The organism is Burkholderia sp. THE68 (genome assembly GCF_009938265.1).
Classification (GTDB): domain Bacteria; phylum Pseudomonadota; class Gammaproteobacteria; order Burkholderiales; family Burkholderiaceae; genus Caballeronia.
The window spans coordinates 1,817,045-1,873,908 of sequence record NZ_AP022315.1; the positions used below are offsets into that span (position 1 = coordinate 1,817,045).

51 protein-coding genes, 2 tRNA genes and 1 pseudogene (2 of these 54 running past the window's edge) are annotated in these 56,864 nt (G+C 63.7%); 25 read left to right on the top strand and 29 right to left on the bottom strand.

From position 1 onward, the window contains the following. From BTHE68_RS08595 to BTHE68_RS08605, 3 genes are all read right to left on the bottom strand, one after another. Positions 1-64, bottom strand: the start of a protein-coding gene (locus tag BTHE68_RS08595; RefSeq protein ID WP_162065969.1) for a hypothetical protein. It extends 212 nt beyond the left edge of the window; the window shows 64 of its 276 coding nt (coding positions 1-64); it begins with the start codon at positions 62-64; its stop codon lies beyond the left edge, outside the window. 144 nt (positions 65-208) lie between these two features. Then, positions 209-961: a 5'-methylthioadenosine/adenosylhomocysteine nucleosidase gene (locus BTHE68_RS08600; protein ID WP_162065970.1), complete on the bottom strand. Its 753-nt coding sequence runs from the start codon at positions 959-961 to the stop codon at positions 209-211. Further along, positions 958-3,327, bottom strand: a complete 2,370-nt coding sequence (locus BTHE68_RS08605; RefSeq protein WP_162065971.1) for a UvrD-helicase domain-containing protein — start codon at positions 3,325-3,327, stop codon at positions 958-960. The genes BTHE68_RS08600 and BTHE68_RS08605 overlap by 4 nt, the downstream gene beginning before the upstream one ends. A gap of 219 nt (positions 3,328-3,546) precedes the next feature. On the opposite strand from BTHE68_RS08605, the gene BTHE68_RS08610 reads away from it, so the two are divergent. Together BTHE68_RS08610 and galU are read left to right on the top strand one after the other, a co-directional pair. Next, complete coding sequence (locus tag BTHE68_RS08610; RefSeq protein WP_162065972.1) at positions 3,547-6,414, top strand: valine--tRNA ligase; 2,868 nt, start codon at positions 3,547-3,549, stop codon at positions 6,412-6,414. A 72-nt stretch (positions 6,415-6,486) separates the two neighbouring features. Next, positions 6,487-7,368, top strand: coding sequence for a UTP--glucose-1-phosphate uridylyltransferase GalU (gene galU, locus BTHE68_RS08615; protein WP_061180103.1), 882 nt, complete (start codon positions 6,487-6,489; stop codon positions 7,366-7,368). A gap of 80 nt (positions 7,369-7,448) precedes the next feature. On the opposite strand, the gene BTHE68_RS08620 is transcribed toward galU, so the two are convergent. After that, positions 7,449-7,676 (bottom strand): sulfurtransferase TusA family protein, encoded by a 228-nt coding sequence (locus BTHE68_RS08620; protein WP_061180102.1) that lies wholly within the window; start codon positions 7,674-7,676, stop codon positions 7,449-7,451. Between the two features lie 204 nt (positions 7,677-7,880). Between BTHE68_RS08620 and BTHE68_RS37155 the strand changes: the two genes are divergently transcribed. The 3 genes and pseudogenes from BTHE68_RS37155 (at position 7,881) to BTHE68_RS08630 (ending at position 9,238) form a co-directional block, all read left to right on the top strand. Continuing rightward, positions 7,881-8,546: a DUF6402 family protein gene (locus BTHE68_RS37155; RefSeq protein WP_162065973.1), complete on the top strand. Its 666-nt coding sequence runs from the start codon at positions 7,881-7,883 to the stop codon at positions 8,544-8,546. Beyond that, positions 8,524-8,829, top strand: a pseudogene (locus BTHE68_RS37240) (DUF6402 family protein); the annotation flags it as partial. The gene BTHE68_RS37155 and the pseudogene BTHE68_RS37240, both read left to right, overlap by 23 nt. Before the next feature lie 40 nt (positions 8,830-8,869). Beyond that, entirely contained in the window at positions 8,870-9,238 is a 369-nt protein-coding gene (locus BTHE68_RS08630; protein WP_162065974.1) for a hypothetical protein, read from the top strand. 191 nt (positions 9,239-9,429) lie between these two features. Here the strand turns inward: BTHE68_RS08630 and BTHE68_RS08635 are convergent, their stop codons facing one another. From BTHE68_RS08635 to BTHE68_RS08645, 3 genes are read right to left on the bottom strand one after another with little or no spacing between them, the layout of a single operon-like run. Beyond that, a complete protein-coding gene (locus tag BTHE68_RS08635; protein WP_162065975.1) occupies positions 9,430-10,446 on the bottom strand; it encodes a Gfo/Idh/MocA family oxidoreductase in 1,017 nt (338 codons plus the stop codon). Further along, positions 10,443-11,447, bottom strand: a complete 1,005-nt coding sequence (iolG, locus tag BTHE68_RS08640) for an inositol 2-dehydrogenase (protein ID WP_162065976.1) — start codon at positions 11,445-11,447, stop codon at positions 10,443-10,445. Before iolG ends, BTHE68_RS08635 begins: the two co-directional genes overlap by 4 nt. After that, positions 11,437-12,315 carry a MurR/RpiR family transcriptional regulator gene (locus BTHE68_RS08645; protein ID WP_061180099.1) on the bottom strand — a complete coding sequence of 293 codons (879 nt, stop codon included), beginning with the start codon at positions 12,313-12,315 and terminating at the stop codon, positions 11,437-11,439. Before BTHE68_RS08645 ends, iolG begins: the two co-directional genes overlap by 11 nt. Before the next feature lie 227 nt (positions 12,316-12,542). On the opposite strand from BTHE68_RS08645, the gene BTHE68_RS08650 reads away from it, so the two are divergent. The 7 genes from BTHE68_RS08650 (at position 12,543) to iolB (ending at position 21,363) form a co-directional block, all read left to right on the top strand. Beyond that, positions 12,543-13,595, top strand: coding sequence for a sugar ABC transporter substrate-binding protein (locus BTHE68_RS08650; RefSeq protein WP_162065977.1), 1,053 nt, complete (start codon positions 12,543-12,545; stop codon positions 13,593-13,595). Positions 13,596-13,737: 142 nt separating this feature from the next. Continuing rightward, positions 13,738-14,904 (top strand): ABC transporter permease, encoded by a 1,167-nt coding sequence (locus BTHE68_RS08655; protein ID WP_162065978.1) that lies wholly within the window; start codon positions 13,738-13,740, stop codon positions 14,902-14,904. Between the two features lie 13 nt (positions 14,905-14,917). Next, entirely contained in the window at positions 14,918-15,706 is a 789-nt protein-coding gene (locus BTHE68_RS08660; protein ID WP_162065979.1) for an ATP-binding cassette domain-containing protein, read from the top strand. Between the two features lie 10 nt (positions 15,707-15,716). Next, entirely contained in the window at positions 15,717-17,711 is a 1,995-nt protein-coding gene (locus tag BTHE68_RS08665) for a bifunctional 5-dehydro-2-deoxygluconokinase/5-dehydro-2-deoxyphosphogluconate aldolase (RefSeq protein ID WP_162065980.1), read from the top strand. Beyond that, a complete protein-coding gene (iolD, locus tag BTHE68_RS08670; protein WP_162065981.1) occupies positions 17,708-19,588 on the top strand; it encodes a 3D-(3,5/4)-trihydroxycyclohexane-1,2-dione acylhydrolase (decyclizing) in 1,881 nt (626 codons plus the stop codon). The genes BTHE68_RS08665 and iolD overlap by 4 nt, the downstream gene beginning before the upstream one ends. A gap of 63 nt (positions 19,589-19,651) precedes the next feature. Continuing rightward, a complete protein-coding gene (gene iolE, locus BTHE68_RS08675) occupies positions 19,652-20,554 on the top strand; it encodes a myo-inosose-2 dehydratase (RefSeq protein WP_162065982.1) in 903 nt (300 codons plus the stop codon). Then, entirely contained in the window at positions 20,551-21,363 is an 813-nt protein-coding gene (gene iolB, locus BTHE68_RS08680; RefSeq protein ID WP_162065983.1) for a 5-deoxy-glucuronate isomerase, read from the top strand. Before iolE ends, iolB begins: the two co-directional genes overlap by 4 nt. Before the next feature lie 652 nt (positions 21,364-22,015). On the opposite strand, the gene BTHE68_RS08685 is transcribed toward iolB, so the two are convergent. The 8 genes from BTHE68_RS08685 to alaS form a co-directional block, all read right to left on the bottom strand. Beyond that, a complete protein-coding gene (locus tag BTHE68_RS08685; protein ID WP_162065984.1) occupies positions 22,016-22,714 on the bottom strand; it encodes an ABC transporter ATP-binding protein in 699 nt (232 codons plus the stop codon). After that, positions 22,711-23,451 carry an ABC transporter ATP-binding protein gene (locus tag BTHE68_RS08690; protein WP_162065985.1) on the bottom strand — a complete coding sequence of 247 codons (741 nt, stop codon included), beginning with the start codon at positions 23,449-23,451 and terminating at the stop codon, positions 22,711-22,713. Before BTHE68_RS08690 ends, BTHE68_RS08685 begins: the two co-directional genes overlap by 4 nt. Beyond that, complete coding sequence (locus BTHE68_RS08695; protein ID WP_162065986.1) at positions 23,448-24,527, bottom strand: branched-chain amino acid ABC transporter permease; 1,080 nt, start codon at positions 24,525-24,527, stop codon at positions 23,448-23,450. Before BTHE68_RS08695 ends, BTHE68_RS08690 begins: the two co-directional genes overlap by 4 nt. Then, positions 24,520-25,401 (bottom strand): branched-chain amino acid ABC transporter permease, encoded by an 882-nt coding sequence (locus BTHE68_RS08700; protein ID WP_232077934.1) that lies wholly within the window; start codon positions 25,399-25,401, stop codon positions 24,520-24,522. The genes BTHE68_RS08695 and BTHE68_RS08700 overlap by 8 nt, the downstream gene beginning before the upstream one ends. 70 nt (positions 25,402-25,471) lie before the next feature. Then, positions 25,472-25,909: an acyl-CoA thioesterase gene (locus BTHE68_RS08705; RefSeq protein WP_162065988.1), complete on the bottom strand. Its 438-nt coding sequence runs from the start codon at positions 25,907-25,909 to the stop codon at positions 25,472-25,474. Positions 25,910-26,050: 141 nt separating this feature from the next. Then, positions 26,051-27,085: a threonine aldolase family protein gene (locus BTHE68_RS08715; protein WP_162066835.1), complete on the bottom strand. Its 1,035-nt coding sequence runs from the start codon at positions 27,083-27,085 to the stop codon at positions 26,051-26,053. A gap of 148 nt (positions 27,086-27,233) precedes the next feature. Continuing rightward, positions 27,234-27,470, bottom strand: a complete 237-nt coding sequence (locus tag BTHE68_RS08720) for a hypothetical protein (protein ID WP_162065989.1) — start codon at positions 27,468-27,470, stop codon at positions 27,234-27,236. Between the two features lie 123 nt (positions 27,471-27,593). Beyond that, a complete protein-coding gene (gene alaS / locus BTHE68_RS08725; RefSeq protein WP_162065990.1) occupies positions 27,594-30,218 on the bottom strand; it encodes an alanine--tRNA ligase in 2,625 nt (874 codons plus the stop codon). A 202-nt stretch (positions 30,219-30,420) separates the two neighbouring features. On the opposite strand from alaS, the gene BTHE68_RS08730 reads away from it, so the two are divergent. Next, positions 30,421-31,641, top strand: coding sequence for a CaiB/BaiF CoA transferase family protein (locus BTHE68_RS08730; RefSeq protein ID WP_162065991.1), 1,221 nt, complete (start codon positions 30,421-30,423; stop codon positions 31,639-31,641). Positions 31,642-31,648: 7 nt separating this feature from the next. Here BTHE68_RS08730 and BTHE68_RS08735 read toward each other — a convergent pair whose 3' ends face one another. Next, positions 31,649-31,861: a hypothetical protein gene (locus BTHE68_RS08735; protein ID WP_041730537.1), complete on the bottom strand. Its 213-nt coding sequence runs from the start codon at positions 31,859-31,861 to the stop codon at positions 31,649-31,651. A gap of 326 nt (positions 31,862-32,187) precedes the next feature. Between BTHE68_RS08735 and BTHE68_RS08740 the strand changes: the two genes are divergently transcribed. Both BTHE68_RS08740 and BTHE68_RS08745 read left to right on the top strand, forming a co-directional pair. Next, positions 32,188-33,897, top strand: a complete 1,710-nt coding sequence (locus tag BTHE68_RS08740; protein WP_162065992.1) for a glutamine--tRNA ligase/YqeY domain fusion protein — start codon at positions 32,188-32,190, stop codon at positions 33,895-33,897. 53 nt (positions 33,898-33,950) lie between these two features. Continuing rightward, the gene (locus BTHE68_RS08745) at positions 33,951-34,922 is read left to right on the top strand and encodes a transporter substrate-binding domain-containing protein (protein ID WP_162065993.1); all 972 of its coding nucleotides are present in this window, start codon (positions 33,951-33,953) and stop codon (positions 34,920-34,922) included. Between the two features lie 617 nt (positions 34,923-35,539). On the opposite strand, the gene BTHE68_RS08750 is transcribed toward BTHE68_RS08745, so the two are convergent. The 3 genes from BTHE68_RS08750 to BTHE68_RS08760 form a co-directional block, all read right to left on the bottom strand. Next, the gene (locus BTHE68_RS08750; protein ID WP_162065994.1) at positions 35,540-35,989 is read right to left on the bottom strand and encodes an NUDIX hydrolase; all 450 of its coding nucleotides are present in this window, start codon (positions 35,987-35,989) and stop codon (positions 35,540-35,542) included. A gap of 19 nt (positions 35,990-36,008) precedes the next feature. Further along, positions 36,009-36,407, bottom strand: coding sequence for an RT0821/Lpp0805 family surface protein (locus tag BTHE68_RS08755; RefSeq protein ID WP_162065995.1), 399 nt, complete (start codon positions 36,405-36,407; stop codon positions 36,009-36,011). A 110-nt stretch (positions 36,408-36,517) separates the two neighbouring features. After that, positions 36,518-37,870 (bottom strand): cytochrome-c peroxidase, encoded by a 1,353-nt coding sequence (locus tag BTHE68_RS08760; protein WP_162065996.1) that lies wholly within the window; start codon positions 37,868-37,870, stop codon positions 36,518-36,520. Positions 37,871-38,118: 248 nt separating this feature from the next. Here BTHE68_RS08760 and BTHE68_RS08765 point away from each other — a divergent pair, with 248 nt between their 5' ends. Continuing rightward, the gene (locus BTHE68_RS08765; protein ID WP_162065997.1) at positions 38,119-39,684 is read left to right on the top strand and encodes an acid phosphatase; all 1,566 of its coding nucleotides are present in this window, start codon (positions 38,119-38,121) and stop codon (positions 39,682-39,684) included. Between the two features lie 73 nt (positions 39,685-39,757). On the opposite strand, the gene BTHE68_RS08770 is transcribed toward BTHE68_RS08765, so the two are convergent. Further along, a complete protein-coding gene (locus BTHE68_RS08770; RefSeq protein WP_162065998.1) occupies positions 39,758-40,471 on the bottom strand; it encodes a GntR family transcriptional regulator in 714 nt (237 codons plus the stop codon). A gap of 150 nt (positions 40,472-40,621) precedes the next feature. On the opposite strand from BTHE68_RS08770, the gene BTHE68_RS08775 reads away from it, so the two are divergent. Next, the gene (locus BTHE68_RS08775; RefSeq protein ID WP_162065999.1) at positions 40,622-41,812 is read left to right on the top strand and encodes an amidohydrolase family protein; all 1,191 of its coding nucleotides are present in this window, start codon (positions 40,622-40,624) and stop codon (positions 41,810-41,812) included. After that, positions 41,809-43,113, top strand: coding sequence for a cyanate transporter (locus BTHE68_RS08780; protein ID WP_162066000.1), 1,305 nt, complete (start codon positions 41,809-41,811; stop codon positions 43,111-43,113). The genes BTHE68_RS08775 and BTHE68_RS08780 overlap by 4 nt, the downstream gene beginning before the upstream one ends. Here BTHE68_RS08780 and BTHE68_RS08785 read toward each other — a convergent pair. From BTHE68_RS08785 to BTHE68_RS08800, 4 genes are all read right to left on the bottom strand, one after another. Then, on the bottom strand, positions 43,013-43,468 hold the full coding sequence (locus tag BTHE68_RS08785; RefSeq protein ID WP_162066001.1) for a response regulator: 456 nt from the start codon (positions 43,466-43,468) through the stop codon (positions 43,013-43,015). The genes BTHE68_RS08780 and BTHE68_RS08785 overlap by 101 nt on opposite strands. 287 nt (positions 43,469-43,755) lie before the next feature. Beyond that, complete coding sequence (locus BTHE68_RS08790; protein ID WP_162066002.1) at positions 43,756-44,076, bottom strand: hypothetical protein; 321 nt, start codon at positions 44,074-44,076, stop codon at positions 43,756-43,758. Between the two features lie 492 nt (positions 44,077-44,568). Next, positions 44,569-44,645 (bottom strand) — tRNA-Arg (locus tag BTHE68_RS08795). A gap of 94 nt (positions 44,646-44,739) precedes the next feature. Continuing rightward, the gene (locus tag BTHE68_RS08800) at positions 44,740-45,570 is read right to left on the bottom strand and encodes an undecaprenyl-diphosphate phosphatase (RefSeq protein WP_162066003.1); all 831 of its coding nucleotides are present in this window, start codon (positions 45,568-45,570) and stop codon (positions 44,740-44,742) included. 553 nt (positions 45,571-46,123) lie between these two features. Here BTHE68_RS08800 and BTHE68_RS08805 point away from each other — a divergent pair. The 3 genes from BTHE68_RS08805 (at position 46,124) to BTHE68_RS08815 (ending at position 48,202) form a co-directional block, all read left to right on the top strand. Then, positions 46,124-47,020, top strand: coding sequence for an aldose epimerase family protein (locus BTHE68_RS08805; protein ID WP_162066004.1), 897 nt, complete (start codon positions 46,124-46,126; stop codon positions 47,018-47,020). Between the two features lie 124 nt (positions 47,021-47,144). Continuing rightward, on the top strand, positions 47,145-47,852 hold the full coding sequence (locus BTHE68_RS08810; protein WP_162066005.1) for a peptidoglycan DD-metalloendopeptidase family protein: 708 nt from the start codon (positions 47,145-47,147) through the stop codon (positions 47,850-47,852). Between the two features lie 29 nt (positions 47,853-47,881). After that, on the top strand, positions 47,882-48,202 hold the full coding sequence (locus BTHE68_RS08815) for a hypothetical protein (protein WP_061179043.1): 321 nt from the start codon (positions 47,882-47,884) through the stop codon (positions 48,200-48,202). 11 nt (positions 48,203-48,213) lie between these two features. Here BTHE68_RS08815 and BTHE68_RS08820 read toward each other — a convergent pair whose 3' ends face one another. The 3 genes from BTHE68_RS08820 to BTHE68_RS08830 all read right to left on the bottom strand — a co-directional run bounded on the left by BTHE68_RS08820 (position 48,214) and on the right by BTHE68_RS08830 (position 48,956). Continuing rightward, positions 48,214-48,417 carry a hypothetical protein gene (locus BTHE68_RS08820; RefSeq protein WP_162064596.1) on the bottom strand — a complete coding sequence of 68 codons (204 nt, stop codon included), beginning with the start codon at positions 48,415-48,417 and terminating at the stop codon, positions 48,214-48,216. A 221-nt stretch (positions 48,418-48,638) separates the two neighbouring features. Then, a complete protein-coding gene (locus tag BTHE68_RS08825) occupies positions 48,639-48,809 on the bottom strand; it encodes a hypothetical protein (RefSeq protein WP_160147498.1) in 171 nt (56 codons plus the stop codon). Positions 48,810-48,879: 70 nt separating this feature from the next. Next, positions 48,880-48,956 (bottom strand) — tRNA-Pro (locus BTHE68_RS08830). 95 nt (positions 48,957-49,051) lie between these two features. Here BTHE68_RS08830 and BTHE68_RS08835 point away from each other — a divergent pair. After that, positions 49,052-49,510: a SixA phosphatase family protein gene (locus BTHE68_RS08835; protein WP_162066006.1), complete on the top strand. Its 459-nt coding sequence runs from the start codon at positions 49,052-49,054 to the stop codon at positions 49,508-49,510. A 141-nt stretch (positions 49,511-49,651) separates the two neighbouring features. Next, positions 49,652-50,476, top strand: a complete 825-nt coding sequence (locus BTHE68_RS08840; RefSeq protein ID WP_162066007.1) for a GNAT family N-acetyltransferase — start codon at positions 49,652-49,654, stop codon at positions 50,474-50,476. Between the two features lie 48 nt (positions 50,477-50,524). Here BTHE68_RS08840 and ppx read toward each other — a convergent pair whose 3' ends face one another. After that, entirely contained in the window at positions 50,525-52,036 is a 1,512-nt protein-coding gene (ppx, locus tag BTHE68_RS08845; RefSeq protein WP_162066008.1) for an exopolyphosphatase, read from the bottom strand. 264 nt (positions 52,037-52,300) lie between these two features. Here ppx and ppk1 point away from each other — a divergent pair, with 264 nt between their 5' ends. Beyond that, entirely contained in the window at positions 52,301-54,364 is a 2,064-nt protein-coding gene (gene ppk1 / locus BTHE68_RS08850) for a polyphosphate kinase 1 (RefSeq protein ID WP_162066009.1), read from the top strand. A gap of 172 nt (positions 54,365-54,536) precedes the next feature. Then, positions 54,537-55,793 carry an IS256 family transposase gene (locus BTHE68_RS08855; RefSeq protein ID WP_162066010.1) on the top strand — a complete coding sequence of 419 codons (1,257 nt, stop codon included), beginning with the start codon at positions 54,537-54,539 and terminating at the stop codon, positions 55,791-55,793. Between the two features lie 540 nt (positions 55,794-56,333). Here the strand turns inward: BTHE68_RS08855 and phoR are convergent. Next, positions 56,334-56,864: the final stretch of a phosphate regulon sensor histidine kinase PhoR gene (phoR, locus tag BTHE68_RS08860; RefSeq protein WP_162066011.1), read on the bottom strand. The gene runs 783 nt beyond the window's last position; 531 of the gene's 1,314 nt are visible here — the last part of the coding sequence; its start codon lies beyond the right edge, outside the window — the gene reads right to left on this strand; the stop codon is at positions 56,334-56,336.

Sequence of the window (56,864 nt, forward strand, 5' to 3'; positions counted from 1 at the left end):
CGGTTTTCCCGCTCGCCGGGCGCTCCGCGCTCGCCGTACCGATGGCGGTGAAATCGTTGGTCATGTCGTCGGGCCTCCCGTTGTGCCCCAAATCGTGCTTAACGTCGTGCGAGTCATTGTATTGAGAATCATTCTCACCTACAAGCGGGATTTTCGACACGGGTCAGCACTGCGGGAAAGCCCTGCCCGCGCGGGATTCAGGGATGAATCAGGCAGCGGCGCGCAGAAAGCGCGACAAAATGCCCGACGAGTAAGTCGCGGCGATGGACGTGAGGAATTCGGCGAAGGACGCGGGCGCGGCGGCGTCGGCCGTATCGGAGATGGTGCGAACGACCGCGCATGGCACGTCGTGTTCGTAGCAGACCTGCGCGATGGCCGCGCCTTCCATTTCGACTGCGAGCGCGTCCGGCAGCGCGGCGCGCAACGCGATGAGCGCTTCGTGGCTCGCGATGAAGCGATCGCCGCTCACGATCATCCCGCGATGCACGCGCGGCGCGGCCACGGCGAAACGCTCCGACAATGCGCCGCCTTCCTGCGCGATGAACGCATCGGCGGCGGCGGCGAGCGCGTCGGACAGCGCGCGGTCGGCGTCGAAACGCGCGCGGTCGAGCAGCGGCACCTCGTAGCGCGGAAACAGCGGCGACGCATCGAGATCGTGCTGCATCAAGGTATCGGCGATGACGACATCGCCGACTTGCACATCCGCGCGCACGCCGCCCGCGACGCCGGTGAAGACGATCGCATCGGCATCGAACACGTGGATGAGCGCGCTGGCGGTCGCGGCCGCCGCCACCTTGCCGATGCGCGCCAGCGTGACGACCGCCGGCCGGCCGTACGCGTCGCCGAGGTAGTATTCGCGCCGCCCGAGCGTAACCGTGCGAACCTCGCCCGCCGCCCGCATCTGCGCGATGAGATCGCCCAGTTCCTGCGGCAGCGCCGCCATGATGCCGAGCCGCGTCATTCGACGGCCTGCAGCTTCGCGACCGCCAGCGCGAGCCACTTCTCGCCGTGGCGCTTGAAGCGCACTTGCGCGCGCGCATCGCCGCCGGAGCCTTCGAGCGCGGTCACGGTGCCTTCGCCGAACTTCGTGTGGAACACGGCCTGGCCGACCTTGAAGCCGGACTCCGCCGCGCGCTGCTCGTTCGCGAATGCGGGCAGCGTCGCGCTCGCCTGAACGCCGCCGTAGGACGAGGAACCGCCGCGCTCCTGTCCGGGCCGCGCGAACCAGTCGCGGCCCCAGCCGGCGTTGTCCGCGCGTCCGCCCCAGCGCGCGCCCGCCTCGACCTTCGGCGTGAGCCACTTGAGCGAGCCTTCGGGCAATTCGTCGAAGAAGCGCGAGCGGATGTTGTAGCGCGTCTGTCCGTGCAGCATGCGGCTTTGCGCGAACGACAGATAGAGCCGCTCCTTCGCGCGCGTGATCGCCACATAGGCGAGCCGCCGCTCTTCCTCCAGCCCGTCGGTTTCCTGCGCGCTGTTCTCGTGCGGAAACAGGCCCTCTTCCAGCCCGGTGATGAACACGGCGGTGAATTCGAGACCCTTCGCCGCGTGCACGGTCATCAGTTGCACGGCGTCCTGTCCGGCCTGCGCCTGGTTGTCGCCGGCTTCGAGCGATGCATGCGACAGGAACCCGGCGAGCGGCGTCATGGTGTCGGGATTCTGCGCGGGGTCGGCGATGCCGGGCGCGTCGAGCACTTCGATCTCGCCGTCCTCGCTCACCGCCGCGATTTCCGGCGCGGCGGTCGCGCCCGGACGCAGCGGGATCGAGCGCGCGGGCGTATCGAGGCCGTAGCCTTCCTCGCTGACGAACGCCGCAGCCGCGTTCACGAGCTCCTGCAAGTTCTCCAGACGATCCTGGCCTTCGCGCTCGGTTTCGTAGAACGCGGCGAGACCGCTCGCGCGCACCACATATTCGACCGTCTCCGGCAGGCTCATCTGCTGCGTTTCGGCGCGCATCTTCGCGATGAGCGTCGCGAACGCGCCGAGGCTCGAGCCCGCCTTGCCGGTGACGTACGGCACGGCCGCCGCCATCGAACAGTTATAGAGACGCGCGGCGTCGGCCACTTGCTCGATGGACCGCGCACCGATGCCGCGCGTCGGGAAATTGACGACGCGTGCGAACGCGGTGTCGTCGTTCGGGTTGTCGATCAGGCGCAGATACGCGAGCGCGTGCTTCACTTCCTGCCGCTCGAAGAAGCGCAGGCCGCCATACACGCGATACGGAATGCCCGCGTTCACGAGCGTATGTTCGATGGTCCGCGACTGCGCGTTGCTGCGATAAAGCACCGCGACTTCGCCGCGCGACAGACCCGTATTGATGAGCGCCTTGATTTCCTCGACGATCCAGCCCGCTTCCTGCGAATCCGTCGCGGCCTCGTAGACGCGCACCGGCTCGCCGTGGCCCGCGTCGGTGCGCAGATTCTTGCCGAGCCGCCGCGAGTTGTTCGCGATCAGATAGTTCGCCGTGTCGAGAATATGGCCGTGCGAGCGGTAGTTCTGCTCCAGCTTGATGAGATTGCGCACGCGGAATTCGCGCTCGAAATCGTGCATGTTGCCGACGTTCGCGCCGCGAAACGCGTAGATCGACTGGTCGTCGTCGCCGACCGCGAAGATCGCGTTGTGCTCGCCCGCGAGCAGCTTGAGCCACGCGTATTGCAGCTTGTTGGTGTCCTGAAACTCGTCGACGAGAATGTTGCGAAAGCGCGCCTGATAGTGCGCCCGCAGCGGCGGATTGTGCGCGAGCAGTTCATGACAGCGCAGCAGCAATTCCGGAAAATCGACGACGCCTTCGCGCTGGCACTGCTGGTCGTATGCGTCGTACAGTTCGACGAACTTGCGGTTGAACGCATCGGTGGCGTCGACGTCCTTCGGACGCAGGCCCTGTTCCTTCGCGTTGTTGATGAAGTACTGCAGGTTCTTGGCGGGATACTTTTCGTCGTCGACATTCAGGCCCTTCATCAGACGCTTGATGGCCGAAAGCTGGTCGGACGTATCGAGGATCTGGAAGGTCTGCGGCAGTCCGGCGTCGCGGTAATGCGCGCGCAGCATGCGGTTGCACAGGCCGTGAAAAGTGCCGATCCACATGCCGCGCGTGTCGATCGGCAGGAGCGCGGAGAGACGCGCCATCATCTCGCGCGCGGCCTTGTTCGTGAAGGTGACGGCCAGCACGGTCGGCGGCGACGCGTAGCCCTGCTGGATCAGCCACGCGATACGCGTGATGAGCACGCGCGTCTTGCCGCTGCCGGCGCCCGCGAGAATGAGCGCGGGCTCGTTCGGCAGCGTCACGGCGGCGAGTTGTTCGGGATTCAGATTCGCGAGCAGGTCGGGCATGAGGGAAAGTGCGACGGCAGAAAAGCGGGCCAGAGAAAACTCTGGCGGCGGGCCGATCATTATAAGACCGCGCCGATGGCGGCGTCGGGCGCCATTGAGCGCCGTCGGGACGCTGGCCGAACGGCCAGGCGCGCGCCGAATTAGTCCGGCGGCCCGCCTCGAACCTTATAATTGGGGATTCCCCCGCATTTTTTCACGCTTTTTTCGGCAGATTCCACAATGAGCGACAACACGCTTGCCAAGAGCTTCGAGCCTCAAAACATCGAGTCCCAATGGGGCCCGGAATGGGAAAAACGCGGGCTGTCCGCCCCCACGTTCCAGGACGGCGCGAAGAATTTCTCCATCCAGTTGCCGCCGCCGAACGTCACCGGCACGCTGCACATGGGGCACGCGTTCAACCAGACCATCATGGACGGCCTCACGCGCTATCACCGCATGCTCGGTGAAAACACGCTGTGGGTGCCGGGCACGGACCACGCGGGCATCGCGACGCAGATCGTCGTCGAGCGTCAGCTCGATGCGCAAGGCATCTCGCGCCACGATCTCGGCCGCGAGGAATTCCTGAAGCGCGTGTGGGCGTGGAAGCAGCAGTCCGGCTCGACCATCACGAATCAGGTGCGGCGTCTGGGCGCGTCGATCGACTGGTCGCGCGAATACTTCACGATGGACGACAAGATGTCGGCCGCCGTGCGCGACGTGTTCGTCACGCTCTACAAGCAAGGGCTCATCTATCGCGGCAAGCGGCTCGTGAACTGGGACCCGGTGCTCGGCACGGCCGTGTCGGATCTCGAAGTGGTGAGCGAGGAAGAGAACGGCAGCCTGTGGCACATCCGCTATCCGCTGCCGGACGGCTCGGGCCATCTGACGGTCGCGACGACGCGCCCCGAAACCATGCTCGGCGACGTCGCCGTGATGGTGCATCCGGAGGACGAGCGCTATCAGCATCTGATCGGCAAGACGGTGGTGCTGCCGCTGTGCGATCGCGAGATTCCGGTCATCGCGGATGACTATGTGGACCGCGAGTTCGGCACCGGCGTCGTGAAGGTCACGCCCGCGCACGATTTCAACGACTACGCCGTCGGCCAGCGCCACAAGCTGCCGCAGATCGAGATCCTCACGCTCGACGCGAAGATCAACGACAACGCGCCCGAAAAGTATCGCGGCATGGACCGCTTCGATGCGCGCAAGCAAGTGGTGAAGGATCTCGAAGCGCTCGGCCTGCTCGAATCCGTCAAGCCGCACAAGCTGATGGTGCCGCGCGGCGACCGCACGAACGTGGTCATCGAGCCGATGCTCACGGACCAGTGGTTCGTCGCGATGAGCAAGGCAGCGCCGGAAGGCACGTTCAATCCGGGCAAGTCGATCACGGAGACCTCGCTCGATGTCGTGCGAAGCGGCCAGATCAAATTCGTGCCGGAGAACTGGACCACCACGTACTATCAGTGGCTGGAAAATATCCAGGACTGGTGCATCTCGCGTCAGTTGTGGTGGGGCCATCAGATTCCGGCGTGGTACGGCGAGAATGGCGAGATCTTCGTCGCGAAGACGGAAGACGAAGCCCGCGCCGATGCGAACGCGCAAGGCTACACAGGCGCGCTGCGCCGCGACGAAGACGTCCTCGACACGTGGTTCTCGTCCGCGCTCGTGCCGTTCTCGTCGCTCGGCTGGCCGAACGAGACGAAGGAATTGCAGGCATTCCTGCCCTCGTCCGTGCTCGTGACGGGTTTTGACATCATCTTCTTCTGGGTCGCCAGAATGGTGATGATGACCACGCATTTCACCGGCAAGGTGCCTTTCGACACCGTCTACGTGCATGGTCTCGTGCGCGACGCCGAAGGCCAGAAGATGTCGAAGAGCAAGGGCAACACGCTCGACCCGATCGATATCGTCGATGGCATCGACCTCGAATCGCTCGTCGCGAAGCGCACCACGGGTCTGATGAACCCGAAGGCCGCCGCCCAGATCGAGAAGAAGACGCGCAAGGAATTCCCCGAAGGCATTCCGTCGTTCGGCACGGACGCGCTGCGTTTCACGATGGCATCGATGGCTACGCTCGGCCGCAACGTGAACTTCGACCTCGCGCGCTGCGAGGGCTATCGCAACTTCTGCAACAAGCTGTGGAACGCCACGCGTTTCGTGCTGATGAACTGCGAAGGCCACGATTGCGGCTTCGCGAATCCGGGCGCGTGCAAGCCGGGCGATTGCGGCCCCGGCGGCTATACGGACTACTCGCAGGCCGACCGCTGGATCGTCTCGCTCCTGCAGCGCACGGAAGCAGAAGTCGAGAAAGGCTTCGCGGATTATCGTTTCGACAACGTCGCGAGCGCGATTTACAAGTTCGTGTGGGACGAGTACTGCGACTGGTATCTCGAACTCGCGAAGGTGCAGATCCAGACCGGCACGCCCGAGCAGCAGACGGCGACGCGCCGCACGTTGTTGCGCGTGCTGGAAACGGTGCTGCGCCTCGCGCATCCGATCATTCCGTTCATCACGGAAGCGTTGTGGCAGAAGGTCGCGCCGCTGACCGACGCATTCCCGGCGGGCGCGAAGGAAGGCGATGTGTCGATCATGACGCAGCCCTACCCGCGTCCCGAGCCGAAAAAAATCGACGAATCCGCCGAACAGTGGGCCGCCGAACTGAAATCCGTCATCGATGCGTGTCGTAATCTGCGTGGCGAAATGAATCTGTCGCCCGCGGTGAAGGTACCGTTGCTCGCGCACGGCGACGCGGCGCGCCTCACCGCGTTCGCACCGTATGTCGCCGCGCTCGCGCGTCTCTCCGAAGTCAAGATCATCGACGACGAAGCCGCCCTCGACAAGGAAGCGCATGGTGCGCCGGTCGCGATCATCGGCACGAACAAGCTCGTGCTGAAGGTCGAGATCGATGTCGCCGCGGAACGCGAGCGTCTGACGAAGGAAGTGGACCGCCTCACTGCCGAGGTCACAAAATGTAACGCGAAGCTCGGCAATGAAAGCTTTGTTTCAAAAGCGCCCCCCGCTGTCGTTGAACAGGAGCGCAAAAGGCTGGCAGAATACGGAACCACTATCGAGAAGCTGCAGGCCCAATTATTGCGTCTGCCGGCTTGAATTGGAGGTTCGATTCATCGATCCGCTCCGTTTGTCTCGACGTTCTAAATGATTTAAGAGGATCAGGGTCACATGCTAAAAGTTACCAAAGCGGTTTTCCCCGTCGCCGGTCTGGGTACGCGGTTCCTTCCCGCGACCAAGGCCAGCCCGAAGGAAATGCTGCCAGTCGTGGACAAGCCGCTGATTCAATACGCGGTCGAGGAAGCGATGGCCGCCGGCATCACCGAAATGATCTTCGTGACTGGTCGCAGCAAGCGCGCGATCGAAGACCATTTTGACAAGTCCTACGAAATCGAGGCGGAACTCGAGGCGCGCGGCAAGGACAAGCTGCTCGAACTCGTGCGCAGCATCAAGCCGAGCCACGTGGACTGCTTCTACGTGCGTCAGGCCGAAGCGCTCGGTCTCGGCCACGCGGTGCTGTGCGCGGAGAAGCTCGTCGGCGACAACCCGTTCGCCGTGATCCTCGCGGACGACCTGCTTTACGGCAAGCCGCCCGTGATGACGCAGATGATCGAAGTCTTCGATCACTATCACAGCTCGGTGATCGGCGTGGAAGAGATTCCGGCGGAGGATTCGAAGTCCTACGGCATCATCGACGGCAAGGAGTGGGAAGACAACATCTTCAAGCTCGCGGGCATCGTCGAGAAGCCGGAACCGGCGGTCGCGCCGTCGAATCTGGGCGTGGTCGGCCGCTACGTGCTGAAGCCGCGCATCTTCGATCACATCCGCGCGCTGAAGCCGGGCGCGGGCGGCGAACTGCAACTGACGGACGCCATTCAATCGCTGCTGTCGGATGAGCAAGTGCTCGCGTACAAGTATCACGGCACGCGTTTCGACTGCGGCAGCAAGCTGGGCTATCTGAAGGCGACGGTGGAATTCGCGCTGCGCCATCCGGAAGTGAAGGCGGATTTCGAGGAATACCTGCGCAATCGCGCGCCGATTCTCGAAGGCTGAGTCGCTGGCCGAAACGGCTGAAAAAAATGCCCGTCACCTGCGTGACGGGCATTTTTGTTTTTGGGCGCAGCTTGCGGGAATCAACGTCGACGCATCAGGAAAGTGAACGTCTTGTCCTGCGTTGTCACTTCGACGATCTCGTTGCCGGTCTGCTTGGCGAAGGCCGCGAAATCGCGCTGCGATCCTGGGTCGGTCGCGAGCACCTTCAGAATTTGACCGCTCGTCATGTCGGCGAGCGCCTTTTTTGCCCGCAGAATCGGCAGCGGGCAGTTGAGCCCGCGCGCGTCGACTTCTTTGTGAACTTCCATCGCGATTTGCATCCTTTTGCTTGACTGACTGGTGTCCCGTATTGGGAGATTCTAGCGCAGGGTCAGGCTGGCAGCAGCGCCGCACCGTTTGCACCTGCAGCCAGTGGCGGCACTTCCGATTTCGGACCTATCTGGTTCATACGTGCGCGAAACACAGTTAGTTTGCTCTGCTTGTCTTCCAGGAATACAACAGAGGCGTCTCGGATGCGCATCGACGAACAGCCACTCCCGTACTACAAACGCAACCGTTTGATCTGGCGATGGTCCTATCGGGACATCGAAGATGGATGCAGGCCCGTTCACGGCGTCGCGCTTTCGATGGACCGCGCGCCCCCGAGCTTGTCGAATGCAGTAGCGAAGAAGTCCGAGCCTCGAACGCCATTGCGTCGTGAGCGAGACCCTTTGGATGTGATGTTGGAAGACATCGCAACCGTGGTCGGTGCGTTCAGACGCTTCAAGACGTGGCTCGACACGCCCGATCCGCCGAAACCACCCAAACCGGCACCTGAGCAGCAAACGGCGCCTCCCTTCGACATCCAGGAGATTCCCGGCGCGATGCGACGAGAGCTCATGCCGGTCTCCGCCAGGTTGATGGAACGATGGTTTGCAGGCGAGCTCAATTTTTCGCCAACGGATCCCGACGAAAAAGCCGAGATCGATCAGAATGGCAAACCGTATGCCGCGAGCATGTACGATACGACAACCATCAAACTCGACTGGGTGTTGAGCTATCAGAGCGCGAAGGATCGCTACGATGACCTTGTGACATCGCGCATTAAAACGCCTAATGCCGTGAACGCGCTGAGAACGATCTTGCGGCGTTATAACCTGCCCTCTTTCACGCTTGATGCGTGGCAGATTGTGTGGTAACTCACTACCCACGCTCCATCAGCAATTTCAGTTTCAGCTTGCTAATGTCGGCAGTTCGCTCGACCAGAAAATCGGCGCACTTCTGGAGGCCAATGTCCACAACAACGGCGTACCGACTGACCTGACGGGCGCCTTGGGCTCGTTCAATATCTATGCGGCTATCGCATTCGCGACCTTCAACGATACGGGAACCGAAGCGTATGTTTCCGGGATTTACGTGTACATCAAAGACAACTACACCTTTTCCAGTGAGCCGGATTCCGTTTCACAGTATCTGGGGCACTGGAGTGCGAAAGGCGTGATCCGCCCATCAGAGTACTGTTATGACTCGGTTGGCAAAAATGATGAAATGGGTGGCGGCCCTGTTCACGGTCGGCTTTGTTTCTATCTGCCTGATCAGATTCGGCTTTCGCCCCACAGGCCGCGATTGCGTCAGACAAGGTTCGCCCGACGGCGCTTACATCGCCGAGCGCTGCCTGCTCGAATGGCGACCGGGAGGTAATTCCGACTATCAAGGCAGAGTCTACGACAGCAAATCTGGCGTACTTCTCGTCGAGCGAACTTTTAGCACGCCAGTGCCTGATTTGTCGTGGTCAGAGGACAGCGTGGCATTTTCTCGGGGCGGCGACGAATCCTCCTTCGTAACATTGCCTCCGACTTGGTTCGATCGCCTGAAAGCTGCAATCCTTTGAATGCACTCCTCTTGTCCTTCGAGACCCATTCCATTTGCGAGCCGCAAAACACCCCTGTGCAGCACGTAACGAAGCCCGTCGATACCACGACGAGTCACAGGCACTCATCGGCCAGACCCTGACGCTCGAAGCGCAACCACAACTGGTCGTCGGTTAAAGACCCGCATCGACCGATGCCGGCCTCGGGACAATCACAACTCCACCGCCCTCCCACTTTCATAAGCCTGCCGCATCGCGATACCGATGCGCGTCGCTTCCCTTGCATCCGCAAGCGTCAACCCCGTCGGCGTGCCGTCCCCGAGCAGCGCCACGAACGCCTGCGCCTCGCGCAGAAACGCATCCTCGAAACGCTCGAAAAACGTCGGTGTGCATGCGTTGCGCATACCGTGCTTATCAGCGATTTCGACGCGATTCGCACGCGGATTGCGCCCCACCGACAACGCGCCCGCCGTGCCGATCACCTCCGTCTGCGTATCGTGGCCATGCGCCATCGTGCGCGACGCGTAGAGCACCGCAAGCCGCCCATCCTCGAATTCGATGGTGCCCACGCCGTTATCGATGTCATTGCACTCGCGCAAGCCTTCGTGAATTGCGATCGTGCCGCTCGCATACACGCGCCTGGGTTTCGGATTGCCGAGCAGCCAGCGCGCGAGATCGATGTCGTGCACGCTGCAATCGAGAAAGAGCCCGCCCGAGGTCGGCGCGAAACGCACGAAAAAGCCGTCCGGATCGTTCTTGTCGCACGTCTGCGAGCGCACCATGAACGGCCGGCCGATCGCGCCCTTCGTCACGCTGTCGAACGCATCGCGATAGCTCGCGTCGAAGCGGCGCACGAAGCCGATCATCACGTGCAGATGCGGATGGCGCGCGTGCGCTTCGATCACGGCATCGCATTCTGCGAGATCGAGCGACAGCGGCTTCTCGCAGAACACATGCTTGCCCGCGCGCAACGCCGCGATGATCTGACTCGCGTGCAGCGATGTCGGCGTGACGAGCCATACGGCATCCACCGAAGCATTGGCGAGCAATGCATCGTAATCCTCATGAATCGAGAGTTCCGAAAACTTCGCCCGCGCCCACTCGCGCTCATCCGTCACCGGACTGCACGCCGCGACGAGCTTCGCACCCGGCACATGCCACGCGAGATTCTCCGCATGACGCCGCCCGAGCCTTCCGAGCCCGACGATACCCACGCGCACCGGATTCATGCCGCGCTCTCCCCAAGCCTGACGATGCGCTTCTCGCGCCACGACAGCGTGGCAGCTTCGGCGAGCTCCAGCGCCTTCAATCCATCCGCGACCGTGGTACGCACCGGCTTGCCCGTCGTGACGGCATCGAAGAAATGCGCGATTTCCGCCGCGTACGCCGCGCGATAGCGTTCGAGAAAGAACGCCTCGGGCTTGTCGCTCGACACCGCCGTCGTCGTGTACGCGGTGACTTCGGTCGGCCGCACGTTGCCCGCCTGCAGCATGCCCAGGCTGCCGAGCAGTTCGAAGCGCTGATCGTAGCCATACGCCGCGCGCCGCGCCGTGTTGATCTGACACAGGCGCCCGCGCTTCGTGCGGATCGTCACGGCAGTCGAATCGATGTCGCCCGCATCGGCGATGGCGGGATCGCTGAGACAACTGCCCGTGGCGTGCAGCGTGTCGGCTTCATCGTCGAGAATCCAGCGGAAGATATCGAAGTCGTGGATCAGCATGTCCTTGAAGATGCCGCCCGAATGCCGGATGTACTCGACAGGCGGCGCGCCCGGATCGCGGCTCGTGACGACCAGCATCTCCGGATCGCCGATCTCGCCCGCGTCGATGCGCGCCTTCAGCGCGGAAAAGGTCGGATCGAAGCGCCGCTGAAAACCGATCATGCAGACCACGCCGGCCTTCGCCACCGCATCGGCACACGCGCGGGCGCGCTCGATCGTCAGATCGACCGGCTTCTCGCAGAACACATGCTTCTTCTGCGCCGCCGACGCCAGGATCAACTCCGCATGCGTGTCCGTGCTCGAACACACGACCGTCGCGCCGACGGAAGCATCGCCCATCGCGCCATCGACATCGGCGACGCTCGCGCCATGCGCTTTCGCGAGCGCGGCAGCCGCGTCGCGGTTCACATCGACGACATATTTCAAACGCACGCCCGGCTGCCGCGCGAGATTGGCCGCGTGAATCTTGCCGATGCGTCCTGCGCCGAACACCGCCACATCAATCGTCATAGCCACCTGTCTCCTTGGATTCCTCGACATTCAACTCGAGCCGGTACGCAAGCGCGATGAACAACGCCTGGCACAGGCAAATGGTGCTCGTGAGCGAACGGAACGCGAATGCGCTGCCCTCCTTCACGAACAGACTCGCGCTCGCGTGTCGCGCGAGCGGCGAAAGCTGGCTATCGGTGATGACGAGGGTCTTCGCGCCATGATGCTGCGCGGCGCGCACGCAATACTGCGTCTCCTTGCCGTAGGGCGCGAAGCTGATCGCCACCACCACGTCCCCCTTCTTCACGCTGCGGACCTGCTCGCGGAACATGCCGCCGAAGCCCGAAATCAGATGCACGCGCTTCTTCGTGTGCTGCAATGCATAGACGATGTAACTCGCCACCGCGAACGAGCGGCGCACGCCGATCACGTAGATGTTTTCGGCCTGCGAAAGCATCTCGACGGCGGCATCGAACTGCTCGTCGTCGAGACCGGCTTCGAGCTCATCCAGACCCGTGCGGCTCGCGGCGATGAACTCGCGCGCCACCGACACGCCCGACGCCTCGCCCGCCTTCTCGTCGATGAGCTTGCGAATGCGCTGCTGATAGCTCTGCTGCGAGCCGCCGGCGCCCGTGTACGCCTGCCTGAAGACGGCCTGCAAGTCCGAAAAACCGGAGAAACCGAAGCGCTGAGCGAACCGCACGACAGCGGACGCATGCACGCCGCACGCGCTCGCGATATCGCTCGTGCGGTCCATCATCACACTCTGGCGATGTTGTTCGATGTAGGTCGCGACGCTCTTCAACTGGCGCGGCAGCGAGTCGTACGCGTCGGTGATTCGCTGCATCAGTTCGTCGACGCTCTGGACTTCGGTGCTGGTTTCATCCATTTCGGTGGCTCAGTGTGCGCGCTCCGATGACGAGCGCCGTGGAACCGATTATAGAAACGCGGCAAGCAAATTGGAATGTATTTTCCATTTGTCGCACACATAAAATTTCTATTGCAGACCACCAAAAACTGACCTACTCTTGGTCCTGAGCACGACACCGCCACGACCCGTACGGTGCCGGCTCGCGAAAACATCACACCAAACAACAACCGAGATAGGTGGAGACAATGACCATTTGCAACGGTCGGGCCGCGCTGCGCGCGCTGGTGGCTGCTGCTGCGTTGTGCAGTGCGGCATTGATCACAGCGAGCCCCGCGCACGCGGCGCCCGACGCGAAGTTCGTGCTGATCAGCCACGCGCCCGACTCGGATTCGTGGTGGAACGTGATCAAGAACGCCATCAAGCAGGCCGACGAAGACTTCAACGTGCAAACCGACTACCGCAATCCGCCCAACGGGGATATCGCGGACATGTCGCGTCTGATCGAGCAGGCCGCCGCGCGCAATTACGACGGCGTCATCACCACCATCGCGGACTTCGATGTCCTGAAGAGCTCGATCAACAAGGTCACCGCGAAGAAGATTCCGCTCGTGACGATCAACTCCGGCACGGAAGAGCAAAGCGCGCAACTGAACGCGATCATGCATGTCGGCCAGCCGGAATATGTCGCGGGCAACGAGGCCGGCAAGAAGGCCAAGGCCGCGGGCGTGAAGTCGTTCCTCTGCGTGAACCACATCGCGACCAACACGGTGTCGTTCGATCGCTGCAAGGGCTTCGCGGATGCGCTCGGTATCGATTACAAGGCATCGACCATCGACTCCGGTCAGGATCCGACGGAAATTCAGTCGAAGGTCTCGGCCTATCTGCGCAACCATCCGGACACGCAGGCGATCCTCACGCTCGGACCGACGCCCGCCTCGGCGACGATCAAGGCCGTCACGCAGATGGGCCTGCAAAACAAGCTCTATTTCGTGACCTTCGACTTCTCCGACGATATCGCGAAGGCCATCAAGGACGGCACGATCAAGTTCGCGATCGACCAGCAGCCGTATCTGCAAGGCTATATCCCGGTGGCCGTGCTTTCGATCGTGAAGAAGGAGCACACGACCGATCCCGCGAAGATCCGCCAGCTCCTCGAAGCGAATCCGAAGTTCAAGGCGCGCCTGGAAACCTACGGATTGCAGCCGTCGTACGGACCGAAGAACATCCGCTCGGGTCCGGGTTTCATCACTCAGGAAAATCTCGACAAGGTCGTGAAGTACGCGGGTCAATATCGCTGATCCCGGCCTGACCTGCTTCGGGCGGCAACGCTAGAGCCGCCCGCTTTTATCAGCCTCCAACGTCGCTTGCTGCGTCCCTTCGCGGACGCGGCGGGGACGCGCGCATCGGTACTACATCGAATTCAAGTCTCAAGGAGCCATCATGGGCGTAGCCGGCAAGCACTTTCCTCCTCACGTGAACCCTCAGCAGGACAACGCCGAGGCACCTGACCAGGCAAAGCCCTCGGATGAGCGCGTGCGCCAGCAATCGTGGTTCGGCCATCTGTTGAATCGCCCGGAATTCGCGGCGATTTCCGGCACCGTGCTCGTGTTTCTGGTGTTCGGCTTCAGCGCCGGTTCGTCGGGCATGTTCGCGCTCGACGGCGTGATGAACTGGTCGCAGGTCGCCGCCTATCTCGGCCTGCTCGCGGTCGGCGCGTGTCTCTTGATGATCGCGGGCGAGTTCGACCTGTCGATCGGCTCGATGATCGGCTTCGCGGGCATGATGGTCGCGCTGCCCGCGGTCTACTTCCACTGGCCGATCTCGCTGTCGATCCTGTTCGCCTTCGGGACGTCGATGCTGCTCGGTGCGCTGAACGGCTATCTCGTGATGAAGACGCGCCTGCCCTCGTTCATCGTCACGCTCGCATTCCTGTTCATCCTGCGCGGCCTGACGCTTGCGCTGTCGATCATGTTCGCGGACCGCACCATCATCTCCGGCGTCGGCGATCTCGCGCAGAACGATCCGATCGCCAACACGCTCTTTCATGGCGTCGCGTTCCACGGCCTGTTCACCTGGCTCGCGCACATGGGCATCGGCAAATTGCTGGACAGCGGCCAGCCGCTCGTGCCGGGCATTCCGAAAGTCATCATCTGGTGGTTCGTGCTCGCGGCGATCTGCGCGTTCGTGCTCGCCAAGACGCGCTACGGCAACTGGATTCTCGCGGTCGGCGGCGACGCCAATGCCGCGAAGAATGTCGGCGTGCCGGTCAAGCGCGTGAAGATTTCGCTGTTCGTGCTGACCGCGTTCTGCTCGTGCCTGTTCGCCGTGCTGCAGGTGTGCGATATCGGTTCGGCCGCGGCCGACCGTGGTCTGCAAAAGGAATTCGAAGCGATCATCGCGGCGGTCATCGGCGGCACCTTGCTGACGGGCGGTTATGGCTCGGTGGTCGGCGCGTGCTTCGGCGCGCTGATCTTCGGCGTCGTGCAGATCGGCATCACTTATACCAACGTGAGTTCGGACTGGTTCCGCGTGTTCCTCGGCGTGATGCTGCTGCTCGCCGTGCTCTTCAACCACTACGTGCGCCGCCGCGTCTCGCAAGCTCAATAAGCGGAGAACCGACATGAACGACGACAACATCCTCGCGCTCGAGAACGTCAGCAAGTTTTTCGGCAAGGTGATCGCGCTGAACGGCGTCACCTTGCGGCTGAAACGCGGCGAAGTGCATTGCCTGCTCGGCGATAACGGCGCGGGCAAGTCCACGCTCATCAAGACGCTGGCGGGCGTGCATGCGCCCTCTTCCGGCGACTATCTCGTCGATGGCGAACCGGTCCATTTCGACTCGCCGAAAGAAGCGCTCGATCTCGGCATTGCGACCGTGTATCAGGATCTCGCGCTCGTGCCCTTGCTGTCGGTCGCGCGCAACTTCTTCATGGGCCGCGAGCCGCAGAAGAAGCGCTTCGGACTCTTCAGCGTGATGGATCTCGATCTCGCGGCCGTCACCTCACGCAACAAGCTCGCGGAAATGGGCATCAACGTGCGCGATCCGCATCAGCCGATCGGCACGATGTCCGGCGGCGAGAAGCAATGCCTCGCGATCGCCCGCGCGATTCACTTCGGCGCGCGCGTGCTGATTCTCGACGAACCGACCGCCGCGCTCGGCGTGAAGCAGAGCTTCAACGTGCTCAAGCTCATCCACAAGGCGCGCGAAAAAGGCATCTCGGTGATCTTCATCACGCACAACGTGCACCACGCGTATCCGATCGGCGATTCGTTCACGCTGCTCAATCGTGGCCGCTCGATGGGCACTTACACGAAGGACACCATCAGCAAGAACGAAGTGCTCGACATGATGGCGGGCGGCGCCGAAATGCAGCAAATGATGAGCGAACTCGAAGGCGCGACGATCTGAGGACTTCACAATGACACAACACACGCACTCCCGCTTTGCGCCGGATCGCCCGCTCGACATCATCTGCCTCGGACGGATCGCCGTCGATCTGTATGCGCAGCAGGTCGGCGCGCGGCTCGAAGACGTGGCCACGTTCGCAAAGTATCTCGGCGGCTCGTCGGCGAACATCGCGTTCGGTTGCGCGCGGCTGGGCCTGAAATCGTCGATGCTCGCGCGCGTCGGCAATGATCACATGGGGCGCTTTCTCACCGAAACGCTCGAACGCGAAGGCTGCGACACGAGCCATCTGCGCATCGATCGCGAGCGGCTCACCGGACTCGTGCTGCTCGGACTCGAAGACCGCGATACCTTTCCGCTCGTGTTCTATCGCGAGAACTGCGCGGACATGGCCGTCGACGAAAGCGATTTCGATGAAGCGTATATCGCGTCATCGAAGGCGTTGCTCATCACTGGCACGCACTTCTCGACCGAGCAGGTGAACCGCACGAGCCGGCGCGCGCTGGATCATGCGCGACGCAACGACGTACGCACGATTCTCGACATCGACTATCGGCCCGTGTTGTGGGGCTTGACGGGCAAGGCGGACGGCGAGACGCGTTTCATCGCGAATGAAGGCGTAACCGCGCACTTGCAGCGCATCCTGCCGTTGATCGATCTCGTCATCGGCACCGAAGAAGAGTTCCGCATCGCGGGCGGCAAGGACCATCTGATCGATGCGCTCGCGATGGTCCGCAAGGTCACGAGCGCGACGCTCGTCGTGAAGCGCGGGCCGCTCGGCTGCTCGATCATCGAGGGCGCGGTGCCCGCTTCCATCGACGATGCGCCGATTCACGGCGGGGTCGAAGTGGACGTGCTCAACGTGCTCGGCGCGGGCGACGCATTCGCGTCCGGCTTCCTGTCGGGATGGCTGCGCGACGCGCCGCTCGAAGCCTGTGCGCAGACGGCGAACGCATGCGGCGCGCTGGTCGTGTCGCGTCACGGCTGCGCGCCCGCGATGCCCACGCCCGCCGAACTCGATTACTTCCTCGACGCCGCGCGACAAGACCCCGTACGCATGCGCCGCCCGGACCGCGACGCGACGCTTGCGCGGCTGCATCGTGTGAGCCCGAACCGCACGCAATGGAATGAAGTGCTCGGCTTCGCCTTCGATCATCGCAACCAGTTCTTCGATCTGGCGCAGCAAACGGGCGCGAGCGAGGCGCGCATATCGACGTTGAAGAATCTGTTCGTCGAAGCCGTCGCGCAGACGGAGAAGGAACTCGGGCTCGCAGGGCGCATAGGCGTGCTGGTCGATGATCGATACGGTCAGGACGCGTTGAACGCCGCGACCGGGCGAGGCTGGTGGATCGGACGGCCGGTCGAGTTGCCCGGCTCGTTGCCGCTCGTGTTCGATCATGGCCGCTCGATCGGCACGACGCTGACGCAATGGCCGCGCGAACACGTCGCGAAATGTCTCGTGCAATATCACCCCGATCATCCGCACGACGTGCGTCTCGAACAGGAAGCGCAACTGCGCGCGCTCTACGACGCCGTGCAGGAAAGCGGTAACGAACTGCTGCTCGAAGTGATCGTGCCCAAGAACGGTCCGCCCGTCGATGACGACACTGTGCATCGCGCGTTGAAGCGTCTTTATAACCTCGGCATCTACCCGGAATGGTGGAAGCTCGAAGCGATGAGCACCGAACAATGGCACGCGATCGACGCGCTGATCGCGGAGCGCGATCCGTATTGCCGCGGCGTCGTGCTGCTCGGACTGTCGGCTGGCGTCGAGCAGTTGCGCGATGGCTTCAAGGCGGCGGCATCTTCGAAAACATGCAGGGGCTTCACGGTCGGGCGCACGATCTTTCATGAGCCGAGCCATGCATGGCTCGCCAACGAGATCGACGACAAAGAGCTGATCGCACGCGTGCGCCGCACGTTCGAAGCCTTGATCGGCGCGTGGCGCGATGCGCGTTCCGCCTCGCACGTGGAAAACCATCAGGTCAAACAGGAGCAGGCCGCATGAACCAGCGTGCAACGCAAACTGAAACTGCCGTGAGTTCCACGATTCGACTGACCACGGCGCAGGCTGTCGTGCGCTATCTCGCAGCGCTGCGTACCGAACACGGCGAGCCGCTGTTCGGCGGCGTCTTCGCGATCTTCGGGCACGGCAACGTCGCGGGCCTCGGCGAGGCGCTGTATCGGCATCGCGATGTATTGCCGACGTATCGCGCGCACAACGAGCAGGCGATGGCGCATAGTGCGATCGCGTACGCGAAGGCGCATATGCGGCGGCGCATGATGGCCGTGACGACCTCCATCGGGCCGGGCGCGACCAACCTCGTGACGGCGGCCGCGCTTGCGCATGTCAATCGCTTGCCGGTGTTGCTGCTGCCGGGCGATATCTTCGTCTCGCGCGCGCCGGACCCGGTGTTGCAGCAAGTCGAGGACAGTCACGATGGCGGCGTGTCCGCCAACGATGCGTTGAAGGCGGTGTCGCGCTATTTCGATCGCATCGTGCATCCCGCACAACTGTTGAGCGCGTTGCCGCGCGCGATCCGCGTGCTCACCGATGCGGCCTTGTGCGGCCCCGTCACGCTCGCGCTGCCGCAGGACGTGCAGGCGATGGCGTTCGACTACCCTGCTTCTTTCTTCGAGCCGCGCGTCGTCGAATTTCACGCGCCCGCGCCAATTGCGAGCGAGATCGAGCGCGCGGCGACGATGCTGCGTGAGGCGCGCGAGCCGTTGATCATAGCGGGCGGCGGCGTGCTGTACGGCCTTGCGACCGATACGTTGCGCGGTTTCGCGCACAAGCACGGCATTCCGGTGGCGGAAACGCAGGCGGGCAAAGGCGCCTTTGCATGGGACGATGCGTTGAACGTCGGCGGCATCGGCGTGACGGGCGCATCGGCTGCGAACGAGCTCGCGCATGCGAGCGATTGTGTGCTGGCTGTCGGCACGCGTCTGCAGGATTTCACGACCGGATCGAACACGCTCTTCACGCAGGCGCGGCTCATTGCGATCAACGCCAATCCGTTCGATGCGCTGAAGCAGGACGCGGTCGCCGTGCAGGCCGATGCGCGTCTCGCGCTCGCTGCGCTGTCCGCAGCGCTGGGCGACTGGCGCGCGTCGCCGCAATGGACGACGCGTTCGCATCGGCTCGCGAACGACTGGCGCGAGACTGTCGCGCATGTGACGAACACGCCTGTTGCCGATGGCCTTCTGCCGCGCGAAGCCGATGTCATCGGCGCAGTGCAGCGCTCCGACGATGCTTCGGCGGAGAACGACATCGTCGTGTGTGCGGCCGGCACGCTGCCCGCTGACTTGCAGAAGCTGTGGCGCACGGGGAAACCGGGTGGCTATCACGTCGAATATGGCTATTCGTGCATGGGCTATGAGATCGCGGGCGGTCTCGGCGTGAAGCTCGCACGGCCCGAGCGCGAGGTGATCGTGACCGTCGGCGACGGCAGCTATCTGATGATGAATAGCGAACTTGCCACCTCCGTCATGCTCGGCGCGAAGGTGATCGTGGTGCTGCTCGACAATCGCGGGTTTGGTTGCATCAACCGGTTGCAGCAGGCGTGTGGCGGCGCGCCGTTCAACAATCTCATCGACGATTGCAAGCAAGGCGCGCATGGTGCGCCGCAGATTGATTTCGCGATGCATGCGCGATCGCTGGGCGCCTTGTCGGAGCATGTGGCCAACGTGGACGAACTTCAGGCCGCGATGACGCGCGCGCGCGGCGCGGATCGTAGTTATCTGATCTCGATCGACACTGATCCTGCGAGGCCGACTGAGGAAGGTGGATGGTGGTGGGAAGTTGCCGTGCCCGAGGTGTCGGACCGCGCGGCGGTGGTCGTGGCTCGTGGGGAGTATGAGCGGGCTATCGAAGCTCGAGGCTGAGGTGGCTCTGCCTTTCCATGGATTTCACAAACGCAGGCGCGTAACGTAAAACAGGAACCACCGATGCCACTGAACGTCCGCATAGGAATCAACCCACTGTCGTGGATGAACGACGACCTCCCGTCCCTCGGCGGCGAGACGCCTTTGTCTAAAGCACTGACGGAGGGAAAACAGATAGGTTATGAAGGCTTCGAACTGGGCAACAAGTTCCCGCGCGAACCACAAGCGCTTAAAACCTTGCTCGCGCAATACGATCTGGCGTTGGTCTCCGGCTGGTACTCCGGCAGGCTCGCAGAACGCAGCGCGGAAGAGGAAATCGAAGCCGTAGCCCCTCACCTCGACCTGCTCGCGAAAAACGGCGCAACCGCGATGGTCTACGGCGAAGTAGCCAATTCGATCCAGGGCGCTCCAAAACCACTCTACCAACGTCCGCGCTTCTTCTCCGATGCACAGTGGAATGAATACGCTGACCGCCTGAACCGCTTCGCCGAATTCACGCTCTCACGGGGCGTGCGCGTGGCCTATCATCATCACATGGGCGCGTATGTCGAAACGCCTGCGGATGTCGATCGCCTGATGGCCCTGACGAACGATGCAGTCGGACTGCTGTTCGACGCGGGTCACATCACCTTCGCGGGCGGCGACGCGCTGACTGTGCTGCAGAAGCACATCGCACGCGTATGCCATGTGCATTGCAAGGACGTGCGCCCGGACATCGTGAAGCTTGCACGCAACCGCAACTGGAGCTTTCTCGATGCGGTCATCAACGGCGCGTTCACCGTGCCGGGCGATGGCGCCGTCGACTATCCGGGCATCATCGCGTGTCTCGCGAAGCACGATTACGCTGGCTGGCTCGTCGTGGAAGCCGAGCAGGACCCGGTGATCGCGCCGAGCTATGCCTATGCCGACAAGGGCTATCGCACCCTGCGCGCACTCGTCGACGGAACCTTCAAGGAGGCAGCATGAGTCTGCTAGTGAAAGCATCGCGCGAAGGACAAACCATTGCGCGTGTCACGCCCGAATCGGCGGGCTGGAAGCATGTCGGCTTCGCGGCGTATCGGCTCGATGCGGGCGATGTCGTGCACGTGTACGACGCGGATCGCGAGAGCTGCATCGTCGTGCTGACGGGCACGGTGAGCGTCGAAGCGGGCGACGAGCATTATCAGTCGATCGGTTCGCGCGACAGCGTGTTCGAGGACGCCGCGCCGTCTGCGGTCTATGTGCCGCCGAAGCTCGCCGCGATCGTGCGTGCGGAGCGCGATGCGCAGATCGGCGTGGCGAGCGCGCCCGCCAAGGGCGAATATCCGCCGCGTCTGATCGAGCCATCGCAGATGAAGCGCTCGACGCGCGGCAGGGACGCGAATACGCGCTACGTATGCGATATTCTTCCGCAGACCGAAGCGGCGGAGTCGCTGCTCGTCGTCGAAGTACGTACGCCGGGCGGGCACGCGTCGAGCTATCCGCCGCACAAGCACGACAAGGACAATGTGCCCGTCGAGAGTTCGCTCGAAGAGACGTACTACCATCGGTTGAATCCGCCGCAAGGCTTCGCGTTTCAGCGGGTCTACACCGACGAGCGCGATCTCGACGAGACGATGGCCGTCGAAGATCACGATGTCGTGATGGTGCCGCGTGGGTATCATCCGGTCGTCGTGCCGTATGGCTACGATAACTACTATCTGAACGTGATGGCAGGCGATAAGCGCACGTGGCACTTCAAGAACGATCCGAAGCATGAGTGGATCGTGGAGCGGGATAGCAAGGCTTCGACCTAGAAGGTTTTCGGCAGGATTATCGCCGGATCCCGTGTTCGTGTCGGTCTATTAGCACTGCCCCTGTGCGGGGCGGCAGTCACTTTCTTTGCTGCTGCAAAGAAAGTAACCAAAGAAAGCAGCTCGAAACGCCCACGGTCACACGCAATTTGGCCACTATTCTCGTTGTTCGTGGCGTCTGTAGCGAGTGCCCTCGTAGGCCATCTCGGGCGTGGACCGCGCACGGTCTGACTAGCTAGTTGTTTAAGCGCGCGGGTTCAGCACGAAATAGCTTCGGCACAGCGCTGCGCGCTGCCGTCGGGTATGCAAGGGGAACCTACGAGAAAAGAGAAGCGCAGAAGCCTACGCAGACCCGATTGACCCATCGGCCGCGTAGCGGGCCGGAGCCATTTCGTGCTGAACCAGTCTGTTATGTGGTGCGATGTTTCAGACCGTGCGCGGTCCAAGCCCGGTCTGGCTTTTGAGGGCACTCGCTACTGCTGTGCCAAGACCGATCGCCTGTGCCGCGGCCGGCGTGAAGTACTTTGGATGGGGATAGCTGTTTCTTTGGTTACTTTCTTTGCAGCAGCAAAGAAAGTGACTGCCGCCCCGCACAGGGGCAACGCTAATAAACCGACACCCTAACGGGATCCGGCGACAAGATACATAACACGCTCTAACCTATCGAAAGCCAATCACGCATGACGCGCTCGTCCGTCGCGAGCGCCTCCATCGCCCCATCGAACTGAATCGCCCCGTGCCCCATCACCGCGACGCGCGCATCGAGCGTGCGCGCGATCGTCAAACGCTCTTCGATCAGCAGCATCGCGACGCCGCGTTCGCGCAGCGTCGCGAGACACGCGGCGACTTGCGCAAGCACTTGTGGCGCGAGCCCCTCGCCGGGTTCGTCGATGACGACGAGCGACGGATCGCCCGCCAGCGTGCGCGCAAGCGCGAGCATCTGCTGCTCGCCGCCCGACAGCGCACCCGCTTTCACCGACGCGCGTTCTTCGAGCACGGGAAACAATCGATACGCATCGCGCAGCGAAAAGCGCGAGCCCTTTCTCTCACCGAGCACCAGGTTTTCTCGCACCGTGAGCGCGGGAAACACGTCACGCGTTTCAGGCACATAGCCGATCCCCAACCGCGCGATGCGATGCGGCCGCAAACCAACGAGCGCGACATCCCGATAGCGCATCTCGCCCGCGCACCGCACGAGGCCCATGATGGCCTTCGCGAGCGTCGATCGTCCCGAGCCATTGCGCCCGACGAGCGCAACCGCTTCGCCTTCGCCGATGCAAAGATTCACGCCATGCAGCACCTGCGCCGCGCCATACCACGCACGCAAATCCTCGATCCGCAGTTGCGCGCTCATGACGCCGCCCCGCCGAGATACGCTTCCCGCACGTCCCGATTCGCACGGATCGCGGCGGGCGCATCGGTGGCGATCACGCGTCCTTGCACGAGCACCGAAATGCGGTCCGTGAGATCGAATACGGCATCCATGTCATGCTCGATCACCAGCAGCGTGCGACCTTGCGTCGTCGCGCGGATCAACGCGAGCGCGCGCGTCGCCTCCGCGCGATTCATGCCGGCGGTGGGTTCGTCGAGCAGGATCAGCGGCGCATCGGTGGCGAGCGCGATGCCGAGATCGAGCGCGCGCTGCTCCGCATAGGTCAGGCGCGCGGCGGGTTCATCCGCGCGCGAGGCAAGCCCGATGGCAACGAGCATCGCGTGCGCGCGTTCGTCGATTCGTCGCGACGGCAGCCATCGGTCGATGAGGCGCGACGAAGTTGCACCCAGTGCCGCGCAGCGCAGGTTATCGATCACGGATAGTCCGCCGAATACGCTCGTCGTCTGGAAGCTGCGCGCAAGCGAGCGGGAGACGCGCTGCGGCGCCCTGCCCGTGATATCTATTCCGTTTGCGACGATGCGTCCGTCATCCGGCCGCGCGCGCCCCGAGATCAGATCGAAGAGCGTGGACTTGCCCGCGCCGTTCGGACCGATGAGCGCGTGCCGCTCGCCCTGCGCGACGTGCAGATCGACGCCCCGCAACACGCGCGTCGCGCCGAAGCGTTTGACGATGCCGTGCAGTTCGAGCGCGGCGTTCATCGCGCGGTCCTCGTGCTTCGCGCGAGCCACAGGCCCAGCAACGCGCACGGCACGGCGATGAGCCACGCACGCGCATCGCTTCGTCCGGCATAGAGCGCTTCGACCGACACGACGACCGTGACGCTCCAGACCATCGCGCTGAACGCGCCGATGCAGAGCGTTCGCATATCGCGTCGAAGCAAACCCGCGACGCCTTGCGGCGCGGCGATCACGACCCACATGAAAAAGAGCCCGAGATACATCGGCCACGCGGCGCTCACGCTCGCCACCGCAACGCTGAAGAACGTCAGCAGCACCGCGCCGATCATCGGTCCGAAGAATGTCCCCGCGCCGCCGATCACCGTCGCGACGAGCACGCTCGTCGAACGCGCCAGCCCCACGCTTTCCGACGACACCAGTTCGACGTTGATCAGCGCCAGCACGCCCGCGATGCCCGCGAAGAACGCCGACACGACGAGCATCGTGAAGCGCACGCGACGCGGCGCGAAGCCGATCGACGCGGCGCGCGCGGGATTGTCGCGCACGGCGTTGGCGAGGCGGCACATCGGCGTGCGCGAGAAGGCGAACATCGCGAGCGCCGATGCGACACACCAGCACGCGATCAGCACATAAGCCTCGCGCAAGGGCCCGAAGGTCCACGCGAAGAGCGGAGGTCCGCTCGCGCGATCGATCGCCACGCCGCCCTCGCCGCCGAACCAGCCGGGCACGAGCCACACGCACGCGGCGACCAGTTCGCCGATGCCGAGCGTGATCATCGCGAACGACGTGCTCGCGCGCTGCGTCGAGATCGCGCCGAAGACGATGGCAGCCAACATCGCGACGAATCCGCCGATCAATGGCAACAGCGGCAACGGCACGCCGAAGCGATTGAACGCATGCGCTGCGGCGAATGCGCCGAGACCCGAATACACGGCGTGGCCGAACGAGAGCAAACCGGTTTCGCCGAGCAACAAGTTGTAGGAGAGCGCGAACACAATGAGCGTCGCGGTCTGCGCGAAGTACGCGAGCAACCACGATTGATCGGAGAAGAGCGGCGGCAGCGCGAGCGCGGCAATGAGCGCGAGAAATCTAGGCATCGCGCGTGCGCTCGCCGAAAAGCCCGCGTGGACGCGCGGCCAGCATCGCGACGAGCACGAGATAGGGCAGCACGGGCGCGAGTTGCGCAACCGTCAGCGCGCTCCACGCGAGCGGCAGCGTCACGCCGAACGCTGCGGCGATGCTGCCCGCCGACGCGCTCGCTCCCACCGCGAAGGTCTGCACGCAACCGATCAGAAGCGACGCGACGAGCGCACCGCCCAGCGACCCGAGCCCGCCGATCACGACGACGACGAACACGATCGGGCCCATCGCATCGGCCATCGCGGGTTCGATGACGGCGAGCGGCGCGCCGATCACGCCACCGAGCGCGGCGAGCGCGGTCCCGACGCCGAAGACGGTCGTGAATACGCGCGGCACGTCATGGCCGAGCGTTTCGACGGTAGCGGGATGCGTGAGCGCCGCGCGCACGACGAGGCCCGTTTTCGATGTGCGCAAGACGAGCCAGAGCGCGCCGAGCATAAGGATGGCGATCGACATCATGAACACGCGATAGCGGGCGAACGACGCGCCGTACAGCGTGAAGAGCGGACCGTCGAGCACGCGTGGAATCGTCGCGGGCAACGGCCCGAGTCCCCAGAAGAGTTTCACGCCCTCGCCGATCACGATGGCCGCGCCGAACGTGAGCAGCATCTCCGCGAGCGCGCCGCGCGCATGCACGCGTCTCAGCAAGCATCGCTCGAACAACGCGCCCACGATGCCGACGACCACCGGCGCGACGATCAACGCAAACCAGAATCCGCCATGCGCGGCGAGCGCCTGCCCGACGTACGCGCCGAGCATATAGAAACTCGCGTGCGCGAAGTTGAGCACGCCGAGCATCGAGAAAATCAGCGTCAGGCCCGCCGACAACATGAAGAGCAGCAATCCCACGCTCACGGCGTTGAGCAGACTCACGCAGAACCACTGGAGCAAGACGCGACCCTCAGCCGGTGATGAGCGGCTTCAGCGCATCGACGAGCGGCGCGGGCAGCGGCACTGGCCTGCGCGTCACGCGATCCACGTAGACATGCACGAAATGCCCTTGCGCGGCGGCGACGTCCGAGCCTTGCGTGAAGATCGCCACTTCATAGCGCACGCTCGTGTTGCCGAGCTTCTCGACGCGCAAACCCGCCTCGATCGGTTCGGGAAACACGACCGGCGCAAAGAAATTGCAGCGCGTCTCGACGACGAGGCCGATGGTTTCACCCTCATTGAAATCGAGCACGCCCGCGCGCAGCAGATACTCGTTCACGACCGTGTCGAAATAGCTGTAATAGACGACGTTGTTGATGTGCCCATACACGTCGTTGTCCGACCAGCGCGTGCTGATCGCGAGAAAGTGCGCGTAGTCCGCGCGCCGCGTGGGTACGGGTTTGGTCATTCAGAGCGACTCCGTCAGCATGCGCCGATAATCCTCCGCGCTCGCCTCGCGCGGATTCGTCTTGTGGCAATGATCCGCGAGCGCGCCTTGGAAGGTGTGCGGGCATGTTAGGAGCGGCGCGGCGAGCGTGTCAATCGGGGTTCAGCGCGGTTCGCAAAGCGCGCGCACCTCGTCGGTGAAGCGCTCGACGGTTTCCTGCTTCGTGTCCCACGCGCACATCAGACGGCAGCCGCCCGAGCCGATGAACTGGTAGAAGCGCCAGCCCTTCGCGCGCAGCGCCGCCGCGACGTGCGCCGGCAGCTCGGCGAATACCGCGTTCGATTCGGGCTTGAAAAGCAGACTCACGCCGGGAATCCCGACGAGGCGTTCGGCCATCAGCCGCGCCATCGCGTTGGCGTGGCGCGCGTTGCGCAGCCACACGTCGTTGTCGAGCAGGCCGAGCCACGGCGCGGAGATGAAGCGCATCTTCGATGCGAGCTGCCCCGCCTGCTTCAGGCGATACGCGAAATCGGCGGCGAGCGCCTTGTCGAAAAACACGACCGCCTCGCCCACCGGCAAGCCGTTTTTCGTGCCGCCGAAGCACAGCACGTCGACGCCCGCGCGCCACGTGATCTCCGACGGATGCACGTTCAGTGTCGCGACCGCGTTGGCGAAACGCGCGCCATCCATGTGCACTTTCAGATGCCGGCGTTTGGCGACCGCCGCGATCGCGCGAATTTCCTCGACGGTGTACACGGTGCCGACTTCCGTCGCCTGTGTGAGCGCGACGACCTTCGGCTTCGGATAGTGGATGTCCGCGCGCTTCGTGACGAGTTCCTCGATGGCGTCGGGCGTGAGCTTGCCGTTCTCGCCCTTCGCAGTGAGCAGTTTCGAGCCGCCGGAGAAGAATTCGGGGCCGCCGCATTCATCGGTTTCGATATGCGCGAGTTCGTGGCAGATCACCGAGTGATACGACTGGCAAAGCGAGGCGAGCGCGAGCGAATTCGCGGCCGTGCCGTTGAAGACGAAGAAGACTTCGCAATCGGTCTGGAACAGATCGCGGATGCGGTCGCAGACTTGCGCGGTCCACGAATCATCGCCGTAAGCGGGTTCGTGGCCGCTCGTGTTGGAGTTGATGAGCGCTTGCAGCGCTTCAGGGCAGATGCCTGCGTAGTTGTCGGAGGCGAAGTGCTGGATCGGGTCCGTGGGCGCTGTCATGGGATCGCTGTGATGGCCTGTCGTGAACGAGGCGCGCGCGACGGTGTAGCGCCGCGCGGCCGGCAATCCGGCCATTCTAGCGGCTCGGACCGGCGCGCGTGGTGGCGTCGCCGGCCCGCCCGAACGACTACTTGCTGTCAGGCGCGCTCGCCGCGTTGGCCTGTTGCGCCTTCTTGTCCTTCTTGCTGGCTTCGTGATGGCCGATCGCGCAGCCGCCCACCGCGCCCGCCGTGCCGTGCTTGCCCGCAACGTGCCCCGCCACGCCGCCGACCGCCGCGCCCTCGATGCAGCCCTTCGCCTGCGCGACGCCGGTCGCGGCGAGCATCGCCGAAGTCAGTACGATCATTGCGATTTTGCGATTCATGATGCATCTCCCCTTTCTGGTTGAAATGCTGGGAGCGTTGCACGCGGTGTGCCTGACAGGCTGTAAAGAAAAACGGCCCGATCCGAAGAGATCGAGCCGTTTCCTCGAAGGACGAACGAACGATTAAAGCTGCTGCTGAACCCAGCCCGTCACGCCCGCGAGCGCGGCCGGCAGATTGGCCGGCTCGGTGCCGCCCGCCTGCGCCATGTCCGGGCGACCGCCGCCCTTGCCGCCGACCTGCTGCGCGACGAAGTTGACGAGCTCGCCCGCCTTCACCTTCTTCGACGCATCCGCCGTGACGCCGGCGATCAGGCTGACCTTGCCGCCGTCCACCGAGGCGAGCACGATCGCCGCGCTCTTGAGCTTGTCCTTCAGCTTGTCGACGGTCTCGCGCAGCGTCTTCACGTCCGCGCCTTCCAGTTGCGCGGCGAGCACTTGCACGCCGGACACATCGACGGCTTGCGACACGAGTTCATCGCCCTGGCTCGCAGCGAGCTTCGACTTCAACGCGCCGAGTTCCTTCTCCAGCGACTTCACATGCTCCTGAACCTGCGCGATACGCTGCGTGAGTTCCGAAGGCTGCGCCTTCAGCACGCCCGCCGCCGCGTTGATGCGTTGATCCAGCTCCTGCACGTAACGCACGGCGTTGTCGCCGGTGATCGCTTCGACGCGGCGAATGCCCGCCGCGACGCCGCCTTCCATCACGATCTTGAAGAAGCCGATATCGCCGGTGCGCTGCACGTGCGTGCCGCCGCACAGCTCGCGCGAAAAGCCCAGATCGAGCACGCGCACGGTGTCGCCGTACTTCTCGCCGAACAGCGCCATCGCGCCGCCCTTCACCGCATCGTCGTAAGACATCACGCGCACGACGCCCGGCGCATTCGCGATGATCTCGTTGTTCACGATCTGCTCGACGCGGCGGATGTCGTCATCCGTCATCGGTGCGTTGTGGGCGAAGTCGAAGCGCGTCTTGTCGGCATCGACGAGCGAGCCTTTCTGTTGCACGTGGCCGCCGAGCACTTCGCGCAGCGCCTTGTGCATCAAATGCGTGGCCGAGTGATTGCGCGCGGTGCGGGCGCGGCGAATGGCGTCGATTTCCGCCTTCACGACATCGCCGACCTTGAGCGTGCCCTGCTCGACCGTGCCGTGATGACCGACGACATCGGCCTGCACCTTCAGCGTATCCGCGACGGCGAAGCGCACGTTCGCGTTCGCGAGCACGCCCTGATCGCCGACCTGACCACCCGATTCCGCATAGAACGGCGTGTGATCGAGCACGACGACCGCCTGCTGGCCGTCCTTCGCTTCCTTCACCGATGCGCCTTCGACATACAGCGCGAGGATTTTCGCGTCGTCGAAGATTTCCTTCTCGTAGCCGTGGAAAGTCGACTTCGCGCCCGAGTATTCGAGGCCCGCCGCGATCTTGAACTTGCCCGCCGCGCGCGCCTGATCGCGCTGACGCGCCATCGCGTCGTCGAAGGCGGGTTCGTCGACGGTCACGCCGCGCTCGCGGCACACGTCCGCCGTGAGATCGAGCGGGAAGCCGTAGGTGTCGTGCAGCTTGAACGCGAGTTCGCCGTCCAGTTGCTTGACGTTCTTCTTTTCCAGATCCGCGAGTTCGCCTTCGAGAATCGACATGCCGTGTTCGATGGTCTCGAAGAAGCGCTCTTCTTCCTGACGCAGCACGTCAGTCACGCGTTGCTGGGCATCCGTGAGTTCCGGATACGCCGCGCCCATTTCCGCGACGAGATCCGCCACCAGCTTGTGGAAGAACGCGCCCTTCTTGCCGAGCTTGTAGCCGTGACGGATCGCGCGGCGCACGATGCGGCGCAGCACGTAGCCGCGGCCTTCGTTGCCGGGGATCACGCCATCGACGATCAGGAACGAGCACGCGCGGATGTGATCGGCGATCACCTTCAGCGAGTTGTTTTCCAGATCGGCGGTATTCGTTTCGCGACCCGCAGCCTTGATGAGCGTCTGGAACAGATCGATCTCGTAGTTGCTGTGGACGTGCTGCAGCACGGCGGCGAGACGTTCGAGGCCCATGCCGGTATCGACGCACTGCTTGGGCAGCGGCGTCATGTTGCCTTGGGCGTCGCGGTTGAACTGCATGAACACGAGATTCCAGATCTCGATGAAGCGGTCACCGTCTTCCTCAGGAGATCCCGGCGGGCCGCCCCAGATTTCCGGGCCGTGATCGTAGAACACTTCCGAGCATGGGCCGCAAGGGCCGGTGTCGGCCATCTGCCAGAAATTGTCCGACGCGTAACGCGCGCCCTTGTTGTCGCCGATGCGGATGATACGCTCGACCGGCACGCCGATTTCCTTGGCCCAGATGTCGAAGGCTTCGTCGTCTTCCTTGTAGACGGTGACCGTGAGCTTTTCTGCCGGCAGGTTGTACACCTTGGTCAGCAGTTCCCAGCAATAGTGGATCGCGTCGCGCTTGAAGTAATCGCCGAACGAGAAGTTGCCGAGCATCTCGAAGAACGTGTGATGGCGCGCGGTGTAGCCGACGTTCTCCAGATCGTTGTGCTTGCCGCCCGCGCGCACGCTGCGCTGTGCGGTGGTCGCGCGCGAGTACGGACGCGATTCGCTGCCCAGGAACACGTCCTTGAACTGGACCATGCCCGAGTTGGTGAAGAGCAGCGTCGGATCGTTGCCGGGCACGAGGCTCGACGAACGGACGATCGTATGGCCCTTCGATTCGAAGAACTTCAGGAATTTCTCGCGTATTTCGGCGGCTTTCATGGCGTACGGGGCGTGTCTTCGGTTCTTTGATGGTGCCCGCGGGCGGCTCGCGACGAGTCTGGGCCGGCGTGGCAAGGGTGATTGTCGATTATACGGGATTCGCCGCGTGCGGCCGGGCGCGCGGGCGGCTCAGGTATCGCGCGAGCGGCGGTTCTGTGCGACATTCGCAGTCCGGAGACAATTTGAGCGAGCGAACCGACGAATGGGAGCCTTGAGCCATATCCGCGTGCTGGACCTGACCCGCGTGCTGGCGGGACCGTGGTGCGCGCAGACCCTCGCCGATTTCGGCGCGGACGTCATCAAGATCGAGCGGCCCGAAACCGGCGACGACACGCGCCACTGGGGCCCGCCGTACCTGAAGACGCCCGGCGGCGAGGACACGCACGAGGCCGCGTACTATCTCGCGGCGAACCGCAACAAGCGCTCGGTGACGGTGGACATCGCCACGCCGGAAGGCCAGCAGATCGTGCGCGAGCTGGCCGCGCAAAGCGATGTCGTGCTGGAGAACTACAAGGCCGGGCAACTGAAGAAGTACGGGCTGGACTACGAATCGCTGAAAGCGGTGAAGCCGGACCTCGTCTATTGCTCGGTCACCGGTTTCGGGCAGACGGGGCCGTACGCGCAGCGCGCGGGCTACGATTTCATCGTGCAGGGCATCGGCGGCTTCATGAGCATCACCGGCGAGCGCGACGGCCAGCCCGGCGGCGGACCGCAGAAAGCGGGCGTGGCGATCGCGGACCTGATGACCGGCATGTACGCGACCATCGGCGTGCTCACCGCCCTCGCGCACCGTGACCGCACGGGCGAAGGGCAGTACATCGACATGGCGCTGCTGGATGTGCAGGTCGCGATGCTCGCCAACATGAACACCAATTTCCTCGCGAGCGGCAAGCCGCCGGTGCGCTGGGGCAACGCGCATCCGAACATCGTGCCGTATCAGACCTTCCAGACGAGCGATGGCTGGATCATCGTCGCGGTGGGCAACGACGGGCAGTTCCGCAAGTTCGTCGAAGTGGGCGGACGCGCGGAACTCGCGGACGACGCGCGCTTTGCGGCAAACCCGTCGCGCGTGCGCAATCGCGACATTCTGGTGCCGATTCTCGCGGACATGGTCCGGTTGAAAGGCAAGCACGAATGGATCGCTGAACTCGAAGCCGCAGGCGTGCCGTGCGGCCCGATCAACGATCTCGGCGAAGTCTTCGAGGATCCGCAGGTGCTCGCGCGCAAAATGCAGATCGAGTTGCCGCATCCGACGGCCGGTGCCGTGAAGCTCGTCGCGAGCCCGATCAAGATGAGCGCGACGCCGCCCGAAGCGCGCACGCATCCGCCGCTATTGGGCGAGCACACGACGAGCGTGCTCGCCGACGTGCTCGGCTACGACGACGCGAAAATCGCGCGTTTGCGGGCGTCGAAGGCCATCTGAGCGGATATCAACGGACGCCGGCGCCGATCAGCCCGCCCGCCGCCGCACCCGCGACGGTGCCGATCGGGCCGCCGGTGACCAGATAGCCGAGCGCGCCGCCCGCAGCCGCGCCGACGCCAGCGTGCGCCTGCTGGCGCGAGACGTTCGCGCAGGCTGCGAGGCTCGACACGAGCGCGGCTGCGGCGGCGAACTTGAGCGTCGTGATGGCGATCTTCTTCATGATGGGCTTCCTTGTATTGTTGTGATGCCGATGCAGGCGAGCCGATCTTAAAATCGCGGCGGTGCGGCTTTCAACGCGATTTACGTCCCGTTACGGCGGTTACGAAGCGCGTTGCCGCGCGTAATCCGTGTAATGGAACTCGCGAAACGAGGCGGCTGTGCGAATCGCGCGACGAACGCCGCCGCGGTCTGCCTCCGATGGTTGCGTAAGGTAGAATCGACCCAATATTCAAGTCATTCGCACGCGTTCCGAGCCGATCCGGTCTCGAGGGACGCTTCCCGAACCGTTTCACGCGCGCGAGCGCATCCGCTGGCACTCTCTTTCGCATGAACACCGATCGCAACGACGCTCCGGCGCCATCCAATTTCATTCGCAACATCATCGAAGACGACAACCGCTCCGGCAAATGGTCGCAGCGGGTAGAGACGCGCTTCCCGCCTGAGCCGAACGGCTATCTGCACATCGGGCATGCGAAGAGCATCTGCGTGAACTTCGGCCTCGCCGCGGCTTACGGCGGCGTGTGTCACCTGCGCTTCGACGATACGAACCCCGAGAAGGAAAGCGTCGAATACGTCGATTCGATCATCGACGCCGTGACCTGGCTCGGCTTCGACTGGAACAAGGACGGCGCGGAGCACAAGTACTTCGCGAGCGACTACTACGACAAGCTGTACGAGTTCGCCGAGATGCTCATCAAGAAGGGCCAGGCGTACGTGGACAGTCAGACCGCCGAAGAGATGCGCGCGACGCGCGGCTCGGCCACGGAAGCCGGCATCGACTCGCCGTATCGCGAGCGCACGCCCGAAGAGAACCTCGACCTCTTCCGCCGCATGAAGGCGGGCGAGTTCAAGGAAGGCGAGCACGTGCTGCGCGCGAAGATCGACATGGGCTCGCCGAACTTCAACATGCGCGACCCGGTGATCTACCGCATCCGCTTCGCGCATCACTATCGCACGGGCGACACGTGGTGCATCTACCCGATGTACGACTACGCGCACTGCGTGTCGGACGCGATCGAGAACATCACGCACTCGCTGTGCACGCTGGAGTTCGAAGATCATCGGCCGCTCTACGACTGGTTCCTCGCGCAGCTCGCGGACGACGGCGTGTTTGAGCGTCCGCTGCCGCAGCAGATCGAATTCTCGCGCCTGAACCTCACGTACGCGATCACGAGCAAGCGCAAGCTGTTGCAGCTCGTGCAGGACAATCACGTCGACGGCTGGGACGATCCGCGCATGCCGACCATCGTCGGCGTGCGCCGGCGCGGCTTCACGCCGGAAAGCATCCGCCTGATGGTCGAGCGTGTCGGCGTCACGAAGGTCGATTCGTGGATCGACATGAGCGTGCTCGAAGGCGCACTGCGCGATGATCTCGACGAGAAAGCCCCGCGCGCGATCGCGGTGCTCGATCCGTTGAAGCTCATCATCGACAACTATCCGGAAGGACAGAGCGAGCCGTGCAGCGCGCCGGTGCATCCTCATCATCCGGATCGCGGCGTGCGCGCGTTCCCGTTCTCGCGTGAACTGTGGATCGAGCGCGAGGACTTTCAGGAAACGCCGCCGAAGGGCTATTTCCGTCTCTTCCCGGGCAACAAGGTGCGTCTGAAATACGGCTTCATCGTGGAATGCACGGGCGCGGACAAGGACGAAAACGGCAACGTGATCGCCGTGCACTGCAATTACTTCCCGGATAGCAAGTCGGGCACCGAAGGCGCGAACAACTACAAGGTGAAGGGCACGATTCACTGGGTCAGCGCGGCGACCGCGTATGCGGCCGAAGTGCGCCTCTACGACCGTCTCTTCAAGGAGCCGCAGCCCGGCGCGGGCGGCGCGGAATTCCTCGATGCGCTGAACCCGGATTCGAAGCGCGTCGTGAACGCGTATCTCGAGCCGAGCGCGCGCGACGCGAACGCCGAAGACCGCTTCCAGTTCGAGCGCCACGGCTATTTCGTCGCGGACCGGGTCGATTCGCAACCGGGCAAGCCCGTGTTCAATCGCATCGTCAGCCTGCGCGACAGCTGGGGCAAACCGGCCTGACATCGTATCGGGTACGCGGCGCGGCAGTAGATCGCGCTTCTAACGAGGACATCATGAAGCCGCCGCATTCCATCGCGCACCGCTCACGGATGCAACGAAGCGCCGCCCTCGCCGCCTGCCTCGCGCTCGCGTCCGCCGGCGCGCATGCGGCCAACGCCGCCGAGCTCGCCACGGCGCAGGCCGCCGTCGATCAGATGCCGCCTTCCGCGACGCTGCGCAAGATCGCCGAGAACGGCGCGATCGTGCTGGGCACGCGCGAATCGTCGGTGCCGTTCTCGTACTCGGTGAAGCAGCAGCCGGTCGGCTACTCGTACGACATCGCGCTGAAAGTCGTCGACGAAGTCAAGAAGCGCCTCAACATGCCGAATCTCGCGGTGAAGAACGTGCAGGTCACGTCGGCGAACCGCATCTCGTATGTCGTGAACAATCAGGTCGATCTGGAATGCGGCTCGACCGCGCACGTGGCGGAGCGCGATCCGCTCGTCGCGTTCTCGAACAGCTTCTTTCAGTACGGCATCCGCATGGCCGTGAAGAAGAAGTCCGGCATCCGCGATTACGCCGACCTCGCGAACAAGACAGTCGCGACGACGGCGGGCACGTCGGACGAGCGCATGTTGCGGCAGATGAGCATCGACAAGAACCTGAACCTGCGCATCATCAGCGCGCGCGATCACGCGGAAGCGTTCGCCGCGCTGAAGTCGGATCGCGCGGTGGCCTTCGTGATGGACGACCCGCTTCTCTACGGCAAGATCGCGCAGGAAGGCGCCGCGCGCAACGAATACGTGGTGACGGGCGCTTCGCTTGCGAACGAAGCGTACGGCTGCATGATGAGAAAGGGCGACCCGGTGTTCAAGCGCATCGTCGACGATGTGATTGCCAATATGCAGCGCTCGGGCGAGGCCAAGAAGCTCTACGACACCTGGTTCATGCGGCCGATTCCCCCCGATGGCATGAACCTGCAATTCCCGATGTCGGCGGAAATGAAGGCGCTTTTCGCCAATCCCAACGATCGGACGGTTGACTGATTTTGGGGGTTTCGCCGGATCCCGTTAGCGTGTTGGTTGGTTAGCGTTGCCCCTGTGCGGGGCGGCAGTCACTTTCTTTGCTGCTGCAAAGAAAGTAACCAAAGAAAGCAGCTCGAGACGCCCGCGGTCATACGCAATTTGACCACTACTCTCGTTGTTCGTGGGCGCAGTAGCAAGTGCCCTCATAGTCCTAACCGGGCTTGGACCGCGCACGGTCTGACAAGCATAACTTTTAGGGCGCCGGTTCAGCACGAAAGAGCTTCGGCACAGCGCTACGCGCTGCCGTCGGGGTTGCAAGGAAAACCATCGGGACGCACGCGCATCCCCGATTGACCGGTCGGCCGCGAAGCAGGCCGGAGCCGTTTTGTGCTGAACCAGTCCGTTGCGCGGCGCGATGAGTCAGACCGTGCGCGGTCCCCGCCGGGTATGGCCTACGATAGCACTCGCTACTGCCGTGCCCTATGTGTTCGCCTGTGCCGCGGCCGGTGTGAGGCGTTCCGGATGGGACAAGCTGTTTCTTTGGTTACTTTCTTTGCACAGCAGCAAAGAAAGTGACTGCCGCCCCGCACAGGAGCAACGCCAATAAACCAACACGCCAACGGGATCCGGCGACAAACCTAAAGCGCCTCGTGCAGCTCCGCAAGCGACAACGTGGTCTGAAACAGCCGCGCGAGACTGCGGCTCGCGAATGCATCGACTTCCGCCGGACTGACCCAGCGGTACGCATCCATCTCCGGAATCATCGTGCCATCGCTATAGCGCGGGAAGTACGACTCACACACGCAGTCTTCGAGCTGCACTTCCTGCTCGCTCACGCGCACCGCGAAAAGATGCAAATCCTTGTCGCGACGATAAACAAAGCGCCCCAGATCCTTGAGCCGCTCGGCGGCCAACACGATGCCCGTCTCCTCGACAAGCTCGCGCAACGCCGCCTCGCGCGGACTCTCGCCAGGATCGGCGGCGCCCTTGGGCACGTCCCAGTGCGTGGTTTCAGTCGCGTGGCACAGCAGCACGTCACCCTGCGCGTTCAGGATGACCACGCCGCACGATACGCTGCGGCCGGTCATCGATTGCGTTCCCCGTTCATCACTGCTTCTTGAGCTTCCACTTGCCGTCGCTCGCCTTGCAGGCGACCGGCGTCCAGGTCTGCGTCTGCCCTTTCGCCTCCGCGACGATCGTGATCTTGCGGCACTTGAGCCCGTCCGACTCGAAGCTGTTTTGCGGCGTCACCGTGCCGTTGATCGGCACCGTGTTGCCGGCGCCCTTGTTGTCCCAGTCGAGCGATTCGCCGTCCTTCTTCGTATTGAGCGCGACCTGCGCGGCGTTGTTGAGCGCCTGCAAATCACGCTGCTTCATGTAGCTGATCGGCGTGTTGTTCAGAAAGCCGAGATTGGCGGCGGAAGCGGCCGCGCTCACGGCGACGAGCGCGGCAGCCGCGATCGTCCGGATGCAGGCGTGAGCGAACGCTCGATCTCGAATCGGCATGGAGATTCTCCTCGTTGCGATGGTATGTCCGCCCGTGGCCTCGCGCGCAGAGCCGGCCATCGGGTGCAACGAGAATAGCATGATGCGCGGGCGTCGCAGCCCGCACCATCTCAGTTTGCCGTCGACGTCATCTGGTTGATGCCGGTGCCCTTTTGCGCGTCCTTGTCCTTGGCCGGATCGTAGCCGTCCGTGAGCGTATCGAGAAACGCGACGACGTCCCTGATCTCGGCCTCGTCGAGCGCGGGCTTGTCGCCCTTCTTGCGATCGAACGGCGGATCGGTATTGATGTTCGCCCAGTAGCGCTTCGGCAGATCGTCGAACTTGTCGACGACGCCTTTCTTCGAGACCGGATAGAACTTCTCCGGATTGGTGTCGCGCTCGACATAGAAGCGCACCACGTCTTCCAGCTTGTGATAGATGCCGTTGTGGAAGAAGGTCTTGCGCGTCGCGACGTTGCGCAGCGAAGGCGTGCGGAAGATGCCGCAGTACTCGTCCTGGCCCTTCAGGTCGCGCCGCTCCGGACCGCATGCGCCGAGATCATGGAAATGCGGGTTCTGGTTGATCGGCAACGCGCGGTTGCGCGGCACGCCGAGTGCGATCAGGCCGAAGTCGCTGAACTGCGGCGGCGAGCCGTCCTTCGCGCGCTGGCTGATGTGGCACGACGCGCAATTGCCCTTGTTCTCGTCGTTGAAGAGCTGAAGGCCATGCATCTCGGCGTCGTTGAGTCTGACGCGGCCCGCGAGGAACGCGTCGAACTTGCTGGTGTACGGATAGAACTTGGCAGGCGTCTGCTCGAACGCTTCGAGCGACTCCAGCACCGACGCGAACGCACGCTCGTCGCTGTCGAAGACATGGTCGCCGAATGCCTTGCGGAAATCGTCGGCATAGGGCGACGCCTTCACCGCCGCCGCGACCTTGGCGGGCGTGCTGCCCATCTCGAACGACGACAGCAGCGGAATGCGCGCCTGGTCCGATCCGTGATCGACGCGGCCATCCCACGTCAGGCCACCGGTCGGGCCGGCATCGACGCTTTCGTCGCCTTCGTCGTCGGAATCATGGAAGTGGCGCGTGAACGCCGGCACCGACTGCAGGTACCTGAGCGAAGGCACCGCGCGAAAGCCCGGCTGATGCATGTCGTTGCCGCCGAGTTGCACGGACAGCGCGTTGGGCGGACCGAACGCGTGGCCCGGGCTATGACACGACGCGCACGCGAGCTTGCCCGAACCCGACAGCGACGGATCGAAGAACAGCTTCTCGCCGAGCGACGTCATCTGCTTCACATGCGCGAACACGGCCGCGCGCGACTGGGCCTGCGGCGCGGCGGGCGCCTGCGCCGGCGTGCTCGCGTTCGTGGCCGCCGCATGGGAATCGCAGCCGCTCATCGCAGCGGATATTGCGATGAACGCAGTGAACGCAGTGAGCGCGAGAGTGCGCAGGACGAACGACGGACGCATCGAAGACATGGACGTGGGGCATCGGAATTGAAAGATGCCGAAGCGTATGTCGCACGTGTGTCTTTCATGTGACAAGCCGGGACGCGCTGATGCCGGACCCATTGTCCGAAATTTATTAAGCGAACATTACGCAAGCGAAAGCCTTATTACATGGCCGCGTCAACTTGCGTTGCGACACTGCGCACGCCGGCGTCAAAGGCTTTCCGACGACGAAACCCGCGTCATGCGCCGGTCCCCAACACAAGAGAGAAACCTCAATGAACAAGAAACTCGTTTGCGCGGTGCCGCTCGCGGCCACTGTTGCATTCGGCCTCTACGCATGCGGCGGCGACGATCATCAGGACAGCGATATCTCGTCGGTGAAGAACGTCGTCGTGATCTACGCGGAAAACCGCAGCTTCGACAATCTCTACGGGCACTTTCCCGGCGCGAACGGCCTGCAGAACGTGACGGCGGCGAGCGCGCAACAGCTCGACCGCGACGGCAGCGTGCTGCCCACGCTGCCGAAGATCTGGACCGGCCTGACGGCGACGGGCGTAACGCCCGCGATCACCGAAGCGATGACGGCGAACCTGCCGAACGCGCCCTTCGCGATCGACGATCCCAACGGCTTCAACACGCAGCTCAACGTCACCACGCGCGATCTGTATCACCGCTTCTATGAGAACCAGATGCAGATCGACGGCGGCAAGAACGACAAGTTCGCCGCATGGGGCGATTCGGGCGGTCTCGTGATGGGCCACTACGACACGCCGCCGGACAAGCTGCCGCTCTACAAGATCGCGCAGCAGTACACGCTGGCGGACAACTTCTTCATGGGCGCGTTCGGCGGCTCGTTCCTGAACCACCAGTGGCTCGTCTGCGCCTGCACGCCGGTCTATCCGAACGCCGACAAGAGCGTGGCCGCCAGTTCGATCTCCGCCGTGAACGCCGACGGCGTTTCGCTCAAGCTCGCGAAGGCGGCGGGTTCTGCGCTCACCGGCAACACGCAGGGGCTCTTCGTGAACTCGGGCAACCTCACGCCCGACTTCTTCGCGATCAACACGATGCAGCCGCCGTATCAGCCGAGCGGCAACAAGCCGGCGACGGGCGGCGATCCGAACCTCGCGGACCCGAGCCAGGCCACCACGCTGCCGCCGCAGACGCAGCAGCACATCGGCGATCTGCTGAACAGCGCCGGGGTGAGCTGGGCGTGGTACGGCGGCTCGTGGGGTGCGGCGCTGGCGGACCGTTCGGTCATCAACGGCGCGGTCAACGTGGTGCCTGATTTCCAGACGCACCATCAGCCGTTCAACTATTTCGCCGACCTCGCGCCGGGCACGGCCAACCGCGCGCAGCATCTGCTCGACGGCGGCACCAACGGCTCGGAGTTCATCAAGGCGATCGACGCGGGCACGCTGCCCCAAGTCTCGTTCTACAAGCCGCAGGGCAACCTGAACGAGCACGCCGGTTATACGGATGTCGCGCAGGGCGACCAGCACATCGCCGATCTGATCTCCCATCTGCAGAAGAGTCCGCAGTGGAAGAACATGGTCGTCGTCGTGACCTATGACGAAAACGGCGGCTTCTGGGATCACGTCGCGCCGCCGAAGGGCGACCGCTGGGGTCCGGGCACGCGCATTCCGGCGCTCGTCATCTCGCCGTACGCGAAGAAGGGTTTCGTCGATCACACGCAGTACGACACCACGTCGATCCTGCGCTTCATCACGAAACGCTTCAGCCTGCCGACGCTGCCGGGCATCGCCGCGCGCGACGCCGCGCTGGTGTCGAACGGCGCACAGAAGATGGGCGACCTGACCAACGCGCTCGACTTCTCGCAGTAAGGCGTTCTCGTTCGGCGATGCAAAACGAAACGGGCCGCGGCTGTCACGCCGCGGCCCGTTTTTTTATCGATGCTCAGGCGCCCGCGAAGAGCGTCGCCAGATCGTTCGTGCGCGTCGCGCTCGCCTGCGCGAGCACGCGCTCTTCCAGCTCGTCGAGATGCGTGCGCATAGCGGTGAGCGCGATATCGAGCGCGCCCTCCTCCAATGCATCGACGAGACGTCCGTGTTCGTCCGATGCGCAATTCGACAGCTTGGTCGGATCGAACAGCGCCTTGTAGAGCTCGGTCTTGGCGACGAGCTGGGCGAGAAACGCCTGCACTTCCCGTGCGCCCGCCAGTTCCGCGAGCAGCAGATGAAAATGCCCCGCGAGGCGCACGCAATCCGCGACGCTGCCCGCCTTCACCGCGCGCTGCTCGGCCTTGACATGCGCGCGCAACGCGCGCTTCGCCTGCGCCGACAGCGTGCCGCACAGCGCCGCGACGATGCCCGCCTCGACCACTTGCCGCGCGCGATAGACCTCGCGGATGTCGGCGGGCGTGGGCGACGGCACGAACGCGCCGCGATTGGCTTCGAGCGTGAGCTTGCCTTCGGCGCCGAGCCGCGCCAGCACCTTGCGGATCGTGCCGCGCGTGCAGTCGAAGGCGGCGGCGAGTTCGCGCTCGACGAGCTGCGCGCCGGGCGCGAGCTTGCCGTGCAATAGCGCGGAGCTGATCGCCGCGTAGACGCGCTCGTCGGGCGAGCTTTCGCTCGCGGCTTCGTTCGATGATGTTTCCTTGCGTGATGCCATGATGCCTGTCGTGCTTGCGTTGATTCGCATTGTAGCGAGAGCGCACGCTCGGGCGCGAATTCGGTCTATCAGGTCACGCGTATTTTTGGTTGACCAAACACTGCTAGAATGGTCAACCAAACCGCATGAACCATGGGAGGAATCCATCGCATGAATCCATCGACCTGGATCGTCAACGCACGACCGTTCGGCGGTGCGCCGGCGGATGTGCGCGTCACCGGCACGACCATCGACGCGATCGTTCCCCATGGCGAGCGCACGCCTGCGCCCGGCGATATCGTCGTCGATGCGGCGCTCGCGCTGCTGTTGCCGGGTTTCGTCGAAGGACACACGCATCTGGACAAGACCACGTGGGGCATGCCGTGGTATCGCAACGCGGTCGGGCCGCGTCTCATCGACCGGATCGAGAACGAGCGGCGCTGGCGCGCAGAAAGCGGCCACGACGCCGCGCAGGCGTCGCGCGCGCTGGCGCTCGCGTTCCTGCGCGAAGGCACGACGCGCCTGCGCACGCACGTCGACATCGATACGGATGCGGGCCTGCGTCATCTCGAAGGCGTCTGCGATACCCGCGCCGCGCTCGCCGATGTGCTCGACATGCAGATCGTCGCGTTTCCGCAATCGGGCGTGCTGAAGCGCCCCGGCACGCGTGAGCTGCTCGATGCCGCGCTGGCGAACGGCGCCGATGTGCTCGGCGCGCTCGATCCGTCTTCGATCGACGGCGATCCGGCCGCCTCGCTCGATGTCACGTTCGCGCTCGCGACGAAGCACGGCAAGCCCATCGACATGCATCTGCACGAGCCGGGCGATCTCGGCGCGTTCACATTCGACCTGCTGCTCGATCGCGTCGAGGCGCATGGTTATCAGGGCCACGTCGTGGTGAGCCACGCGTTCTGTCTTGGCGCGCTGCCCGACCCGCGGCGCGGCGCGCTGCTCGAGCGCATCGCGCGCGCGAACGTCGCGCTTCTGACGACCGCGCCCGCATCGGTTCCGGTGCCGTCGTTGCGCGAAGCGCGCGCGGCGGGCGTGACGCTGTTCGGCGGCAACGACGGCATCCGCGACGCATGGACGCCCTTCGGTTCGCCCGACATGCTCGAACGCGCGATGCTGATCGCGATGCGCTACGACCTGCGCCGCGACGACGATCTCGCCGCCGCGTTCGATTGCGTGTCGATCGACGCGGCCCGCGCCTGCGGCTTCGCGGACTACGGCCTCGCGCCGGGCATGCGCGCAGACCTCGTGCTCGTCGATGCGGACACGGTCGCGCAGGCCGTCGCGATGCGCCCGCCGCGCCGCTTCGTGATGGCGAACGGCACACCGGTTTCATCGGAGTTCACGCGATGAACCCGCGCGCATCGAACCTGGCGTGGCTCGCGGTGATCGTCGCGATCGGGCTGAATCTGCGGCCGCTGCTGACGTCGGTGAGTCCGCTGATGGGCGTGATCCTGTCGGCGACGGGGCTGTCGTTTCGCGGCGCGTCGATGCTGACCGGACTGCCCGTCGTCGCGATGGGCGTATGCGCGTTCGGCGCGAGCGCGCTGTCGAAGGCGATCGGCAACGGGCGCGGCGTCGCGATCGGGCTCGTGGCGATCGTCGTGGCGTGCGCGGGCCGCTGGTTCGCCGGGAACGCGGCTGCGCTGATCGTGAGCGCGGCGATTGCGGGCACGGGCGTCGCAGTCATTCAGGCGCTTTTGCCCGGCGTGATGAAGACGCGCTTCGCCGCGCGCCTGCCCTTCGCGATGGGTCTCTATTCGGCATCGATCATGGCGGGCGGCGGACTCGGCGCGAGCATCACGCCGGCGCTCGCGTCGCGTGTGTCGTGGCAGGCGGGCCTGGCGTTCTGGGCGATGCCCGCGCTGCTCGCGCTCGCGGTGTGGATGCTCCTGATGCGCGCCGATGCTTTGCCTCGCGTCTCATCGACGCGAAATGCGAAGCCCATGCCGTCGCTCTTTCTCAATCGTCGCGCGTGGACGCTCGGGATTTTCTTCGGGCTCGTCAACGGCGGTTATACGTGCCTCGTCGCGTGGATGCCCGCGTACTACCAGCAACTCGGCCGCGGCGTGACCGAAAGCGGCACGCTGCTCGCGATGCTCACGGTGTTTCAGGCGTCATCCGCGTTGCTGTTGCCGATGGCGGCGTCGCATTTCGGACGTGGCCGGGATCGGCGTCCGTGGCTGGCGCTCGGCCTCGTCGCGCAATTGTGCGGCTTCGGTCTGCTGCTGTTCGCGCCGCTTTCCGCGCCGATCGCGGCGGTCGCGCTGCTGGGCGGCGGGCTCGGCGGCGTCTTTGCGCTCACGCTCGTGCTGACGCTCGATCACGCCGACGACCCCGCACTCGCCGCGCGGCTCGTCGCGTTCGTGCAGGGCGTGGGCTTCGTCATCGCGGCGCTGGCGCCGGTCGCGGCGGGCGTCGTGCGCGATGTGAGCGGCGGTTTCTCGATGTCGTGGATGATGCTCGCCGCGAGCCTCGTCGCGATGATCGCGCTCAATGTCGTGTTCGGGCCGCGCAGCTATGCGCGCGCGATGCGGCCGCGCGAGGACGGGCTCAGCGCACCGCAAGACACGCGAAAAATTCGTCGAGCAGATCGGTCATCTGCCATACGGGACACGGGCGGCGACAATGTCCGTCGTAGCCCGCTTCCTTGAGACGCGCGATCGGCTCTTCGGGCAGGAAGCCGCTCATCGCTATGATGAGACGACGCGCATCGTCGTCGGCGTCGCGTAGCGCGCGAACCAGCGCGTAGTTGCCGCAGCCGCCGATGCGCGTGTCGAGAAAGAGCACATGCGGACGCCATTCCTCGACGATGACTCTGACCGATGTCGCATCGAGCGCGAGTTGCGCCGGAAAGCCCTTCAGCTCGAACAGTGACGCAAGCGAGGCGCCGAGCACGCGCTCCGAAAGCGCGAGCAGCACGCGCCGCGATTCCGGAGGCAGGCGCGATTGCTTGCGGTTCCATAGCGAGCATTGCGCCGGGCTGGTTTCGTATGCTCGATTGTTCAAATCATCCCTCTTGAGTCGATCCGGCCTGTTGCCGTCACCGTTGTGGCGCACCACGCGCCACGGTGATGCATCGGCGCACTGCGGATGGGCGGCGCGATTGCTTGTACGAGATGGTTAATTTTGCCGATGCGTTGCGGGGCGCCGGACTACGGGAGATCGGGCGCGCACGCGGGTGGGAGAGGGGCAGGAAGTGGGCCAGCAAAGCAAAAAGCCCAGTCGCAAAGACTGGGCTCGACGCGGGTATCTGGCCCGCCCTAAGCGGCTGACGCGACGGCGCGGACGCAGGCTTAGCTTCCTTGCAACTGCTGGTGAGTCTTTGGCGCTACGCCGCTATCAACAAGTTCTTCGATCACATGCTGTTCGGTGGCGTCCATCGGGCGCAACGAGGGACGCGCCTCCTTGAAAAACTCCATCGACAACTTCGCACTCGCAAGTGCAAGGGACAAGGCAGCGTCAACGCGTTCTAGCCGCATCGCTTGTTCGTCGCAGAGTGATTGCCTTTGATGTGTGACCGTCTCTTGCGCTCGCTTGATGCTGGCAGCTATCTGGCCAATTCGGTGGTCGATGCTAACAGCCCCGGTTACGGTAAGAACTTTTCTTTTACCCATGCTCGCTCCTGTGTGAAGCCCTGAGCCGCACCCTTCGAATGAAGGGGGCGGGCGGGAACAGTGACAAGGTTGGCAGACCGGGACCAATACGACCATACCGGCAACCCTTTCGGGTTCCCTGCCACGTCCCGCCCATAGGCGCGACAAAGCAACGTGCTTCCTTGGTCCGAGGGCGCACGCGATCTCTAGCTGCACTTCTTGTCAAAGCGCAGCTAACGTAAGCCCACATTGCGTGGGCTCACGGGTCGTTACATCTGGTCACCAGGCTGCCAAGCCCGTCCCAGCGCAACCACGCGCCGGACTTCACAGAATACGGTATGACTCCGCGCCGCCGATTCTACGGCAATGTCAAAGTTTGTCTTCGTCGCGCGAAGCACGGCCTAACCAAAACCGCTGAGCATTCGGGCCACCTGACGTTGCCGAATTCGACTACACGAAGCCCAGAAAGCAAAAAGCCCGATCGCGAGAACCGGGCTATGTCTTTGATTCTACTGGCCCGCCCTACACGACTCGAACGTGTGACCTACGGCTTAGAAGGCCGTTGCTCTATCCAGCTGAGCTAAGGGCGGAGAACCGGAACGCGCGGCCGGAACAACGAAGCAGCCGCGGATCAGAAGAGACGGCGATTTTACCTCATTCGCCGCCCCGCTTGTCCCGGCTTCATCACACCGGTTGCGGATGCATCATGAACCAGCCGAAGAAGAAGATGCCCGCGATCACGCAATACACGCCGAACGACGCGAGCTTGCCGTGCCCTTCGAAGTAGCGCATCAGGAAACGCACGCTCAGATACGCCGCGATGCCGGTCAGCACGCCGCCCAGTACCGCATCGGCCAGTTGTCCCGGCGCGTGCAACAGCTTCGGCAGTTCGAGCACGCCCGCCGCGAAGATGATCGGCGTGCCGAGCAGGAACGAGAATTCCGCCGCCGCCTCGGCCGTGAGTCCCGCGCCGACGCCCGCGATCATCGTCAGACCGCTGCGCGAAAAGCCCGGAATCAGCGCGCCGATCTGCGCCAGGCCGACCAGGAACGCCTGCTTGAACGTGAGCTTGTCGGGTGCCTGCATCGCGCGGCGCTTTTGCAAACGGTCGCCCAGCCACAACAGCACGCCGTTGACGATCAGCGCCGCCGCGACGATCCGCAAATCGTGAAAAAGTGCCTCGAGCCGCTTTTCGAGCAGCAGCCCGACAATACCCGTCGGAATCGTGCCGATGATGAGCGCCCACATCATGTGACCGTCATCGTTCCTGCGGCCGCCGAGCGATGCGAAGAAGCCGCGGATCAGCGCGATCCAGCGTGTGCGGAAATACCAGAGCAGCGCGATGGCGGTGCCCAGATGCAGCGCGACGAGAAATGGCAGCAGTTGCGGCGCATGCTTGTCGATATGCATGCCGATCAGGCCGGGGACGAGCAGCGTATGCCCGAGGCTGCTGACCGGAAAGAGTTCGGTCACGCCCTGGAGCACGCTCAAGAATACGAGAAACCACAGAGTCACGCGTCGGTCCTTTTTTGAGGAGGATGAGGGACGCGCCGTGCAGTTCCATCCCTCGCGCACGCGAAGACGAACGGGGCGGACGGGAATCTGGAACAGGAAGGAAAAGCGATACGGCGCGCAAACGGGACCGATTATGCCGGTGGCGAAATCGAGCGCCAAGCGCTAACCGCACACAAATTGCGCCGACAGTCGATCGTCGGCAAAACGAAGAAATATCGAAAGCTGAATATAAGCGGTACGAAAGAAACTACGCGTACGGCGCTGCCGAACCGCGTTCGTCCGTCAGACCTTCAGCTTGTAGAGAAAGATTGCCGTGCTCGCGCCGAAGAGGCCGAACATCGCGACGCCCATTGCCATCGCCAGATCCATGGTCACTCCCTGTCCGTCTGATTCCCAACACACGGGCCATATAACAACATATTGCAAAGACCTTGCTCAGTCGCAATTTCCCGCAAAGGGTTTTTCCGTACAGAATTCCAAGGCAGAATCGTCGATTGCGGGTCGCGCAGTGCGACGCGCGGCGACAAGCCACTCAACGGAGCGTCCTGCCATCATGTCACCGGAAACCGACATCATCGAAATCGAGCGCGACGGCGCCGCCATCCAGCTCGCGCCGCGCGCGGGCGGCCGGCTCATGACCTGGCGCGTCGGCGGCGAGCCGGTCGTGCACTGGCCCGACGCACCCGACTGGTCAAACCCGGCGAAGATCCGCGGCGGCAATCCGCTGCTCTTTCCGTTCCTCGGGCGGCATTTCGTCGATGGCGAAATCGGCAAATGGCGCGATCCGGAAGGCGTCGTGCATGCGCTGCCGACTCACGGCTTCGCGCGCAACCTGCCCTTCTCCTGCACCCGCGACGCCGACGGCCACGGTCTGCGCATGACGCTCGTCGACAGCGACGCCACCCGCGACGGCTATCCGTTCGCGTTCCGCTTCGAGGCGGCGTACCGCATCGTCGACGGCAACACGCTCGAAGTCGAGCTCACGACGTCGAATCCCGGCGAAGTCGCGCTGCCCTGGTACGCGGGGCATCACTTCTACTTTCATCTGCCGCACGGCCAGCGCGCGCAAAGCAGTGTCGAGCTGCCGCGCACCGAGCGGCGCCGACAACTGCCGGACGGCTCGATCAGCGACGCCGAGCCGGGTCTGCCGCGCTATTCGCTGGCCGATGCGAGCATCGTCGATACGTTTCACTGCCTCACGCGCCAGTCCGATGAGCCGATGCTACTGAACCTGCCCGGCCGCACGGTCAACTTCGAGCTGCATCAGCCGGATTCGGTGCCGTGGTACGCGGTCACGACCTGGACCGAAGCCGACACGTCGGACTTCTATTGCGTCGAGCCGTGGATCGGCCTGCCCGACGCCATCCACAACGGCCGCGGGCTGCGCTGGCTCGCGCCGGGCAAGACCGAGACGGCCTCGCTCCGGCTCGTCGTCGCAGCCGACAAGTAAGACCGAGCCGCCCGCGCCAGGCGGCTTTCTGTCCGGGGAAACCCGAGACGGTAAAATCCTGCCTTTCGGTTCGCCGCGCGGCCGTGTCGTGCACGGCTCGCGGCGGTGCTTTGCGAGGTCAGGTTTGCAAAAAACAATTCGACGGCTCGTCTGCGCATCGCTCATCGCAGTCCTGGCCGCTTGCGGAACGGGGCCGGTCGCGCCGGGCTTTTATCGGGTGGAGCGCGGCGACACGCTCTCAAAGATCGCGCGCGAGAACCGCACCACGGTGGCGAGTCTCAAGCGCTGGAACGGGCTCACGAATCCCGACGCGATCGAGGTCGGCCAGGTGCTGCGCATCGCGCCGCCGGCGGGCAGCGCGACAGCGGCGGATTCATCGGCGGCGGGTGCAGCGGGTGCCACAGGTGCAGCAGGCAGCGCGAAGAGCGATGCCAGCGCGCAAGCCTCATCGCAGAAGGCCGGACCGGGCGTGACGCTCGTCTGGCCGGCGCAGGGCAGCGTCATTCGCAGCTTCGACGGCAAGAATTCGAAGGGCATCGACATCGCCAATGCGGCGGGCACGCCCGTCGTCGCTGCCGCGACCGGCAATGTCGTCTATGCGGGCAACGGCCTGCGCGGCTACGGCAACATGCTGATCGTCAAGCACGACGACGATTATCTGACCGCCTACGCCCACAATCGCGTGCTGCTGGTCAAGGAAGGTCAGACCGTGCAGCAGGGCCAGCAAATCGCCGAAATGGGCGATACCGACAGCAATCGCACGATGCTGCATTTCGAAGTGCGCTACATGGGCCGCTCGGCGGACCCGGCGCGCTACCTTCCGCCGCGTTGAACGCCCGGCGGACGTTACAAGGAAGATCGATGAGATTGACGAAGAGGATGAACACGGCCGCGCTCGGCGCGGCGCTGGCGCTGACCGGCGCGCTCGCCGGCTGCGCCCACACGACGACGATGACCTATCTGCCTTCCGGCGATACCGGCTTCGCGGTCAATTGCAGTGGCAGCGACGCGAGCACGAGCTGGGCGGCCTGCTACAAGCAGGCGGGCGAAACGTGCGGCGCGTATGGGTACGACGTGATTTCGAAGGATGCCGACAATGGCGCGACCGCGGGCGGGTCCGTCGGCGGGATTTTCGGGGCGAACATCAAGAACCGCTCGATGGTGATCCGCTGCAAGCAGTGACGCTCGCAGCATCAGGCGTCGGCGGTATCGTCCTCGCCGCCTGATCGGGTCGGCGTGCGCCAGTGCCCCGACAACGGATCGATATGCGCGGCAAACGCAACGAGCGATGCCACGCCAAGCGGCGCAACGGCGGCAAAAGCCCACAGCAGATTCATGGCAGATACATTTTGAAACAAGTCTGCCGATGATACATGCCCGGCAAAAACCTCGCTCAAACGAGTCTTCTGAACTGTGCGGCAGGTAGCGTTTGCCGAGTCTGCCCCGGGAACGTTCTTGCATCCCGTTACGCTCGGAAACAAGCCCATACACTCGCGCGCGGCGGATATTCCTAGACTGGCCTGAGCCCGCGTCGATCTCCGCGCGAACAACAGTCGATGCGGGTCAGAAGCCCCGGTGTGCCCGCATCGGGGCTTCGCCTTTTGTGGTCGACGAAGAATTACTGCGGCTTTGCGGGCGGCTCGATCATCGAAGGCGGCGTCATGTCCGTGGGCACGCCCTTGTAGTCGGGCGGATCCTGCGGCGGATGCTTGTGCTGCGGTTCGGCGCAGGCGGCAAGCCCGAGCGCGACGAATGCGGCACAAAGAAAGGCGGAAACGATACGCGGCATGAGACTCCCGGACGAGCGTCGAAAAGACAAAGGGGTTACAAGCCGTAACTTGTAACCCCTTCGTGTATCGTGGTCGGAGCGAAAGGATTCGAACCTTCGACCCTCTGATCCCAAATCAGATGCGCTACCAGGCTGCGCTACGCTCCGTCGAGCCGCGAATTGTAGCGTGCCTCATGCGCCGCCGCAAGCATGCGTATCCTGTCGAAGCCGCGACAACGAACCTCATCACCGGGAGACAATCGATGAACCTCATTCTCTGGCGTCACGCCGAAGCGGAAGATCAGGCGTCGAGCGATCTCGCGCGACAGCTCACGCCGCGCGGACGCAAACAGGCGCAGGGCATCGCCAAGTGGCTGAAGTCGCGCATCGACGACGACGCCGTGCTGCTCGCGAGCCCCGCCACGCGCACCATTCAGACCGCCGAAGCCTTCGGCGACCGCTACCGCGTGATCGACGCGCTCGCGCCGGGCGAAAGCGCGCAGGCCGTGCTCGATGCCGCCGGCTGGCCCGATGGCGTCGCGGAAACGGTCGTCGTGATCGGGCATCAGCCGACACTCGGCCGCGTCGCCGCGCTGCTTTTTACCGGTCACGAAGCGGAGTGGTCGATCAAAAAATCTGGCATCTGGTGGTTTCAGGGGCGCACGCGCGGCGGCGACGGCCACGTCGTGCTGCGCGCGGTGATCAATCCGGACCTGCTCTGAGCGTCGACGAGGGAGCGTTAGCGCGCGTGCATGCCCGTGTCGTTTCATCGAAACGTCATTGCGATGCCATGCGAGCGTCACCGCGCGTTACTACATTGGCGAGGACTTGAAGCCACAGCCACGTCCTGTCGAGGAACGCCAATGCAAGATCTGCCGACGCCTGTCCTGCAACGCGGAGCATCATCGCTCTCGCTCGATTCGCGCCGCCACCTTCCACGCACGTCGGAAACCATCGCGGGCCGCGAGCGCCTGCAAGTCGCGTGGGCGCGCGACGACGACGCCCTGCGCGACGCCCAGCGCCTGCGCTATCGCGTGTTCTCGGAAGAAATGGGCGCGCGCCTTTCCGGCCCCGCCGGACTTGATGTCGATGCATTCGACGCCTACTGCGATCACCTGCTCGTGCGCGATCTCGACACGCTGCAGGTGGTCGGCACCTATCGCGTGCTGCCGCCGCATCAGGCCGCGCGCATCGGCCGTCTGTACGCCGAAAGCGAGTTCGACGTATCGCGCCTGACGCATCTGCGGCCGAAGCTCGTCGAAGTGGGCCGTTCGTGCGTGCATCCCGACTATCGCAACGGCGCGGTGATCATGTCGCTGTGGGGCGGCCTCGCCGCCTACATGATGCAGAACGGCTACGAAACGATGCTCGGCTGCGCGAGCGTCGGCATGATCGACGGCGGGCACTATGCGGCGAACCTGTACTGCTCGCTGCCCGCCGATGCGCTCACCGCGCCCGAATACCGCGCCTTCCCGCACACGCCGCTGCCGGTCGAGGAGCTGCGCACGGGTGCGAACGTGAGCGCGCCGCCGCTCGTGAAGGGTTATCTGCGTCTGGGCGCGAAGATCTGCGGCGCGCCGGCCTGGGATCCGGACTTCAATACCGCCGACTTCCTCACGCTCTTCCGTCTCTCCGAGATCAACGCGCGTTACGCGCGGCACTTCATCGGCGACATGCAGGGACGTTGAAGTCCTGAAACGACGAGGCCCCAGCGACTGGGCCTTTTCGTTGCGGCATCAGTCGCCCGTGTACACCACGCGATACGGGCGGCCGATCTTCTCCCATTCCATCGCCTCCTGAACGAGGCTGTAATCGGTGAGCGGATTATTGGTCACCCAGTCGTTCGGCAGATGCACTTCGAAGCCGCCGCCCGCCTTCCTCACCTCGATGCCGGGCAGCCCGACATCCGCGCGCCGGCGCGACAAGAGCGCCGCGAGCCGCAGGCAGAACAGCAGCGTCCATTCGACGTCGCGGGCCTGCGCGAGCTTGCCCAGCTTGCCCGCGTGGCCCAGCACGAGCGCGGCGAGCCGCGCCTGATCGGTGCGCGAGAAGCCGGGCATGTCGGCGTTGCTGGCGATATACGCGGAATGCTTGTGATATGCGCTATGCGCGATCGACAGGCCGATCTCATGCAGCGACGCCGCCCACGCGAGGAACATGCGGTTCTCTTCGCGCACGTCCTTGTCGGGCTCGCCGAGCTGGTCGTAAAAGCTGATTGCGAGTTCGCCGATACGCTCGGCCTGCGCCGCATCGACGCCGTAGCGCCGCTTGAAGCCTTCGACCGTCACCGTGCGCATGTCCTGATGCTGCGAGCGTCCGAGCAGATCGTAGAGGACGCCCAGACGCAGCGCGGCGTCGGTGGTGTCGGCGTAGTCGATGCCCAGTTCCTCGAACACGCCCAGCATGATCGACAGGCCGCCCGCCAGCACCGGCACGCGGTCCGGTTTGAGCGCGACGAGCTTCAGGCGGTTCACGTTCTCCGCCTTGATGAGCGCGCGCTTCAGCTTCTCCAGGCCGCCGCGCGAAATGCCGTGCGTGATGCCTTCGTCGTTGAAGCCGTTCGCCTCGATCAGCTCCGCGAGCGCGCGCGCCGTGCCCGACGAGCCGATAGCCTGATCCCAGCCGGTGTGCTTGTATTCGTGCGAGATGATCTGGATTTCGCGCTTGGCGGCGAGCTCGGCCTGACGCATCGTGTATTCGTCGACATTGCCGGCCGGGAAGAACTGGAGGCTATGGCTCACGCAGCCGATATAAAGGCTTTCCATGTGGATCGGCGTGTAATGCGAGCCGATGATGAATTCCGTGGAGCCGCCGCCGATATCGACCACGAGCCGCTTGCCCGCGCTCGCCGGCACCGAATGCGCGGCGCCCGCGTAGATGAGGCGCGCTTCTTCGCGCCCGGCGATGACTTCGATCGGAAAGCCGAGCGCGTTTTCGGCCTCGACGAGAAAGTCGTGCGCGTTCTTCGCGACGCGCAGCGTATTGGTGGCGACGGCGCGCACCTGTTCGGGATGAAAGTCGCGCAGGCGCTCGCCGAAGCGCTTCAGGGCATCCCAGCCGCGCACCTGCGAGGCGCGGTCGAGCATCTTGTCCTTCGACAGGCCGCCGCCGAGCCGCACGGGTTCGCGCAGCGCATCGACCTGATAGATCTGGCTGCCGGCGGGCGTTTCCTCGACCCGGCCGACGATCAACCGGAAACTGTTGGATCCGAGGTCGACCGCGGCAAGTAGATGGGGATGTGTGGCCATCGGATGTCCAGAGATTCGTGAAGTGGGGAAAGGCACTGTCACAGCGGCGCTGTTGCAGCGCACGAATTCTATTCTATGCCGGCCCGGCGCAAACCTTCGGCAACTCGTACGCAATCTCACCCATTCGGCGCGTTCGCGCTAGCGACGCTATCCGCAATGTGAGTAGAATTTGTGACAATCGTTCTGTCATAAAAAATACATCATACTGTGAGAGCATCCGAGAGTTTCCTTGCCCATCCGATCGAGACCCCGTCACTCCCTCCGATGTCCATACGCTATCCGTTATTCAACCGCGAACTGGGCATATTAGGTTTCAACGAGCGCGTCCTCGCGCAGGCCGCCGACACGACGGTGCCGCTGTTGGAACGCCTGCGTTTCATCTGCATCACGAGCAGCAACCTCGACGAATTCTTCGAAGTCCGTATGGCGGGTCTGCAGGAGCAGATGCGCGACAACCCCGGCTCGCTCTCGCCGGACGGCATGTCGCTGCAACACGTCTACGACCTCGTTTCCGAGCGCGCGCAGCGCCTCGTGCGCCAGCAATATTCGATGCTGCATGACATCGTGCTGCCTGCGCTGGAGATGGAAGGCATCTATTTCCACGGCGCGGAAGGCTGGACCGCGCAGCAGACCGCGTGGGCGCGCGACTACTTCTACAACGAGCTTCTGCCGGTGCTCACGCCGATCGGGCTCGACCCCGCGCATCCGTTTCCGCGCGTGTTGAACAAGAGCCTGAACTTCGTCGTCGAGCTGGAAGGCACCGACGCCTTCGGCCGTCAGGCGATGATGGGCATCGTGCAGGCGCCGCGCGCGCTGCCGCGCCTCGTGCGCATGCCCGAATCCTTGTCGGGATATCCGCACGGCTTCGTGCTGCTGAGTTCGTTCATGCAGCACTTCGTCAACGAACTGTTTCCGCATCTGGTCGTGCGCAGTTGCCATCAGTTTCGCATTACGCGCAACAGCGAGCTGTTCGTCGACGAGGACGAAATCACCAATCTGCGCGTCGCACTGCAGGGCGAATTGCCGGCGCGGCATCTGGGCAATGCGGTACGGCTCGAAGTATCGGCGGAAACGCCGCCGCATCTCGTGCGGCGTCTGCTCGACGAGGGTCAGTTGAGTGAACGCGACATGTATCGCGTGAACGGGCCGGTGAATCTCGTGCGTCTGATGCAGTTGCCCGAAATGGTCGACCGGCCGGACCTCAAGTTCGTGCCGCATATTCCGTCGGTGCCGAAGGCCATCGCGAATACGTCGAACCTTTTCGATGCGATCGATCAGGGCGATATCCTGCTGCATCATCCCTACGAGAGTTTCCAGCCGGTGCTGGAACTGTTGCTGCAGGCGGCGAAGGACCCGCAAGTCGTCGCGATCAAGCAGACCATCTACCGCACGGGCACCGATTCGCCGCTGATGGACGCGCTGATGCAGGCCGCGCGCAACGGCAAGGAAGTGACGGTCGTCGTGGAACTGCTTGCGCGCTTCGATGAAGAGACGAATATCAGTTGGGCGTCGCAGCTCGAGGCCGTGGGGGCGCATGTGGTGTATGGGGTCGTCGGCCACAAGTGTCACGCGAAGATGATGCTGATCGTGCGTCGCGTATCGCTGGGCGGCAAGCTCGTGCTGAAGCGGTATGCACATCTGGGCACGGGCAACTATCATCCGCGCACGGCGCGTCTTTATACCGATTTCGGCTTGATGACCGCCGATCAGGAAATGTGCGAGGACGTGCATCACGTCTTTCAGCAACTGACCGGCATCGGCGGGGAGATCGCGCTGCATCAGCTATGGCAGTCGCCTTTCACGCTGCACGCGAAGCTCATCGATGCGATTCGCGCCGAAGCCGAGCATGCGCGTGCCGGACGGCGGGCGCGGATCGTCGCGAAGATGAATGCCTTGTTGGAGCCTACCGTGATTGCCGCGCTTTATGAGGCGTCGCATGCGGGGGTCAAGATCGATCTGATCGTGCGGGGCGTGTGTTCGCTCAAGCCTGGCGTCGAAGATCTTTCGGAGAACATCACGGTGCGGTCGATCGTGGGGCGGTTCCTCGAACATCACCGCATTTTCTATTTCTATGCGAATGGCAAGGAAGATGTGTTTCTTTCCAGCGCGGACTGGATGGATCGAAACTTCTTTCGTCGCGTGGAGGTGGCGTTTCCGATTCGCGATCGGCGGTTGAAGCGGCGCGTCATTGCTGAAGGGTTGTCGGTTTGTCTTGGGGATAATCAGTCGGCCTGGGTCATGCAGAGCGATGGGCATTATCGGAAGCGGCGGCCGGGGAAGGCTATTCGTAACGCGCAGCTGGGGTTGTTGGCTAAGTTTTGTGGTTGATGTGAGGGGGGTTGCTTGCGCTGGGGTTTGTTGTCGCCGGATCCCGTGATCGCGTTGGTTTATAAGCGTTGCCCCTGTGCGGGGCGGCACCTACTTTCTTTGCTGCTGCAAAGAAAGTGAGCCTGTCATAGATTTTGTGTTCAAGGCATAACATGTACGGAAAGGAGCATGTATGCCACGCAAACCGAAAGCTGCGGCTGAGCTGAGGGCACTGCCGACGATTCCCAAAGAACTGATCGATCAGTTCGTCAAAGGTCCGATGACAGCCGATGCCGTTCAAGCGGCCTCGATGGCCTTTAAAAAGGCGCTGATCGAGCGGGCGTTGGGCGCCGAACTCGGCCACCACCTGGGCTATCCCAATGGTGGCGAGCGTCCACCCGAGTCGAGCAATCAGCGCAATGGCAAGAGCGGCAAGACCGTGCTCACCGAGGACGGTCCATTGCGCGTGGACATCCCGCGCGATCGCGACGGCAGCTTCACGCCAATTCTGATCCCCAAGCACGAACGCCGCTTCACCGGCTTCGATGACAAAATCATCGCGATGTACGCGCGCGGCATGACGATGCGCGAGATCCAGGCGTTTCTGGCCGAGCAGTACGGCACGCAAGTGTCGCCCGAATTCATCAGCTCCGTCACCGATGCGGTGACGCAGGAAATCACCGCCTGGCAGTCCCGGCCGCTCGAGCCCATGTATCCGGTCGTGTTCTTCGATGCGCTGCGCGTGAAGATTCGCGATGAAGGTGTCGTGCGCAACAAGGCGATCTACCTCGCCCTGGCCATCTTGCCCGACGGCACGCGCGATATTCTGGGCTTGTGGATCGAGCAGACCGAGGGCGCGAAGTTCTGGATGAAGGTCTTCAGCGATCTGAAAGCGCGTGGCGTACAGGACATCCTGATCGCGGTCACCGACGGGCTCAAAGGCATGGCCGAGGCGCTGGGCGGGGTGTTTCCGGCGACCACGCTACAGACGTGCATCGTGCATTTGATCCGAAATTCGCTGGACTACGCGAGCTGGAAGGAGCGCAAATCCCTGGCCGCAGCGCTTCGTCCGATCTATACCGCACCCAGCGCGCAGGCCGCCGAGGCGCAATTGCTCGCACTGGAGCAAAGCCCGTGGGGGAGCAAACTTCCAACGGTGATCGCCGCGTGGCGGCGGGCGTGGGATCGCGTCATTCCGTTCTTCGCGTTTCCGCCCGAGGTGCGAAAGGTGATGTACACGACGAACTCGCTGGAGAGCGTCAATGCTCGGCTTCGCAAAATCATCAAGACGCGCGGACACTTCCCTTCGGACGATGCGGCGACCAAACTACTGTGGCTGGCGCTGCGAAACATCACCGCCGACTGGCATCGTGCTGCTCACGACTGGAAGGCCGCCATGCGCCAGTTCGCGATCCTCTACGAGGATCGCTTTACACGACCAGGCGCTTAGCCGTCAAACCGTCATCGTCAATGTTTGAACAACTCAACTGCCTTGAACACGAAAATCCTGACAGTCCCGCCCTCGTAGGCCTTCTCGGGCTTGGACCGCGCACGGTCTGACGAGCTAGTTCTTCTAGTGCGCTGGTTCAGCACAAAAGGGTTCCGGCACAGCGCTGCGCGCTGCCGTTGGGCATGCGAGGGAAACCGACGAAAAAGGAGAAACGCGAAGCACGCGCAGACCCGATGTACCCATAGGCCGCGAAGCGGGCCGGAGCTATTTTGCGCCGAACCAGTTTGTTCCGTGGTGCGATGTGACAGACCGTGCGCGGTCCAAGCCCGGTTAGGCCTACGAGGGCACTCGCTACAGAGCCCAAGAGCGCGGAGAAGAATACTCAAATTGCGTGTGACCGCGGGCGTATCGAGCTGCTTTCTTTGGTTACTTTCTTTGCAGCAGCAAAGAAAGTGACTGCCGCCCCGCACAGGGGCAACGCCAATAAACCGACACGATCACGGGATCCGGCGACAAACCAAAGCGCAAGCAAAAACCCCCTCACGCTGCCAACGACTTCCTCAACGCCGTCCGCGAAGCGGGAAACCGCACAACAAACGTACTCCCCTTCCCCACCTCGCTCTTAACATCGAGCTCCGCATTGTGCCGCTGCAGTACATGCTTGACGATAGCCAGCCCAAGCCCGGTGCCACCGGTATCCCTCGACCGACTCCTATCCACGCGATAAAACCGCTCAGTCAACCGCGGAATATGCTCCGCCGGAATCCCGAGCCCGCTATCTCGCACCGCGAACACCGCGCGATCCTTCATCCGCTGCCACGACACCTCGATCGCACCGCCGTCCGGCGTATAACGCACCGCGTTCGTCACGAGATTGCCGAGCGCGCTCATCACTTCGGTCTCCGCGCCCGCGATGGTCAGCGCATCGTCGGTACGGAACGTGATCCGATGCCGCCCGCTCGAAAGATTGTTCGCATCGTCTTCGAGATGTCGCATCACCGCGCGCATATCGAGCAACTCATCACCGGGCGGACGCATATCGCCCTCGAGATTGGCGAGCACAAGCAGATC

Bases quoted from the DNA above. Each gene is read 5' to 3' on its own strand.
- BTHE68_RS08600 (WP_162065970.1), bottom strand. From the start codon at position 961: ATGACGCGGCTCGGCATCATGGCGGCGCTGCCGCAGGAACTGGGCGAT.
- BTHE68_RS08605 (WP_162065971.1), bottom strand. From the start codon at position 3,327: ATGCCCGACCTGCTCGCGAATCTGAATCCCGAACAACTCGCCGCCGTG.
- BTHE68_RS08610 (WP_162065972.1), top strand. From the start codon at position 3,547: ATGAGCGACAACACGCTTGCCAAGAGCTTCGAGCCTCAAAACATCGAG.
- galU (WP_061180103.1), top strand. From the start codon at position 6,487: ATGCTAAAAGTTACCAAAGCGGTTTTCCCCGTCGCCGGTCTGGGTACG.
- BTHE68_RS08620 (WP_061180102.1), bottom strand. From the start codon at position 7,676: ATGGAAGTTCACAAAGAAGTCGACGCGCGCGGGCTCAACTGCCCGCTG.
- BTHE68_RS37155 (WP_162065973.1), top strand. From the start codon at position 7,881: ATGCGCATCGACGAACAGCCACTCCCGTACTACAAACGCAACCGTTTG.
- BTHE68_RS08630 (WP_162065974.1), top strand. From the start codon at position 8,870: ATGACTCGGTTGGCAAAAATGATGAAATGGGTGGCGGCCCTGTTCACG.
- BTHE68_RS08635 (WP_162065975.1), bottom strand. From the start codon at position 10,446: ATGAATCCGGTGCGCGTGGGTATCGTCGGGCTCGGAAGGCTCGGGCGG.
- iolG (WP_162065976.1), bottom strand. From the start codon at position 11,447: ATGACGATTGATGTGGCGGTGTTCGGCGCAGGACGCATCGGCAAGATT.
- BTHE68_RS08645 (WP_061180099.1), bottom strand. From the start codon at position 12,315: ATGGATGAAACCAGCACCGAAGTCCAGAGCGTCGACGAACTGATGCAG.
- BTHE68_RS08650 (WP_162065977.1), top strand. From the start codon at position 12,543: ATGACCATTTGCAACGGTCGGGCCGCGCTGCGCGCGCTGGTGGCTGCT.
- BTHE68_RS08655 (WP_162065978.1), top strand. From the start codon at position 13,738: ATGGGCGTAGCCGGCAAGCACTTTCCTCCTCACGTGAACCCTCAGCAG.
- BTHE68_RS08660 (WP_162065979.1), top strand. From the start codon at position 14,918: ATGAACGACGACAACATCCTCGCGCTCGAGAACGTCAGCAAGTTTTTC.
- BTHE68_RS08665 (WP_162065980.1), top strand. From the start codon at position 15,717: ATGACACAACACACGCACTCCCGCTTTGCGCCGGATCGCCCGCTCGAC.
- iolD (WP_162065981.1), top strand. From the start codon at position 17,708: ATGAACCAGCGTGCAACGCAAACTGAAACTGCCGTGAGTTCCACGATT.
- iolE (WP_162065982.1), top strand. From the start codon at position 19,652: ATGCCACTGAACGTCCGCATAGGAATCAACCCACTGTCGTGGATGAAC.
- iolB (WP_162065983.1), top strand. From the start codon at position 20,551: ATGAGTCTGCTAGTGAAAGCATCGCGCGAAGGACAAACCATTGCGCGT.
- BTHE68_RS08685 (WP_162065984.1), bottom strand. From the start codon at position 22,714: ATGAGCGCGCAACTGCGGATCGAGGATTTGCGTGCGTGGTATGGCGCG.
- BTHE68_RS08690 (WP_162065985.1), bottom strand. From the start codon at position 23,451: ATGAACGCCGCGCTCGAACTGCACGGCATCGTCAAACGCTTCGGCGCG.
- BTHE68_RS08695 (WP_162065986.1), bottom strand. From the start codon at position 24,527: ATGCCTAGATTTCTCGCGCTCATTGCCGCGCTCGCGCTGCCGCCGCTC.
- BTHE68_RS08700 (WP_232077934.1), bottom strand. From the start codon at position 25,401: ATGTTGTCGGCGGGCCTGACGCTGATTTTCTCGATGCTCGGCGTGCTC.
- BTHE68_RS08705 (WP_162065988.1), bottom strand. From the start codon at position 25,909: ATGACCAAACCCGTACCCACGCGGCGCGCGGACTACGCGCACTTTCTC.
- BTHE68_RS08720 (WP_162065989.1), bottom strand. From the start codon at position 27,470: ATGAATCGCAAAATCGCAATGATCGTACTGACTTCGGCGATGCTCGCC.
- alaS (WP_162065990.1), bottom strand. From the start codon at position 30,218: ATGAAAGCCGCCGAAATACGCGAGAAATTCCTGAAGTTCTTCGAATCG.
- BTHE68_RS08730 (WP_162065991.1), top strand. From the start codon at position 30,421: ATGGGAGCCTTGAGCCATATCCGCGTGCTGGACCTGACCCGCGTGCTG.
- BTHE68_RS08735 (WP_041730537.1), bottom strand. From the start codon at position 31,861: ATGAAGAAGATCGCCATCACGACGCTCAAGTTCGCCGCCGCAGCCGCG.
- BTHE68_RS08740 (WP_162065992.1), top strand. From the start codon at position 32,188: ATGAACACCGATCGCAACGACGCTCCGGCGCCATCCAATTTCATTCGC.
- BTHE68_RS08745 (WP_162065993.1), top strand. From the start codon at position 33,951: ATGAAGCCGCCGCATTCCATCGCGCACCGCTCACGGATGCAACGAAGC.
- BTHE68_RS08750 (WP_162065994.1), bottom strand. From the start codon at position 35,989: ATGACCGGCCGCAGCGTATCGTGCGGCGTGGTCATCCTGAACGCGCAG.
- BTHE68_RS08755 (WP_162065995.1), bottom strand. From the start codon at position 36,407: ATGCCGATTCGAGATCGAGCGTTCGCTCACGCCTGCATCCGGACGATC.
- BTHE68_RS08760 (WP_162065996.1), bottom strand. From the start codon at position 37,870: ATGTCTTCGATGCGTCCGTCGTTCGTCCTGCGCACTCTCGCGCTCACT.
- BTHE68_RS08765 (WP_162065997.1), top strand. From the start codon at position 38,119: ATGAACAAGAAACTCGTTTGCGCGGTGCCGCTCGCGGCCACTGTTGCA.
- BTHE68_RS08770 (WP_162065998.1), bottom strand. From the start codon at position 40,471: ATGGCATCACGCAAGGAAACATCATCGAACGAAGCCGCGAGCGAAAGC.
- BTHE68_RS08775 (WP_162065999.1), top strand. From the start codon at position 40,622: ATGAATCCATCGACCTGGATCGTCAACGCACGACCGTTCGGCGGTGCG.
- BTHE68_RS08780 (WP_162066000.1), top strand. From the start codon at position 41,809: ATGAACCCGCGCGCATCGAACCTGGCGTGGCTCGCGGTGATCGTCGCG.
- BTHE68_RS08790 (WP_162066002.1), bottom strand. From the start codon at position 44,076: ATGGGTAAAAGAAAAGTTCTTACCGTAACCGGGGCTGTTAGCATCGAC.
- BTHE68_RS08805 (WP_162066004.1), top strand. From the start codon at position 46,124: ATGTCACCGGAAACCGACATCATCGAAATCGAGCGCGACGGCGCCGCC.
- BTHE68_RS08815 (WP_061179043.1), top strand. From the start codon at position 47,882: ATGAGATTGACGAAGAGGATGAACACGGCCGCGCTCGGCGCGGCGCTG.
- BTHE68_RS08825 (WP_160147498.1), bottom strand. From the start codon at position 48,809: ATGCCGCGTATCGTTTCCGCCTTTCTTTGTGCCGCATTCGTCGCGCTC.
- BTHE68_RS08835 (WP_162066006.1), top strand. From the start codon at position 49,052: ATGAACCTCATTCTCTGGCGTCACGCCGAAGCGGAAGATCAGGCGTCG.
- BTHE68_RS08840 (WP_162066007.1), top strand. From the start codon at position 49,652: ATGCAAGATCTGCCGACGCCTGTCCTGCAACGCGGAGCATCATCGCTC.
- ppx (WP_162066008.1), bottom strand. From the start codon at position 52,036: ATGGCCACACATCCCCATCTACTTGCCGCGGTCGACCTCGGATCCAAC.
- ppk1 (WP_162066009.1), top strand. From the start codon at position 52,301: ATGTCCATACGCTATCCGTTATTCAACCGCGAACTGGGCATATTAGGT.
- BTHE68_RS08855 (WP_162066010.1), top strand. From the start codon at position 54,537: ATGCCACGCAAACCGAAAGCTGCGGCTGAGCTGAGGGCACTGCCGACG.